The 57,671-nt window shown below is 56.1% G+C and carries 47 protein-coding genes and 1 pseudogene (1 of these 48 running past the window's edge); 35 read left to right on the top strand and 13 right to left on the bottom strand.

All coding sequences use genetic code 11. The features are described 5' to 3' along the window. The 4 genes from metG to HBN61_RS03370 all read left to right on the top strand — a co-directional run. Positions 1-206, top strand: partial view of a methionine--tRNA ligase gene (metG, locus tag HBN61_RS03385; RefSeq protein ID WP_170046175.1) — the end only. 1,846 nt of this gene lie to the left of the window's left edge; only the last 206 of its 2,052 coding nucleotides appear in the window; its start codon lies off the left edge, out of view; the stop codon is at positions 204-206. Positions 207-417: 211 nt separating this feature from the next. Next, positions 418-1,410 (top strand): electron transport complex subunit RsxB, encoded by a 993-nt coding sequence (rsxB, locus tag HBN61_RS03380; protein ID WP_524539059.1) that lies wholly within the window; start codon positions 418-420, stop codon positions 1,408-1,410. Between the two features lie 72 nt (positions 1,411-1,482). Then, positions 1,483-2,121 carry an endonuclease III gene (gene nth, locus HBN61_RS03375; protein ID WP_094993642.1) on the top strand — a complete coding sequence of 213 codons (639 nt, stop codon included), beginning with the start codon at positions 1,483-1,485 and terminating at the stop codon, positions 2,119-2,121. A 106-nt stretch (positions 2,122-2,227) separates the two neighbouring features. After that, positions 2,228-2,407: a PA3496 family putative envelope integrity protein gene (locus HBN61_RS03370; RefSeq protein ID WP_094993643.1), complete on the top strand. Its 180-nt coding sequence runs from the start codon at positions 2,228-2,230 to the stop codon at positions 2,405-2,407. Between the two features lie 120 nt (positions 2,408-2,527). Here the strand turns inward: HBN61_RS03370 and HBN61_RS03365 are convergent, their stop codons facing one another. Next, positions 2,528-3,154, bottom strand: a complete 627-nt coding sequence (locus HBN61_RS03365) for a response regulator transcription factor (RefSeq protein ID WP_047274014.1) — start codon at positions 3,152-3,154, stop codon at positions 2,528-2,530. 985 nt (positions 3,155-4,139) lie between these two features. Between HBN61_RS03365 and HBN61_RS03360 the strand changes: the two genes are divergently transcribed. Continuing rightward, the gene (locus HBN61_RS03360; RefSeq protein ID WP_170046173.1) at positions 4,140-4,928 is read left to right on the top strand and encodes a hypothetical protein; all 789 of its coding nucleotides are present in this window, start codon (positions 4,140-4,142) and stop codon (positions 4,926-4,928) included. Positions 4,929-5,007: 79 nt separating this feature from the next. Here the strand turns inward: HBN61_RS03360 and HBN61_RS03355 are convergent, their stop codons facing one another. Then, on the bottom strand, positions 5,008-6,225 hold the full coding sequence (locus HBN61_RS03355; protein ID WP_094993791.1) for an argininosuccinate synthase: 1,218 nt from the start codon (positions 6,223-6,225) through the stop codon (positions 5,008-5,010). Between the two features lie 128 nt (positions 6,226-6,353). Beyond that, complete coding sequence (locus HBN61_RS03350) at positions 6,354-7,259, bottom strand: OmpA family protein (RefSeq protein WP_170046172.1); 906 nt, start codon at positions 7,257-7,259, stop codon at positions 6,354-6,356. Between the two features lie 155 nt (positions 7,260-7,414). Between HBN61_RS03350 and pyrC the strand changes: the two genes are divergently transcribed. Both pyrC and rnt read left to right on the top strand, forming a co-directional pair. Continuing rightward, on the top strand, positions 7,415-8,461 hold the full coding sequence (gene pyrC, locus HBN61_RS03345) for a dihydroorotase (RefSeq protein WP_170046171.1): 1,047 nt from the start codon (positions 7,415-7,417) through the stop codon (positions 8,459-8,461). Further along, a complete protein-coding gene (gene rnt, locus HBN61_RS03340) occupies positions 8,458-9,129 on the top strand; it encodes a ribonuclease T (RefSeq protein WP_094993788.1) in 672 nt (223 codons plus the stop codon). The genes pyrC and rnt overlap by 4 nt, the downstream gene beginning before the upstream one ends. A 72-nt stretch (positions 9,130-9,201) precedes the next feature. On the opposite strand, the gene HBN61_RS03335 is transcribed toward rnt, so the two are convergent. Then, positions 9,202-9,804, bottom strand: a complete 603-nt coding sequence (locus HBN61_RS03335; protein WP_047274004.1) for a peroxiredoxin — start codon at positions 9,802-9,804, stop codon at positions 9,202-9,204. Positions 9,805-10,082: 278 nt separating this feature from the next. Here HBN61_RS03335 and HBN61_RS03330 point away from each other — a divergent pair, with 278 nt between their 5' ends. Together HBN61_RS03330 and bfr are read left to right on the top strand one after the other, a co-directional pair. Next, on the top strand, positions 10,083-10,301 hold the full coding sequence (locus HBN61_RS03330; RefSeq protein WP_094993787.1) for a bacterioferritin-associated ferredoxin: 219 nt from the start codon (positions 10,083-10,085) through the stop codon (positions 10,299-10,301). A 199-nt stretch (positions 10,302-10,500) separates the two neighbouring features. Continuing rightward, positions 10,501-10,971, top strand: coding sequence for a bacterioferritin (gene bfr / locus HBN61_RS03325; protein ID WP_094993786.1), 471 nt, complete (start codon positions 10,501-10,503; stop codon positions 10,969-10,971). 93 nt (positions 10,972-11,064) lie between these two features. On the opposite strand, the gene grxD is transcribed toward bfr, so the two are convergent. Then, positions 11,065-11,406 carry a Grx4 family monothiol glutaredoxin gene (gene grxD / locus HBN61_RS03320; protein WP_094993785.1) on the bottom strand — a complete coding sequence of 114 codons (342 nt, stop codon included), beginning with the start codon at positions 11,404-11,406 and terminating at the stop codon, positions 11,065-11,067. A gap of 390 nt (positions 11,407-11,796) precedes the next feature. Here grxD and argF point away from each other — a divergent pair, with 390 nt between their 5' ends. Continuing rightward, positions 11,797-12,717: an ornithine carbamoyltransferase gene (gene argF / locus HBN61_RS03315; RefSeq protein WP_169963208.1), complete on the top strand. Its 921-nt coding sequence runs from the start codon at positions 11,797-11,799 to the stop codon at positions 12,715-12,717. Continuing rightward, positions 12,714-13,823, top strand: a complete 1,110-nt coding sequence (locus HBN61_RS03310; RefSeq protein WP_094993783.1) for an ABC transporter ATP-binding protein — start codon at positions 12,714-12,716, stop codon at positions 13,821-13,823. The genes argF and HBN61_RS03310 overlap by 4 nt, the downstream gene beginning before the upstream one ends. Before the next feature lie 44 nt (positions 13,824-13,867). Here HBN61_RS03310 and ybaK read toward each other — a convergent pair whose 3' ends face one another. Next, positions 13,868-14,338, bottom strand: a complete 471-nt coding sequence (gene ybaK / locus HBN61_RS03305) for a Cys-tRNA(Pro) deacylase (RefSeq protein WP_094993782.1) — start codon at positions 14,336-14,338, stop codon at positions 13,868-13,870. A gap of 379 nt (positions 14,339-14,717) precedes the next feature. Between ybaK and HBN61_RS03300 the strand changes: the two genes are divergently transcribed. The 11 genes from HBN61_RS03300 (at position 14,718) to HBN61_RS03250 (ending at position 27,069) form a co-directional block, all read left to right on the top strand. After that, positions 14,718-15,569: an MIP/aquaporin family protein gene (locus HBN61_RS03300; RefSeq protein ID WP_047273992.1), complete on the top strand. Its 852-nt coding sequence runs from the start codon at positions 14,718-14,720 to the stop codon at positions 15,567-15,569. A gap of 87 nt (positions 15,570-15,656) precedes the next feature. Continuing rightward, on the top strand, positions 15,657-17,162 hold the full coding sequence (gene glpK, locus HBN61_RS03295) for a glycerol kinase GlpK (protein WP_170046170.1): 1,506 nt from the start codon (positions 15,657-15,659) through the stop codon (positions 17,160-17,162). A gap of 135 nt (positions 17,163-17,297) precedes the next feature. Further along, positions 17,298-18,053 (top strand): DeoR family transcriptional regulator, encoded by a 756-nt coding sequence (locus HBN61_RS03290; RefSeq protein WP_047273988.1) that lies wholly within the window; start codon positions 17,298-17,300, stop codon positions 18,051-18,053. A gap of 231 nt (positions 18,054-18,284) precedes the next feature. Continuing rightward, complete coding sequence (gene glpD / locus HBN61_RS03285) at positions 18,285-19,823, top strand: glycerol-3-phosphate dehydrogenase (protein ID WP_170046228.1); 1,539 nt, start codon at positions 18,285-18,287, stop codon at positions 19,821-19,823. A 307-nt stretch (positions 19,824-20,130) separates the two neighbouring features. Further along, positions 20,131-21,048 carry a glutamate/aspartate ABC transporter substrate-binding protein gene (locus HBN61_RS03280; protein WP_170046169.1) on the top strand — a complete coding sequence of 306 codons (918 nt, stop codon included), beginning with the start codon at positions 20,131-20,133 and terminating at the stop codon, positions 21,046-21,048. A 195-nt stretch (positions 21,049-21,243) separates the two neighbouring features. Further along, entirely contained in the window at positions 21,244-21,990 is a 747-nt protein-coding gene (locus tag HBN61_RS03275; protein WP_094993778.1) for an amino acid ABC transporter permease, read from the top strand. Next, positions 21,990-22,664: an amino acid ABC transporter permease gene (locus HBN61_RS03270; RefSeq protein WP_047273982.1), complete on the top strand. Its 675-nt coding sequence runs from the start codon at positions 21,990-21,992 to the stop codon at positions 22,662-22,664. Before HBN61_RS03275 ends, HBN61_RS03270 begins: the two co-directional genes overlap by 1 nt. Further along, entirely contained in the window at positions 22,661-23,395 is a 735-nt protein-coding gene (locus tag HBN61_RS03265; RefSeq protein ID WP_094993777.1) for an amino acid ABC transporter ATP-binding protein, read from the top strand. Before HBN61_RS03270 ends, HBN61_RS03265 begins: the two co-directional genes overlap by 4 nt. Before the next feature lie 112 nt (positions 23,396-23,507). Further along, positions 23,508-25,412 (top strand): two-component sensor histidine kinase AauS, encoded by a 1,905-nt coding sequence (aauS, locus tag HBN61_RS03260; protein WP_170046168.1) that lies wholly within the window; start codon positions 23,508-23,510, stop codon positions 25,410-25,412. Next, entirely contained in the window at positions 25,409-26,734 is a 1,326-nt protein-coding gene (aauR, locus tag HBN61_RS03255; protein ID WP_169963198.1) for a two-component response regulator AauR, read from the top strand. The genes aauS and aauR overlap by 4 nt, the downstream gene beginning before the upstream one ends. Positions 26,735-26,742: 8 nt before the next feature. Next, positions 26,743-27,069 carry a GlpM family protein gene (locus HBN61_RS03250; protein WP_169963354.1) on the top strand — a complete coding sequence of 109 codons (327 nt, stop codon included), beginning with the start codon at positions 26,743-26,745 and terminating at the stop codon, positions 27,067-27,069. 219 nt (positions 27,070-27,288) lie between these two features. Here HBN61_RS03250 and metE read toward each other — a convergent pair whose 3' ends face one another. Next, positions 27,289-29,601: a 5-methyltetrahydropteroyltriglutamate--homocysteine S-methyltransferase gene (gene metE, locus HBN61_RS03245; RefSeq protein WP_169963196.1), complete on the bottom strand. Its 2,313-nt coding sequence runs from the start codon at positions 29,599-29,601 to the stop codon at positions 27,289-27,291. Positions 29,602-29,708: 107 nt separating this feature from the next. Between metE and metR the strand changes: the two genes are divergently transcribed. After that, positions 29,709-30,626 carry a transcriptional regulator MetR gene (gene metR / locus HBN61_RS03240; protein WP_094993772.1) on the top strand — a complete coding sequence of 306 codons (918 nt, stop codon included), beginning with the start codon at positions 29,709-29,711 and terminating at the stop codon, positions 30,624-30,626. 32 nt (positions 30,627-30,658) lie between these two features. On the opposite strand, the gene HBN61_RS03235 is transcribed toward metR, so the two are convergent. From HBN61_RS03235 to HBN61_RS03225, 3 genes are read right to left on the bottom strand one after another with little or no spacing between them, the layout of a single operon-like run. Beyond that, positions 30,659-31,189, bottom strand: coding sequence for a GNAT family N-acetyltransferase (locus HBN61_RS03235; protein WP_094993771.1), 531 nt, complete (start codon positions 31,187-31,189; stop codon positions 30,659-30,661). Between the two features lie 12 nt (positions 31,190-31,201). Then, positions 31,202-31,837: a LysE family translocator gene (locus HBN61_RS03230; RefSeq protein WP_524539058.1), complete on the bottom strand. Its 636-nt coding sequence runs from the start codon at positions 31,835-31,837 to the stop codon at positions 31,202-31,204. 32 nt (positions 31,838-31,869) lie between these two features. After that, entirely contained in the window at positions 31,870-32,313 is a 444-nt protein-coding gene (locus HBN61_RS03225; RefSeq protein WP_170046167.1) for an NUDIX hydrolase, read from the bottom strand. 356 nt (positions 32,314-32,669) lie between these two features. Between HBN61_RS03225 and HBN61_RS03220 the strand changes: the two genes are divergently transcribed. The 3 genes from HBN61_RS03220 to HBN61_RS03210 all read left to right on the top strand — a co-directional run bounded on the left by HBN61_RS03220 (position 32,670) and on the right by HBN61_RS03210 (position 40,805). Further along, positions 32,670-34,289, top strand: coding sequence for an FMN-binding glutamate synthase family protein (locus tag HBN61_RS03220; RefSeq protein WP_094993768.1), 1,620 nt, complete (start codon positions 32,670-32,672; stop codon positions 34,287-34,289). A 210-nt stretch (positions 34,290-34,499) separates the two neighbouring features. Further along, positions 34,500-39,524: a dermonecrotic toxin domain-containing protein gene (locus tag HBN61_RS03215; protein WP_170046166.1), complete on the top strand. Its 5,025-nt coding sequence runs from the start codon at positions 34,500-34,502 to the stop codon at positions 39,522-39,524. Between the two features lie 174 nt (positions 39,525-39,698). Beyond that, positions 39,699-40,805 carry an OpgC domain-containing protein gene (locus HBN61_RS03210; protein WP_169963190.1) on the top strand — a complete coding sequence of 369 codons (1,107 nt, stop codon included), beginning with the start codon at positions 39,699-39,701 and terminating at the stop codon, positions 40,803-40,805. A 53-nt stretch (positions 40,806-40,858) separates the two neighbouring features. On the opposite strand, the gene HBN61_RS03205 is transcribed toward HBN61_RS03210, so the two are convergent. Further along, positions 40,859-42,289, bottom strand: a complete 1,431-nt coding sequence (locus tag HBN61_RS03205; protein WP_094993765.1) for an amino acid permease — start codon at positions 42,287-42,289, stop codon at positions 40,859-40,861. Positions 42,290-42,658: 369 nt separating this feature from the next. Here HBN61_RS03205 and HBN61_RS03200 point away from each other — a divergent pair, with 369 nt between their 5' ends. From HBN61_RS03200 to HBN61_RS03190, 3 genes are all read left to right on the top strand, one after another. Then, positions 42,659-45,757, top strand: a complete 3,099-nt coding sequence (locus HBN61_RS03200; RefSeq protein WP_170046165.1) for a transglycosylase domain-containing protein — start codon at positions 42,659-42,661, stop codon at positions 45,755-45,757. 132 nt (positions 45,758-45,889) lie between these two features. After that, complete coding sequence (locus HBN61_RS03195) at positions 45,890-46,465, top strand: PadR family transcriptional regulator (RefSeq protein ID WP_094993763.1); 576 nt, start codon at positions 45,890-45,892, stop codon at positions 46,463-46,465. Continuing rightward, positions 46,462-47,247 (top strand): siderophore-interacting protein, encoded by a 786-nt coding sequence (locus tag HBN61_RS03190; RefSeq protein ID WP_170046164.1) that lies wholly within the window; start codon positions 46,462-46,464, stop codon positions 47,245-47,247. The genes HBN61_RS03195 and HBN61_RS03190 overlap by 4 nt, the downstream gene beginning before the upstream one ends. A 57-nt stretch (positions 47,248-47,304) precedes the next feature. Here HBN61_RS03190 and HBN61_RS03185 read toward each other — a convergent pair whose 3' ends face one another. Further along, the gene (locus HBN61_RS03185) at positions 47,305-47,952 is read right to left on the bottom strand and encodes a Pr6Pr family membrane protein (protein WP_170046163.1); all 648 of its coding nucleotides are present in this window, start codon (positions 47,950-47,952) and stop codon (positions 47,305-47,307) included. Between the two features lie 7 nt (positions 47,953-47,959). After that, positions 47,960-48,190: a VF530 family protein gene (locus HBN61_RS03180; RefSeq protein WP_094993760.1), complete on the bottom strand. Its 231-nt coding sequence runs from the start codon at positions 48,188-48,190 to the stop codon at positions 47,960-47,962. 222 nt (positions 48,191-48,412) lie between these two features. Here HBN61_RS03180 and HBN61_RS03175 point away from each other — a divergent pair, with 222 nt between their 5' ends. The 6 genes and pseudogenes from HBN61_RS03175 (at position 48,413) to HBN61_RS03150 (ending at position 57,313) form a co-directional block, all read left to right on the top strand. Continuing rightward, entirely contained in the window at positions 48,413-50,449 is a 2,037-nt protein-coding gene (locus HBN61_RS03175; RefSeq protein WP_170046162.1) for a TonB-dependent receptor, read from the top strand. Positions 50,450-50,897: 448 nt separating this feature from the next. Continuing rightward, on the top strand, positions 50,898-52,280 hold the full coding sequence (locus HBN61_RS03170) for a carbohydrate porin (RefSeq protein WP_170046161.1): 1,383 nt from the start codon (positions 50,898-50,900) through the stop codon (positions 52,278-52,280). A gap of 138 nt (positions 52,281-52,418) precedes the next feature. Then, positions 52,419-54,842, top strand: a complete 2,424-nt coding sequence (locus HBN61_RS03165) for a glucose/quinate/shikimate family membrane-bound PQQ-dependent dehydrogenase (protein ID WP_170046160.1) — start codon at positions 52,419-52,421, stop codon at positions 54,840-54,842. A gap of 387 nt (positions 54,843-55,229) precedes the next feature. Next, positions 55,230-55,929 (top strand): annotated as a pseudogene (locus HBN61_RS03160) (IS5 family transposase). Between the two features lie 182 nt (positions 55,930-56,111). Beyond that, positions 56,112-56,609, top strand: coding sequence for an Hcp family type VI secretion system effector (locus tag HBN61_RS03155; RefSeq protein ID WP_170046159.1), 498 nt, complete (start codon positions 56,112-56,114; stop codon positions 56,607-56,609). Beyond that, on the top strand, positions 56,606-57,313 hold the full coding sequence (locus tag HBN61_RS03150) for a DUF4225 domain-containing protein (RefSeq protein WP_170046158.1): 708 nt from the start codon (positions 56,606-56,608) through the stop codon (positions 57,311-57,313). The genes HBN61_RS03155 and HBN61_RS03150 overlap by 4 nt, the downstream gene beginning before the upstream one ends. The last annotated feature ends 358 nt before the right edge of the window (positions 57,314-57,671 follow it).

Here is a 57,671-nt window from a genome sequence, read left to right as displayed (position 1 = left end):
GCAACGTCTTTTCCGGGATCAAAAGCGCCTACCCGAACCCGGCAGAACTCGAAGGTCGCCTGACAATGATGATCGCCAACCTGAAACCGCGCAAAATGCGTTTCGGTATTTCGCAAGGCATGGTCATGGCAGCGGGTCCCGGCGGTGAAGAAATTTACCTGCTGAGCCCCGACAGCGGTGCCAAGCCGGGTCAACGCATCAAGTAAGACCCCGCGTATCACATTCGCCAATGGCCTACCGGCCGTTGGCGAACGTTCTTCAGTAGCCTCCCTTCCTGCCTTGTCGGATAATCAGCCAGCCTCGCTAGACTGTGACTATGACTGACCTGACATTCACGCGTTAATGCCAAGCCCGTTTCGATGATCCCCACGTCATGAACGCCGGGAGATGGCTTGCTGTCGTTGGAAACACCCCACAATGAGCCTGATACAACAGATCGATGCCTTATTGCCGCAAACTCAGTGCGGAAAATGCGGCCACCCGGGCTGCAAACCTTATGCGAAAGGGATTGCCCAGGGCGAAGCCATTAACAAATGCCCGCCTGGCGGAGAAGAAACCGTTCGCGCCCTGGCACAGTTGCTCCGCGTACCTGTCATTGAGCTCGACCCCGAACGCGGCTCTGCTCCAGCTCAAGTTGCGTACATCCGCGAGGCTGAGTGCATCGGCTGCACCAAATGCATTCAGGCGTGCCCGGTTGATGCCATTCTCGGCGCTGCCAAGTTGATGCACATCGTGATCGTGGATGAATGCACGGGCTGCGACCTGTGTGTTGCCCCCTGCCCGGTGGACTGCATCGAAATGCGCCCACTCCCTGCGAATGTTATTCCAGTTGTAGGCGGACTTGCGCAGCAAGCAGGGGAGTTCGAAGCGCGGGCAAACAAACGGCAGCATGCACGTTGGCGTTACGAACAGCGTGAAACCCGGCTCGCACGCGAAGAAACGACCAGACAAGCCGCACGTGCGGCACGCTCGCAACCCACCGTCGCGGCACACTCACGGGCTGAAGCTGAGCCGCAAACACATGCCCTGCGGCCAAGCGGTCATGAAGCCGCGCTTAAACAGGCCAAAATTACGCTGGCCATGGCCCGGGCCCAATTGCACAAATCGCTAAAAGCCTTTGGTCACCCACCAACAGCTCAACAACAAGCTCAACTCAACCAGCTCGGGCAACAGTTTGAATTGGCCGAACAGGCATTGGCGACACTAGAAAAAAGCCCTCAGCCACCAGCGCCCAAAACACACCCGCAGGGTTCCGATCTCAAGCGCGCAAAAATTCAACTGGCGTTGCGTCGGGCAGAATTGAAAAAATCGATCAATCTGGATCTGCCAACCCAAGAACTTGCACCACTAAAAGAAGCTGTGGATCGGGCCGAAAAGCTGATTGCTTCGTTGACCGACGCCAGCTCTTGATATTTCTCAGACCGAGACCCAACTGTCCCAACAGCGCTTGGACAGACAGCACATCAGGAAACGCCCTTACTCATGAACGCCGCAAAGCGCCTTGAAATATTTCGTCGATTTCACGAAGACAATCCTGAGCCTAAAACGGAGTTGGCTTACTCATCACCTTTCGAATTGCTAATCGCGGTCATTTTGTCCGCGCAGGCAACCGATGTGAGCGTCAACAAGGCGATGGCCAAATTGTTTCCGGTCGCGAATACGCCAGAAGCCATCTACGCTCTGGGTGTGGAAGGGTTGTCGGAGTACATCAAGACCATCGGTTTGTATAACAGCAAGGCCAAGAACGTGATTGAAGCCTGCCGATTACTCATCGAGCGACATGACAGCCAGGTGCCTCAGACACGGGAGGCGCTCGAAGCACTTCCAGGTGTCGGCCGTAAAACTGCGAATGTGGTGCTAAACACCGCATTCAGGCAATTGGCCATGGCAGTCGATACCCATATTTTTCGAGTGAGCAACCGCACCGGCATCGCACCGGGCAAGAATGTGGTGGAGGTCGAAAAGCAATTAATGAAGTTCGTACCCAAGCCCTACCTACTGGATGCGCACCATTGGTTGATTCTGCATGGACGCTATGTTTGTCAGGCTCGCAAGCCTAGATGTGGGAGCTGTCGAATCGAAGACCTGTGCGAGTTCAAGCAGAAAACCTCTGATGATTGAGCGATAGTGATTTTATGGGCTGATCGATTGAGAAAAACTTTTTTACCCTTGCGACATTTGTCGCTATAAGGAGCGCCAATAGCTGTCTTGGTCTGGAGTGAGCAGAATGAGCACTGGCAAAGAAGAATTGGATGTAGACGATGAGCTTGTCTCAGACGAGCAAGAGGAGGTAGTCCCTCCCCCAGAGGTTGCGAAGACCAATCTCGCCAAACGCAGAACCATTGATAACCTTCTGGAAGAGAGAAGACTCCAGAAGCAGCTATCAGATTATGACTTTGATCTTTGATGAGCTGAAAAGCCTCCTGTTGCCCAAGGAGGCTATTTTAATCATGGGGCCTGAGCAAACGGCTATCCCGCCATACAAGCGAGATAGCCGTCTAGACGTGAAACTTACTGGTGCCGCCGTTCACACTAAACCGTTGCGCTGAGCAAGCTCGATCAGGTCAACCAGTGAGCGAGCGTTAAGTTTCAATAACAAGCGTGTCTTATAGGTACTGACGGTTTTGTTACTCAAGAACATCCCGTCCGCGATGTCCTTGTTACTTTTTCCGCGAGCCAATTGTTGCAGCACCATCATCTCCCTGCCCGACAAGCGATTGACCATATCGGCTTCACTGGCATTTCCAAGACTGGTGCGCACAGAGTGCAATGCTTGATTAGGAAAGTAACTGTATCCCGACAATACAGCCTTTATTGCACTGAGCAACTCTGTCAGATCCTGCTGCTTGCACACATATCCCGCCGCCCCGGCTTGCATGCAACGCATGGAAAAATGTCCCGGCGCTTGTGAAGTTAAAACCAGCACTTTCACAGGTAGCGCCGGAGTTGATAGACGAGCAATCACCTCAAGCCCGTCCAGTTTAGGTATTCCTATGTCGAGTATCACAATATCCGGCGCATGTTCACGCGCAAGTTGTAATGCGTCCACACCGTTATCCGTCTCAGCAACGACTTCATAGCCATGTCGTTCCATGAGCATACGTACAGCAAGACGGATCACGGGATGATCATCCACGATCAGCACTTTATTCATGGGTAATTCCAATTTTCGCTGTTCGAATTTTTAGAGTCAGCACAATAGCCTAGTCGTAACACCCTGGGCATAGCGCCCCCCCCCGAGCACTAACAGCCAAAGACATCACCTACATAAAATAACGATTTTCCCTACAAAAAACTGCTCTAAAGAAAAGCTTCCCGCCCAACAAAGCGTGGACACCCTCACAAAATAAAACCGTATCCCACAGCCTGTACGGATACACGATTAATCAAACGAGTGTTTTATTGCAATTCCATCGCACTTACGCAAGCGACACTTCGACGTAACACCATACATGTCATTTACGTCCTGAGATCCCTCCCGTTTTCGAATTGACACAAGCACCTTCGTGTTCCAGGGATCGGAGCCACAATCAGTTACTTGTGACAAACCTTATATCAACAATATTCGTCATGACAACACGTACAGACATGAAAATACGTCTGGAGCCGTTGATGCCACATAAATAGCATTACAGAAAAACTCTTAAAATATGTAGGCGAACCACACTAGCATGCTCTTATGTGCCGCCTGACACATTTAATTTCACGCAGCAAAATCTACTCTTATTTCTCATGAAAGTATTTCAAATTATCACTTAAGGAAAGGTACTACAGGTCATTAGGAAAAATATGCAGGAATCAATTAACTCTATTTTTTACGAAACATATCACAACAACCCAGCTAGACACCTCTATAGGCATTCATCATCCTACTGTTTGAAATTGACTACCCTGTAATAACTCCCTCTTTGACTCGAGACATAGACTACAACTAACGAACAAAATAGCGCAGCGTATGCTCCCCGCCGGCGCGACCCAAGTAAACCTTGCGCATTCAAAATCTCACAGCTAACTTTGTAAATAGACACATTATTTAAATCACTCAAGGCCCGACAATAAACTCAGACAAAAAATAATTTTTACGATTACATTTGTCTTCTTTCATCAATTGAGGCCTTTTCAGACAAGCAGGTTCCCTTATGCTTACGAGTAAACCCACTACAAAAAATCCGCTGACTGTAATTGCGATTTTTTCAATACTGACGCAAGCCTCGGCATCCGTTTCCCTGCCGTACATAAACAAGGAGAATCAGGAAATCTATGTCTGGTTTTTGGTCGCATTCCCGATCGCACTGGTTATCCTTTTCTTTATTACATTGAACTTCAATAACAGAACGCTTTACTCACCCTCCGATTTCTCGAACGAGAAACACTTTCTGGACACAAATATTGAGTCGACAAACCCAAGAAAAGAGCGTGAAAACAAACCACTCCCACATTTAAAATCACCACCCAAAAAAATAACCGACCGGTCGGACATAAGATTGAGCTTTTGCACCCCGCAAAACCTTGTACTGCTGCCTCAGAGCCATACGCACGCCCAGTCATCCACACACAAACAAGGCACAAAAAAGGGCCTGAGCGAAGCCACCAAACGGCATAAAGAGCCAGAATCGGCCAAATACAAAACCTTTAAAAGGACCATAACAGACGGGTTGCAGGTCGCTAACCTGACTCATTCAGATGAAGTCCTTACAAGCAAGCATGATCTTGAGGAGGTTCTTTCAACCATTTACAGAAACATGATCTCATCAAAAAACTCAGCCGATAAAAACAAGGTGCTTATTCTGTTAATTAACAGCCATGTCAGCGAGTTAATAAATAAATACCCGCTCTCAGCGCTGAGCTATAAGAAGACTCACTTAGGGGACACAACCACTGTTTTCACCTACAACACCGACACTGACTCACTGAGCATGACACATTGAAATTATTGGCACTTCAAAAGCGCTTTAAAAAAAAGCCCCGACCATTGGCCGGGGCTTTTTTTTCAACAGGCGTAGTCGATCAGAACAACGTACGACCCTTATTCGCCGCAATACGCATGCGCAGTGCATTCAGTTTGATAAAACCTGCAGCATCGGCCTGGTTGTAAGCGCCACCATCTTCTTCAAAGGTTGCGATATTCGCATCGAACAACGACTGATCAGACTTACGACCGGTGACGATGACATTACCTTTGTAGAGTTTTAGACGAACGACACCGTTCACGTGAGCTTGGGAGGCATCAATCATCTGCTGCAACATGACGCGCTCAGGGCTCCACCAGTAACCGGTGTAAATCAGGCTGGCGTATTTAGGCATCAACTCATCTTTCAAGTGCGCCACTTCACGGTCCAGCGTAATCGACTCAATCGCACGGTGAGCACGCAGCATGATGGTGCCGCCCGGGGTTTCGTAACAGCCGCGGGACTTCATGCCCACGTAGCGGTTTTCAACGATATCCAGGCGACCGATACCGTTTTCGCCGCCAATGCGGTTCAGGGTAGCCAATACCGTAGCAGGCGTCATTTCAACACCGTCCAACGCCACGATGTCACCATTGCGGTAGGTCAATTCCAGATACGTCGGCGTATTGGGTGCGTCTTCAGGTGACTTGGTCCAGCGCCACATTTCTTCTTCGTGCTCAGTCCAGGTGTCTTCCAGCACACCGCCCTCGTACGAGATATGCAGCAGGTTAGCGTCCATGGAGTAAGGGGATTTTTTCTTACCGTGGCGTTCGATTGGGATTGCATGCTTTTCAGCGTAATCCATCAATTTTTCACGCGAGAGCAGATCCCATTCACGCCAGGGCGCAATCACCTTAACGCCGGGTTTCAGTGCGTAGGCGCCAAGCTCGAAGCGCACCTGATCGTTACCTTTACCTGTGGCACCGTGGGAAATGGCATCAGCGCCCGTTTCGTTAGCGATTTCAATCAGGCGTTTGGCAATCAGCGGACGAGCGATGGAGGTACCCAGCAGGTACTCGCCTTCGTAAACAGTATTGGCACGGAACATCGGGAACACGAAGTCTCGAACAAACTCTTCGCGCAGGTCGTCAATATAGATTTCCTTGACGCCCATGGCTTGCGCCTTGGCACGTGCAGGTTCGACCTCTTCGCCCTGACCCAGGTCAGCGGTAAAGGTTACGACTTCACAGTTATAAGTATCCTGCAGCCACTTCAGGATCACCGAAGTGTCCAGGCCGCCCGAATAAGCCAGAACGACCTTGTTTACGTCCGCCATGCCATCACTCCACGGGTTGTTCGAAAAGCCGAACAGTCTACCGCTCAAGTTGCATAAATTACAGAGGCGCGACAGCTTAAGACGACAAAGCGACAGTTACTTTCATTAGGGCGACGACGGTGTCTGCTTTAAGAGACGTTAGCAGGGTGGGTCGTATTTGCAGGAGGAGTCGTTTTTTCCGGCGCGGGAACCCGCTCAAGCCGCACACTGACACGGCGATTTTTTGCACGATTCGCAGCACTGGAGTTACGCACCAACGGGTATTGCTCACCATGAAACCGGAGTGTGATTTGCGACTCTTGAATGCCGTTTTCCTTGAAGAAATCCATGACGGCCAGCGCTCTGCGTCGTGACAAGTCACGATTGGTCAGACGGTTACCGGAATTGTCCGAGTGCCCATCCAGCGTGACATGATTGACCGAAGGATCTGCCTTCATATATTCCACCATAACCAGCAGGTTTGCCCGCGCCTGATTGTCCAGATCAATCCCGCCGCCCGGAAAACCAATCTGACTTTGACGAACCTGCTCGAAATTTTTGGGTAACAACTTGGCCGTACAAGCCTCGTAATCGCTGTACGCCTGGCGAAACTTAACAGGAAGCAAGCGAACTTCAGACGTTCCGCCGGTCGAAGAATAATGCCTGACTAAGGGAGTACGCCCCTCCAGCAAGCCCCGCACGAGGCTGGAGGCCTGAGTCTGAGAACTGCTGAACAGCACTTGACCCCGACCAATCCGGACAGATCCAAGATTGATATCTCCACGCCCCGGCTGCCAAGGTGCAGCGGCCGCCAACAACGTAGCAGAACCTTCACCCAACAAAGCGTTGAAGGCATTGAGGCGAAAAATAGCTTGTTCACCCGCGCGGCGCACGAATACGCCAGACCCGAAGTCCGTGATCGGCTGGATAAGACGGCACTCGAATTTGTCACCTTCCACCTTCCACTCGATATTCTCCAGACGCGTCTGGAAAGTCAGGGCCATGGCAGGCAGGCTGGCAAACATACTGAGTAGGGCTAGATAACGCTGGCGCACGGGCGGCTCCACAGGCTTGTACTGCAAAAAAACAGCAAACAGATAGACGGCATTCTCAAAAGATATCGGTTAAGCGCCGCAAAACTTGATAGCGAGTGCCTGACAGAGTGTTTTCCGGTAGGATTCGCCTCAGTTTGACCCGCCTGGAATCCCCAATGTCCGACCGCCTGACCCTTCTGCGTCCCGATGACTGGCACATACATCTTCGCGATGGTGCTGTGTTGCCTCACACTGTCGCGGATGTAGCGCGCACTTTTGGCCGCGCCATCATCATGCCCAACCTGGTGCCTCCGGTGCGTAACGCAGCCGAAGCTGATGCCTATCGACAGCGTATTTTGGCCGCTCGCCCTGCGGGTAGCCGCTTCGAGCCGCTGATGGTGCTGTATCTGACTGATCGCACGCAGCCTGAAGACATTCGCGCAGCAAAATCCAGTGGCTTCGTACACGCTGCAAAGCTTTATCCTGCAGGTGCAACGACCAACTCCGACTCTGGTGTCACCAGTATCGACGCTATTTTCCCTGTTCTGGAAACCATGGCTGAAGTCGGCATGCCCTTGTTGATTCACGGCGAAGTGACGCGCGCTAACGTGGATATCTTCGATCGCGAGAAAATCTTCATCGACGAGCACATGCGCCGCGTCGTAGATCGTTTTCCGACACTCAAAGTTGTGTTCGAACACATCACCACGGCTGACGCCGTGCAATTTGTCAACGAAGCTTCAACCCACGTCGGCGCGACGATTACTGCTCACCACCTGCTCTACAACCGCAACCACATGTTGGTGGGTGGTATACGCCCGCACTTTTACTGCCTGCCGATTCTCAAGCGCAACACCCATCAGGAAGCCCTGCTGGATGCTGCAACCAGCGGCAGCGAGAAATTCTTCCTCGGGACTGACTCGGCACCCCATGCCCAGCACGCCAAAGAAGCGGCGTGCGGCTGCGCCGGTTGCTACACCTCGTACGCCGCCATCGAGCTGTACGCCGAAGCTTTTGAACAGCGCAATGCGCTGGACAAGCTGGAAGCTTTTGCCAGCTTGAACGGCCCACGCTTCTACGGATTGGCGCCGAGCACCGAACAAATCACCTTGGTTCGCCAGGAGTGGACCGCCCCAACCAGCCTGCCGTTTGGCGAGCTGACCGTAATCCCGCTGCGCGCCGGTGAAAAACTGCGCTGGCGCCTGCTGGAGGAACAGCTGTGAGTGACGACCATTTCGACGACGAACATGAAGGCGGGCATGGCGGACCGCGTCACCCGATGGCGGAACGTTTTCGCGGCTACCTGCCGGTAGTTATTGACGTTGAAACCGGCGGCTTCAACAGTGCGACCGATGCATTGCTGGAAATCGCGGCCGTAACGATCGGCATGGACGAGAAAGGCTTCGTGTTCCCTGAACACACCTATTTCCATCGCGTGGAGCCGTTCGAAGGCGCCAACATTGAGCCTGCGGCGCTCGAGTTTACAGGTATCAAGCTGGATCACCCGTTGCGCATGGCCGTCAGCGAAGAAACGGCCCTGACCGATATCTTCCGCGGTGTTCGCAAAGCCTTGAAAGCCAATGGCTGCAAGCGCGCAATCCTGGTGGGACATAACAGCAGCTTCGACCTCGGCTTTTTGAATGCGGCCGTCGCTCGACTGGACATGAAGCGCAACCCGTTCCACCCCTTCTCGAGTTTCGACACGGCTACGTTGGCGGGTCTGGCTTACGGCCAGACGGTGCTCGCGAAAGCCTGTCAGGCCGCGGACATCGATTTCGATGGTCGCGAAGCTCACTCAGCGCGGTACGACACTGAAAAAACAGCTGAGCTGTTCTGTGGCATCGTCAACAGCTGGAAACAAATGGGCGGCTGGAAAGATTTCGACGACTGAGTCTGACACTTTCTATCGCACATAAAAAAACCGGACAGTGCGTCCGGTTTTTTTATGCCCTTTGACTGACGCTTACAACTTGTCAGCATTCTCGGACAGGTACGCCGCTACGCCCGCAGTAGAAGCGGTCATGCCTTTGTCGCCTTTTTTCCAGTTGGCCGGGCAAACTTCGCCGTGCTCCTCATGGAATTGCAGAGCGTCAACCAGACGCAGCAGTTCGTCCATGTTACGGCCCAGAGGCAGGTCGTTGACGATCTGCGAACGAACAATGCCTTTGTCGTCGATCAGGAATGCGCCACGGAAAGCTACGCCACCTTCGGATTCAACATCGTAGGCTTTGCAGATTTCGTGCTTCATGTCGGCAGCCATGGTGTATTGCACCTGACCGATACCGCCGTTGTTTACCGGCGTGTTGCGCCATGCGTTATGGGTGAAGTGGGAGTCGATGGAGACTGCTACCACTTCCACGTTACGCGCTTTGAACTCAGGAATGCGGTGATCCAGAGCAATCAGCTCGGACGGGCAAACGAACGTGAAGTCCAGCGGGTAGAAGAACACCAGGCCGTATTTGCCTTTGATGGCGGTGGACAGCGTGAAGCTGTCAACGATTTCGCCATTGCCCAAAACGGCGGCGACGGTGAAGTCAGGGGCTTGTTTGCCTACGAGTACGCTCATGGATATCTCCTGATGTGCAGCGTGGTAAACGGGAGCTGGCCAGTCATGGGTAATGACACGGTTAACAATCAGCTCGCGCATGAAAAAAGATCGGCCATCATACACCGGTCGTCGGGTCCGGCCTCCCCCATTTTTTTACACCCAAGAGGGTTGAGCGCCGCACCGTTCGTCAGCGTCGGGAGTTAAACACGCAATCGAGACACAAGTTGCTTTGACAATCATTCTCGTTAACATTAAGATCCTTCGCATTGAATCCCAACCAGCGATGGTTCTTATTTATGTACGTTTGCCTCTGCACTGGCGTCACTGATGGAAAAATTCGAGACGCAATCTATGAAGGTTGCTGCAGCTACCGTGAAGTGCGCGAAGCGACCGGTGTTGCCAGTCAGTGTGGCAAATGTGCGTGCTTGGCCAAGCAAGTGGTGCGCGAAACCCTGACTTCCCTGCAAGCCAGTCAGGCAGCCATGAGTTACCCGGCAGAATTTTCAGTCGCGTGATTTCGCCTTTTAAAGAGAACCGGACGTAATGTCCGGTTTTTTTATGCCTTGAATTCAAGTGCTTAGGGTCTAGACGCGGAATACAAACATTCTTATTCCGATTAATTTTAATAGAGTATTCAAATACTTAGGTTTGACAGCTGTAAGTGTGCGGATCAAACTCTTGCGCATATACAGTTAATGAAGGCAGGCCCTCGCGATGAAAGGCGACATTTCAGTCATTCAGCACCTCAATAAAATCCTCGGCAACGAGCTGGTCGCAATCAATCAGTACTTTTTACATGCGCGCATGTATCAAGACTGGGGCCTGGAAAAGTTGGGTGCACACGAATACCACGAGTCCATCGATGAGATGAAGCACGCGGACAAGCTGATCAAACGCATCCTCTTTCTGGAAGGTCTGCCGAACGTACAGGATCTGGGCAAGCTGCATATCGGCGAGCACACCAAGGAAATGCTTGAGTGCGACCTGCGCATCGAGCGCACCGGTCACGCCGATCTCAAAGCAGCCATCGCACATTGCGAAGTTGTGGGTGACTTTGGTAGCCGAGAACTTCTTGAAGACATTCTGGCGTCCGAAGAAGAGCATATTGACTGGCTCGAAACTCAGCTTGGCCTGATTGATAAAGTAGGCCTTGAGAATTATCTGCAATCGCAGATGGGCGAATAAACAGCCTCTCATTCAATAAAAAACCCCGCCCTGTTTAACAGTGGCGGGGTTTTTAATGCGCGCTAATTTATTCAAATCAGCGCGCAAAGACCGTTACGCTTCGGTCTTGGCTGCAGCGGCTTTAGCGGCTGCCTCTTTGATCAGGGTTTGCAACTCACCATTGGCAAACATCTCCGCCATGATGTCGCTGCCGCCGACCAGCTCACCACCGACCCACAATTGCGGGAAGGTTGGCCAATTGGCGTACTTTGGCAAGTTGGCGCGAATTTCCGGATTCTGCAGGATGTCCACGTAAGCGAACTTTTCACCACAGCCCATAACGGCCTGAGCAGCTTTCGCCGAAAAGCCGCACTGTGGGGCATTCGGTGAGCCTTTCATGTAGAGCAGAACGGTGTTGTTGGCAATCTGTTCTTTGATAGTTTCGATGATATCCATGGAGCACCTCGGCTGAACTTTCCGACTCAGTTGTCGGCACGGTGGCGCATTGTAACGGAAACCCAAGCACCACGCTCGGTCTCCCCCACCGACAATAGTCTGCTTCTGCTGCCCATAATTGCCAACCCCGGGTGGGGCAGTGTACAAATGAGCAGCTGAGGGGGCAGGTAAACCACCCATTAGTGATTTCAAGGCACGCGCTCATGCCGCTTGCCCATCGCCTGACACCCCCCAAACAACACCCTTATTGGCAAGACGCGACATTTCCTTATAAGATCGCGCCTTCCCCTATTTCGTCGCCCGGTGCGGCTAACGCCGCAGGTCTCGCCCGTTTTCCTGAAAAATCCGGCTTTGAGCATCTGCAGTCGTTGTAAAAAAAGGTAGTTAATGATGAGCGCAAGGCACTTTCTCTCCCTGATGGATTGCACGCCCGAAGAGCTAATCAGCGTGATTCGTCGAGGCATCGAGCTCAAGGACCTGCGCAACCGCGGCGTACTTTTCGAACCTCTGAAAAACCGTGTGCTAGGTATGATTTTTGAAAAGTCATCGACCCGCACCCGTTTGTCATTCGAGGCGGGTATGATTCAGCTCGGCGGTCAGGCCATTTTCCTCTCGCCTCGTGATACCCAACTGGGCCGCGGTGAACCCATCGGCGACTGCGCGATTGTTATGTCGCGCATGCTGGATGCCGTCATGATCCGTACCTTTGCCCACAGCACCCTTACAGAATTTGCTGCCAATTCTCGCGTCCCGGTGATCAACGGCCTCTCAGACGATTTGCACCCCTGCCAATTGTTGGCTGACATGCAAACGTTTCTGGAACACCGCGGTTCGATCAAAGGCAAAACCGTGGCCTGGATCGGTGACGGCAACAATATGTGCAATAGCTATATAGAAGCCGCCACTCAGTTCGACTTCCACCTGCGCATCGCCTGCCCGGAAGGCTACGAACCCAATGCCGAGCTCGTGGCCCAGGCAGGCGAGCGCGTGACCATCGTGCGTGCGCCGCAAGATGCTGTCGCAGGCGCCCACCTTGTCAGCACCGATGTCTGGACCTCCATGGGCCAGGAAGAAGAGACTGCCAAGCGTCTGCAGCAGTTCGCGCCTTATCAAGTTAACAAGGCACTGCTTGATCTGGCGGCCGACGATGTACTGTTCATGCACTGCTTACCCGCGCACCGTGGGGAAGAAATCAGCGAGGACCTGCTGGACGATCCGCGCTCAGTCGCATGGGACCAGGCTGAAAACCGTTTGCACGCGCAAAAAGCGTTGCTCGAATTCCTTGTACAACCGGCGTACCACCACGCATGAGTCAACCTCTTCTGCTTAACCTTCGCGATCTGGCCTGTGGGTACCAAGGCCAAAGCGTTGTACAAAACCTCAATCTGCACCTCAATGCCGGCGACATCGGTTGCCTGCTGGGCTCTTCGGGGTGCGGCAAGACGACCACTCTGCGTGCAATCGCAGGCTTTGAACCGATCCATCAAGGTGAAATCCAGCTGGGTGGCGAGATCATTTCCAGCGCAGGCTTTACCCTCGCGCCGGAGAAACGTCGTATAGGTATGGTGTTTCAGGACTACGCGCTATTTCCTCACCTCAGCGTGGCCGACAACATTGCCTTCGGTATTCGCAAACTGCCGAACAAAGACCGTGTGACGGAAGAACTGCTTGAACTGGTCAACCTGAAAAACCTCGGCAAGCGTTTCCCCCATGAGCTTTCTGGGGGGCAACAGCAGCGCGTTGCACTGGCTCGCGCCCTTGCGCCGGAGCCACAATTGCTTCTGCTGGATGAGCCGTTCTCCAATCTGGATGGTGAGTTACGTCGCAAGCTGAGCCATGAAGTGCGGGATATTTTGAAAGCACGCGGCACCAGCGCGATTTTGGTGACACACGATCAGGAAGAAGCCTTCGCCGTAAGTGATCACGTTGGCGTGTTCAAAGAAGGCAGGCTGGAACAGTGGGATACGCCTTACAACCTTTACCACGAACCGCTGACACCTTACGTGGCGAGCTTTATTGGCCAGGGTTACTTCATTCGCGGCCAGTTACTGAGCCCGGAGTCCGTGCAAACGGAGCTGGGTGTCCTGCAGGGCAACCGCGCATACACATGGCCAACGGGTGGCGCCGTCGATGTGCTGCTGCGCCCGGACGATATCGTCTATGCGCCGGACAGCGACCTGAAAGCCAGAATCATCGGCAAGACCTTCCTCGGCGCATCGACGCTGTATCGCTTGCAACTGTCGACAGGCAGTCAGCTGGAGTCGATTTTCCCGAGCCACGTCGACCATCTTCCAGGCGCAGAAGTGGGCATTCGTGTTGCAGCTGAGCACCTCGTGATGTTCCAAACCAGTGGTAGCACCGCTGCGCAAATTCCCCACTCTGACTCAGGTGTCAGACGTTTCAGCAACGTTCACTGAAACATCTGATACACCGGCGACGTGACTGTCACCTCGCCGGTGCTTCAAGCCCTTCCAATTGCCGCAAAGGTTGCCCGGGTCTGCTCTGCAAGCACTGAGGGCGCCAATTCGACCTCCAGCCCGCGTCGCCCGGCGCTCACATAAATCGTCGCAAACTCCTCAGCGCTGCTGTCTATAAAAGTACGCAAGCGCTTCTTCTGCCCCAGAGGGCTGATCCCGCCCAATAAGTAGCCTGTCGATCGCTGCGCTGCCGCCGGGTCAGCCATTTCAGCTTTTTTAACCCCGGCGGCATGCGCAAGCGCTTTAAGATCCAGGCTTCCGACGACCGGTACCACAGCGACCAGTAATTCACCTTTTTCGCTGCTGGCCAGCAACGTCTTAAACACCTGAGCAGGCTCCAGACCAAGCTTTTCCGCAGCTTCATGGCCGTAGGATGCCGCTTTGGGGTCATGCTCGTAGCTGTGTATCCGATGCTCGGCGCGAACTTTTTTCAGCAGATCCAGTGCAGGGGTCATTGGCATTCCTGTCATTTGGTAATGGCACATAATCGCCGGTGATTTTAGGGCAATTCAGGCCTGAAAAGGCGCTGGAACGGGCGTTCCAATTCGAATCCGGGCTGAATCGTTACATCTGGACCTACCGATTTGTAGTCTTTGCTTACAGAAAAACCAATACCAAAACATCCTGCAAAAGTCAGAATGTGAATGCTCGTTCACTTTCGACCTTTGACAGTTGTGTTTCTTGTCTATATTTTTTCGATTCTGAATATATCTGCCAAAATTATGTTCCTATTTACCAGCACACGAAAAACACGGAAAAGCATTTCCCGGTTTTTGTGCAGCTTCACTGCCACCTGACTGACGATGTCAAAAAACAACAAAAATGAGGTTTCACATGACGACTGCATCGCAGCACCCTACGCTTTCAGGCCAGTGTATGGCCGAGTTTCTCGGCACCGCACTTCTTATCTTCTTTGGCACCGGTTGTGTCGCGGCTCTCAAGGTCGCGGGCGCAAGCTTTGGCTTATGGGAAATCAGCATCATCTGGGGTATTGGCGTGAGCATGGCGATTTATCTCACGGCTGGCGTTTCAGGTGCCCACCTGAACCCGGCCGTCAGCATCGCGTTGTGCCTGTTCACTGATTTTGAAAAACGCAAATTGCCTTTTTATATCCTCGCGCAGGTCGCAGGTGCGTTTTGCGCCGCTGCCCTTGTGTACACGCTGTACAGCAACCTGTTCTTCGATTACGAACAAGCCCATCAGATGGTACGCGGCAGTAAAGAGAGCTTGGAACTGGCTTCTGTTTTCTCGACTTACCCGCATCCATCCCTGTCGACGCTGCAAGCCTTTCTCGTGGAAGTGGTGATTACGGCCATCCTGATGGGCGTAATCATGGCCCTGACGGATGATAAAAATGGCCTGCCACGCGGGGCAATGGCACCTTTGCTGATTGGCTTGCTGATTGCGGTCATTGGCAGCTCGATGGGCCCATTGACCGGCTTTGCAATGAACCCTGCACGTGATTTCGGGCCTAAGCTGATGACATTCTTTGCGGGCTGGGGTGAAGTTTCGTTCACCGGCGCACGCGATATTCCTTATTTCCTGGTTCCAATCTTTGCACCCATCGTGGGTGCTTGCCTCGGCGCAGCCATTTACCGCGGGATGATTGCCCGCCACCTGCCTGCCGTCGAACCTGTGGCAACGGATGCCCAAGCAAGCGCTGAGGTGAAAACCCAAGCGTCCTGATATCGACTTATGAAACGGGGCGCACGAGACTCTGCCCGTTTTCTTCTCGCGCCCTGAACCCATTACTTCATTCTGCAAGGCAATCCCATGACCGACATTCAGAATAAGAACTACATTATTGCGCTGGACCAAGGCACCACCAGTTCGCGAGCGATCATCTTTGATCGTGACGCCAACGTGGTCTGCACCGCCCAACGCGAGTTCCAGCAGCATTACCCTCAGGCAGGCTGGGTCGAACACGACCCGATGGAAATTTTCGCGACACAGAGCGCCGTGATGGTAGAAGCCCTCGCGCAAGCGGGCCTGCATCACGATCAAGTCGCCGCCATCGGTATCACCAACCAGCGTGAAACCACTGTGGTCTGGGACAAGGTCAGCGGCCGTCCGATCTACAACGCCATTGTCTGGCAGTGCCGACGCAGCACTGAAATCTGCGAACAGCTCAAGCGTGACGGCCACGAGCAGTACATCAGCGACACCACCGGCCTTGTGACTGACCCGTACTTCTCCGGCACCAAATTGAAGTGGATCCTCGACAACGTCGAAGGTAGCCGCGAACGTGCCCGTAACGGCGAACTGCTGTTCGGTACTGTCGACAGCTGGCTGATCTGGAAATTTACCGGTGGCAAGACACACGTCACCGATTACACCAACGCCTCGCGCACCATGCTCTTCAATATCCACACGCTGGAGTGGGACACGAAGATGCTGGAAGTGCTGGATATCCCGCGTGAAATGTTGCCGGAGGTTAAATCTTCCTCCGAAATCTATGGCCGCACCAAAAGCGGCATCGCTATTGGCGGCATTGCGGGAGACCAACAGGCCGCGCTGTTTGGCCAAATGTGCGTTGAGCCGGGGCAGGCCAAAAATACCTACGGCACCGGTTGCTTCCTGTTGATGAACACCGGCACCAACGCGGTCAAGTCCACCCACGGCATGTTGACCACCATCGCTTGCGGCCCCCGGGGCGAAGTGGCGTATGCGCTGGAAGGCGCAGTGTTCAACGGCGGCTCCACCGTGCAGTGGCTGCGCGATGAACTGAAGATCATCAACGACGCCCACGACACCGAGTACTTCGCCAGCAAGGTCAAGGACAGCAATGGTGTGTACCTGGTACCCGCCTTTACCGGTCTTGGCGCACCGTATTGGGACCCGTATGCACGGGGCGCCTTGTTCGGCCTGACCCGTGGCGTACGCGTCGATCACATTATTCGTGCAGCGCTTGAATCCATTGCCTACCAGACCCGCGATGTTCTGGACGCCATGCAGCAGGATTCCGGCGAACGCCTCAAAGCCCTGCGCGTGGACGGCGGCGCCGTGGCCAATAACTTCCTCATGCAATTTCAAGCTGACATTCTGGGGACCATGGTCGAGCGTCCGCAAATGCGCGAAACCACGGCGTTGGGCGCTGCCTACCTGGCCGGTCTTGCCTGCGGTTTCTGGAGCAGCCTCGACGAATTGCGCGGTAAAGCGGTGATTGAACGCGAGTTCGAACCCACGCTTGAAGAGGCCAGCAAAGAGAAACTTTACGCAGACTGGAAAAAGGCCGTGAGCCGTACCCGCGACTGGGAACCCCACGAAGAAAACAACTAAGCACCACGCGAAACACAGCAGCTGGCGCTTCCCGCGCTGGCTGCTGCCTGCTGACTTCCTCTCACCTGCGAGTAGCAGACGGCGCTTTCCTGCGGCATCATGGTCGAATTTGCTTCGCCGCCCAAAGGAAACTCCATGAATCTGCCTCCACGCCAGCAGCAGATCCTCGAACTCGTTCGCGAGCGCGGCTATGTCAGCATCGAGGAAATGGCGCAGTTATTCGTTGTCACGCCACAGACCATTCGTCGCGATATCAACCAGTTGGCTGAAGCCGATTTGTTACGCCGCTATCACGGTGGCGCTGCGTATGATTCCAGCGTAGAAAACACGGCGTACGCGATGCGCGCCGACCAGATGCGCGATGAAAAACGCCGGATCGGTGAAGCCATTGCCGCTCAAATCCCTGATCACGCCTCTATTTTTATCAATATCGGGACAACTACCGAGTCCATCGCACGCGCGCTGCTCAACCACAACCACCTGAAAATCATCACCAACAATTTGCACGTTGCCTCGATCCTGAGCGCAAAGGACGACTTTGAAGTCCTGATTGCAGGTGGCAACGTTCGTCGTGACGGCGGTATCGTCGGTCAGGCCAGCGTCGACTTCATTAATCAGTTCAAGTTTGACTACGCCTTGGTGGGAATCAGCGGTATTGATTCTGACGGCAGCTTGTTGGATTTCGACTATCAAGAAGTACGCGTATCCCAAGCCATTATTGCCAATGCCCGACAGACCATTCTGGCTGCGGACTCCAGCAAATTTGGTCGCAACGCCATGGTTCGTTTGGGCCCCATCACCCTGATTGATTGCCTGGTCACCGACCAACCGCCGGTCCCGGAGCTGGCACAGTTACTGGCACAGAACAAAATCCGCCTCGAAGTGGTGTAACCCTTCTGTGCAGGATCAGGGGCTCGCAATAGCCGAGCCCTGTGCGCGCCGCGAAAGTCAGTCGTGGCCTGCATCTCAAGCGTAAATGTTCGAAATTTTTCCTTTAAGCCGCCTTCGATGAGTTTTTTCAATTGAAGTAGACTGGCTGTGCGCGTGTTTATCCGCTACCATTTTCGAAAATGAACATTAATGTTCGAATTCAAATATGCGTATTCAACGCGAGGCTCATTCATGTCGCACACCACCTTGCCTGCCACGCCTCTTGCCGAGGTTTACGACGTTGCCGTGATTGGCGGCGGAATTAACGGTGTCGGCATCGCCGCAGACGCCGCTGGCCGCGGCCTGTCAGTGTTCCTGTGCGAAAAAGATGACCTCGCCAGCCACACGTCTTCAGCCAGCAGCAAGCTGATCCACGGCGGCCTGCGCTATCTGGAACACTACGAGTTTCGTCTGGTGCGTGAAGCTCTGGCCGAACGTGAAGTGCTTTTGGCCAAAGCGCCGCACATCGTCAAACCGATGCGCTTTGTATTGCCACACCGCCCGCACCTGCGTCCGGGCTGGATGATCCGCGCCGGTCTGTTCCTGTATGACCATTTGGGTAAACGCGAAAAACTGGCAGGCTCCACCAGCCTCAAATTCGGGGCCGACAGCCCGCTAAAAGCTGAAATCACCAAGGGCTTCGAATATTCGGATTGCTGGGTTGATGACGCTCGCCTTGTCGTACTCAATGCCATGGCTGCGCGTGAAAAAGGCGCCCATGTCCATACACAGACCCGTTGCGTGGGTGCCCGTCGTAGCAAAGGCCTGTGGGAACTGAACCTGGAACGTGCAGACGGCAGCCTGTTCTCAATCCGCAGCAAAGCATTGGTCAATGCTGCAGGCCCATGGGTCGCGAAGTTCATCAAGGACGACCTGAAGCTGGATTCGCCGTACGGCATCCGCCTGATTCAGGGCAGTCACTTGATCGTGCCGAAGCTGTATGACGCGCCAAACGCGTTCATCCTGCAGAACGAAGACCAACGCATCGTATTTACGATCCCGTACATGGACCAGTTCACCATCATCGGCACCACAGACCGTGAATACACAGGCGACCCGGCCAAGGTCAGCATCACTGAGCAAGAAACCGATTACCTGCTGAATGTGGTCAACGCTCACTTCAAAAAGCAGTTGAGCCGCGACGATATCCTGCGTACTTATTCCGGGGTACGTCCGCTGTGCAACGACGAGTCCGATAACCCGTCTGCCGTGACCCGTGACTATACGTTGGCTTTGTCGGGCGTGCCGGGCGAAGCACCTTTGCTGTCGGTGTTTGGCGGCAAGCTGACCACTTACCGCAAATTGGCTGAGTCAGCGATGGCGCAACTGACCCCATTCTTCACCCAGATCAAACCCAGCTGGACGGCAGCTGCTACCTTGCCAGGTGGTGAAGACATGACCACCCCGGCGGCACTGAGCGCAGCGTTAATCAGCAAACACAGCTGGCTGGATGCAGCGATCGCCAAGCGTTGGGCCATTACCTACGGCAACCGCTCGTGGAAGCTGTTGGAAGGCGCGCAAGGCCTGGAAGACATGGGTGAGCACATTGGTAGCGGCCTATACAGCCGCGAAGTCGATTACCTGTGCAATCAGGAATGGGCACTGGACGCGCAGGACATCCTGTGGCGCCGCACCAAGCTGGGTTTGTTCACCACCGCCGAAGAACAGCAGCACTTGGCGCACTATATGGCCAGCCTGAACTTGAAACACCGCAAAGTAGAAGCCGCTTAACTCTCCCTTTGACGCCCACCTTGATGTGGGCGTTTTTTTGTCTGAACATTCGCAGGCATTCGGTTTTCCGAACGCAATGATTCGTCATGGTTCGGCTTTCCGGGCATTTGCCTCTTTTCCCCAATTCGCAAAAAATCTATAACCCTATATAAATCATATAGTTAGGTTTAATAGCGCGATCTGGCACGACTCATGCTCTACACTCAGGGCCGACTGCTTAAACAGCCTTAGCCTGTTGAGTTGTTCGAAGTACATAAAGGGTCCAGTGAACTGGCTCAATAAAAAAAACAATGTCGAGGAACCACCGATGCGCATCGTCCCGCAACTTTTGGCCGCAGCCATTACTGCAGCCCTGATTAGCACTCCAGTTTTTGCAGCCGAATTGACCGGCACGCTGAAGAAAATCAAAGAATCCGGCACCATCACCCTCGGCCATCGTGACTCCTCCATCCCGTTCTCCTACATCGCAGACGCTTCCGGCAAACCGGTGGGTTACTCCCACGATGTGCAGCTGGCCATTGTTGAAGGCCTGAAAAAGCAGCTCGACATGCCGGAGCTTAAGGTCAAGTACAACCTGGTCACCTCCCAGACCCGCATCCCGCTGGTACAGAACGGCACCGTCGACGTTGAATGTGGCTCTACCACCAACAACGCCGAACGCGGTCAGCAAGTCGACTTCTCGGTCGGCATCTTCGAAATCGGCACCCGTCTGCTGTCCAAAAAAGACTCGCAATATAAAGATTTTGCTGACCTGAAAGGCAAAAACGTCGTGACCACCGCTGGCACCACGTCCGAGCGCATTCTCAAGGCCATGAACGCTGACAAGCAGATGGGCATGAACGTGATCTCGGCAAAAGACCACGGTGAAGCGTTCAACATGCTGGAATCTGGCCGCGCCGTCGCGTTCATGATGGACGACGCCCTGCTCGCCGGTGAAATGGCCAAGGCCAAGAAGCCAGGTGAATGGGCTGTAACCGGAACGCCTCAATCGTACGAAATCTACGGTTGCATGATGCGTAAAGGCGACCCGGACTTCAAAAAAGCCGTGGATGACGCCATCGTTGCGACTTACAAGTCTGGCGAAATCAACAAGATTTACGACAGGTGGTTCCAGCAGCCAATCCCGCCCAAGGGGCTGAATCTGCAGTTCCCGATGAGCGACGAGCTGAAAGCGCTGATCGCAAACCCTACCGATAAGCCAGCAGACGACAAGCCAAAAGCCTGATGCTGGTGGCGACCGGGCGTGAATAATCGCGCCCGGTCGCCTTGATCACCCGCTGTACTCGCTACTAACTGCATTAGAGAGCACTCGACCCGCCGGATGTCGAGCGGGGAGCGTGTGCCTGACGATCGTGTCAGGTGAGAACGGATTCCCTGAAGCAAGTGCTTGTGACTAGAACCCTCTGAGGGGAGACCCTGCATGAATTACAACTGGGACTGGACCGTGTTCTTCAAGTCCACCGGCGTAGGCAGCGAGACCTATCTCGACTGGTTTATTTCGGGCTTGGGCTGGACCATCGCGATCGCTGTCGTCGCCTGGATCGTTGCCTTGATGCTGGGTTCGCTGCTGGGCGTGATGCGCACACTGCCGAACCGCTTCATCGCGGGCATAGCCACCATTTACGTGGAAATCTTCCGTAACGTACCGCTGCTGGTGCAGTTGTTCATCTGGTACTTCCTGGTGCCCGATTTGCTGCCACCAGACTTGCAAGAGTGGTACAAGCAAGACCTCAACCCGACCACCTCGGCCTATCTGAGCGTCGTTGTGTGCCTGGGCCTGTTCACCGCCGCCCGCGTGTGCGAACAAGTGCGCACCGGTATCGAAGCGTTGCCTCGCGGCCAGGAGTCAGCCGCTCGCGCCATGGGCTTCAGCATGACGCAGATTTACTGGCACGTGCTGCTGCCTCAAGCCTACCGGATCATCATTCCGCCACTCACGTCCGAATTCCTCAACGTGTTCAAGAACTCGTCAGTGGCCTCGTTGATCGGTTTGATGGAACTGCTGGCTCAAACCAAACAGACGGCCGAGTTTTCCGCCAACCTGTTTGAAGCCTTCACATTGGCAACGCTGATTTACTTCACCTTGAACATGAGCCTGATGCTGCTCATGCGCCTGATCGAGAAGAAGGTCGCCGTACCCGGCCTCATGTCTTTGGGGGGCAAATAATGGACTTCTTTGATTTCAGCGGGATCGTCCCTGCCCTGCCGGGCCTTTGGAACGGCATGATCATGACCCTCAAGCTCATGGTGATGGGCGTGATCGGTGGTGTAGCACTGGGGACCGTGCTGGCCCTCATGCGCTTGTCTTCGAGCAAGTGGCTGTCCAATCTGGCAGGCGCCTACGTTAACTACTTCCGCTCGATACCCTTGCTGCTGGTGATCACCTGGTTCTACCTGGCCGTACCGTTCGTACTGCGCTGGATCACCGGTGAAGACACCCCTATCGGCGCGTTCGAGTCGTGCCTGGTTGCGTTCGTCATGTTCGAAGCAGCGTACTTCTGCGAAATCGTGCGAGCAGGCGTACAAGCCATCCCGAAAGGTCAGATGGGCGCCGCCAAAGCACTGGGGATGAGTTACGGCCAGGCCATGCGCCTGATCATCCTGCCTCAGGCGTTCCGCAAAATGACCCCGTTGCTGCTGCAACAAAGCATCATCCTGTTCCAGGACACCTCGCTGGTTTACACCGTAGGCCTTGTGGACTTCCTCAATGCCTCGCGCTCAAGCGGCGATATTATCGGCCGCTCCAATGAGTTCCTGATCTTCGCCGGTCTGGTGTATTTCATCATCAGCTTTTCCGCCTCGCTGCTGGTCAAGCGTCTGCAAAAAAGGTTTGCCGTATGATTTCGATCAAGAACATCAACAAGTGGTACGGGGACTTTCAGGTACTGACCGATTGCAGTACTGAAGTCAAAAAGGGTGAAGTGGTGGTGGTCTGCGGGCCATCGGGCTCCGGCAAGTCGACCCTGATCAAGTGCGTCAACGCCCTTGAACCGTTCCAGAAAGGCGACATCGTGGTTGACGGCATCTCGATTGCCGACCCTAAAACCAACCTGCCGAAATTGCGTTCGCGCGTGGGCATGGTATTCCAGCACTTTGAACTGTTCCCGCACATGACCATCACCGAAAACCTGACCATTGCTCAGGTCAAGGTACTGGGGCGCAGCAAAGCCGAAGCCACCAAAAAAGGCCTTGAGTTGCTGGAGCGTGTGGGCCTGTCGGCCCATGCTCACAAGCACCCCGGCCAACTGTCGGGCGGTCAGCAGCAACGTGTCGCGATTGCCCGTGCGCTGGCGATGGACCCGATTGTCATGCTGTTTGACGAACCCACTTCTGCACTCGACCCGGAAATGGTCAACGAAGTACTCGACGTGATGGTGCAACTGGCCCACGAAGGCATGACCATGATGTGTGTGACTCATGAAATGGGTTTTGCGCGCAAAGTGGCCAACCGGGTCATCTTCATGGATCAGGGGAAAATCGTTGAAGACTGCGAAAAAGAAGAATTCTTTGGCGATGTGAGCGCCCGCTCGCAACGCGCGCAAGACTTCCTCAGTAAAATTCTGCAGCACTAAAACCACACCCGCCGGGTGTATGCCACACGCCTGTAACCGCTGGCGCGCGCTGCGCCCGGTTACAGCATTGGCCACCTTTTTATTGCGCAGTGGTTGACCCAAGGCATCTGTGATGAAATGCGACCCCACACTTTATCGCGGTGCCCCGCCCTCACTTGCCGTGAAACCTCGTCTGCTCCGCCATTGGCTGTTGCCGCCGCTGATTATCCTGCTGACTATCGGCCTGGGGTACACGGGCTATCGCGTCAGTGAGCATTTCGGCATTCGTGCCCTCAGCGAAAACGGTGAGCGTCAGCTTGAGCTGCACGCCCGCACTGTAGAAAGTGAACTCGGCAAATACACCTACCTCCCCAGCTTGCTGGAACTTGAGTCCAGCGTATCGAAGCTGTTGGCCGACCCGAATTTGCAGAACCGCACCACCGTCAATCAATACCTCGAAGGCCTTAACCGCCGCAGCCGCAGCCGCGCCATCTATGTCCTCGACACCACCGGGCGGGTGCTGGCTACCAGCAACTGGCGAGATGCCGACAGCTACCTGGGCGAAGACCTCTCCTTTCGGGCTTACTTTCAAGACGCTGTACGCGGCCAGCCGGGGCGCTTCTACGGAATCGGCAGCACCAGCGGCGAGCCCGGCTACTACTTGGCCCACGGGTTGGAAGAACAAGGCAAAATCATCGGTGTCGCGGTTATTAAAGTGCGCCTTGAAGCCCTTGAAGAGCGCTGGCAGCGGGCGCGCCTTGAAGCCTACGTCAGCGATGAGAACGGCATCATTATCTTGTCCAGCGACCCTACCCGGCGCCTGAAGTCAGTCAGGCCTCTTTCGGCCGACACCAAAGAAAAACTGGCGCGCAGCCTTCAGTACTACTGGTGGCCGCTTAATGAGTTGCAACCATTACAACGCGAACAGTTGGCCGAAGGTGTGGAGAAAGTCACCTTCGCCACCAACAGCGAAGTCATCACCGATCATCAGCAAGTCAGTTACCTGGCGCAAACGCGCAACCTCAACGACACGCCGTGGGACATCACCCTGCTGACACCCTTGCAAGACTTGCGGCGCGAAGCCGCGAATCAGGGCATGTTGGTGGCTGTGGGCTTTGCTCTGCTGGCCTTCCTGCTGATCGCGTGGAACGAGCGGCGCAAGGTGATCGCCACCCGACTGGCCGCCCGGGAAGCCCTGCAAGAAGCCAACAATCAGCTGGAACGCAAAATCACTGAACGCACGACGCACCTGCGCGCCAGCAACGAACGTCTTAAAGGGCAGATTCGCGAACGTCGTCAGGCCGAAGACACCCTGCGCCGCGCTCAGGATGAGCTGGTGCAAGCTGGCAAACTCGCCGCCATCGGGCAAATGTCCACCAGCATCGCCCACGAGCTCAACCAACCCTTGGCCGCCTTGCGCACGCTGTCGGGCAACACGGTCCGGTTTCTGGAACGCGGTGACTTCAAGGTTGCGGCTGAAAACCTCGGCACCATTAACAACCTGGTGGACCGCATGGGCCGGATCACGGCCAACCTGCGTTCGTTTGCACGGCGCGGCGACGATCATGGCCACGCCAACCTGACTCACGCCGTCGATGCCGCCCTCCAGCTGCTCGATAGCCGGCTCGAGGCGTCGGGTGCGCAAATGCACCGTGAGTTCAGCGACGCCGATCTGAGAATCGACCAGACGCGGCTCGAACAAATCCTGATCAACCTGATCGGCAATGCGCTCGATGCCATGCACGGTCAGAGCGCGCCGCAACACGTGTGGCTCGAAGGCCATACCAGCGAGGGCAAATACCGCCTGCAAGTGCGCGACAACGGCCCCGGTATTGACCCTGAAACCCGCAAGCATCTGTTTGAACCGTTTTTCACCACCAAACCCGGTGAGCAAGGTCTGGGCCTTGGCCTGACCCTGTCGGCCAGCCTCGCGGCCGCCGCCGGTGGCAGCTTGAGTGTTGAATTTCCGGCCAGCGGTGGTGTTGCGTTTGTCCTTTTATTACCGTTGCTGCAACCCGTTAAGGCCGAGCCGCTATGAACCCTGAATTAAGCGTCCTGATTGTCGAAGACGACCCCCATGTTTTGCTGGGTTGCCAGCAGGCACTGGCCCTTGAAGACATTCGCAGTGAAGGCGTAAGCAGCGCCGAGCAAGCGTTGGCGCTGGTGGGTGACAACTTCCCCGGCATTGTCATCAGCGATATCCGCTTGCCCGGCATTGATGGCCTGGAACTGCTCAAGCGCCTCAAGGCCCGCGACCACAGCTTGCCTGTGGTGCTTATCACCGGGCATGGCGACATCTCCATGGCCGTGGGTGCGATGCGCGACGGTGCCTATGACTTCATGGAAAAACCGTTTTCCCCCGAGCGTCTGGTGGACGTCGTGCGCCGTGCGCTGGAGCAGCGCAGCCTGGCCCGTGAGGTCTGGTCCCTGCGTAGGCAACTGGCTGAGCGCGACTCCCTCGAAGGCCGCATCATTGGCCGCTCGCCGGCTATGCAGAACTTGCGCGAACTGATTGCCAACGTCGCCGATACATCTGCCAACGTGCTGATTGAAGGCGAAACAGGCACTGGCAAAGAGCTGGTCGCCCGCTGCCTGCACGACTTCAGTCGGCGCCACCCCCAGCAGTTCGTCGCCCTGAACTGCGGGGGCCTGCCCGAGAACCTGTTTGAAAGTGAAATCTTCGGCCACGAAGCCAACGCTTTCACCGGGGCGGGCAAGCGGCGAATCGGCAAAATCGAACATGCCGACGGCGGCACGCTGTTCCTCGATGAAGTCGAAAGCATGCCCCTCAATTTGCAGATCAAACTGTTGCGCGTGCTGCAAGAGCGCACCTTGGAGCGGCTTGGTTCCAACCAAAGCATTGATGTCGATTGCCGGGTGATCGCGGCCACCAAATCCGACCTCGACCAACTGGGCAAAGCTAACCAGTTTCGCAGCGACCTGTATTACCGGTTGAACGTTGTCACCCTCGAACTGCCGCCCTTGCGCGAGCGCCGTGAAGACATCCTGCAATTGTTCGAGTACTTCCTGCAGCAGTCTTCGCTGCGCTTCGACCGCACCGCACCGGAGCTCGACAACCAGACCCTCTCCAGCCTGATGAGCCATGACTGGCCCGGCAACGTGCGGGAACTTCGCAACGTGGCCGAACGCTTTGCACTCGGGCTGCCCGCATTTAAAAAGACCGGCGGTACGGTCGCGCAAGGGTTGGGGTTTTCTGAAGCGGTGGAAGCCTTCGAACGCAATCTGCTCAACGACGCCCTGCAACGCAGTGGGGGCAACTTGACTCAAGCCAGCCAGGAACTGGGGATGGCCAAGACCACACTGTTCGACAAAGTTAAAAAATACGGTTTGGCACACTGATGGATCTGATTTTAAAAGCCGCGCTCGGGGCCGGCGTGGTGATCATTCTGGCCATGCTCGCAAAAACCAAAAACTATTACATCGCCGGACTGGTGCCGCTATTTCCGACGTTTGCCCTGATCGCTCACTACATCGTGGGCAAAGGCCGGTCCATTGAGGACCTGAAAACCACCATCGTGTTCGGCATGTGGTCGATCATCCCCTACTTTGTGTATTTAGCGGCCTTGTACCTGCTGGTCGATCGCATGCGCCTTGAAGCTTCGCTGGCGCTGGCTGCCGTGGCCTGGCTGATGGCTGCAACTGTGTTGGTCAGCGTCTGGGTCAGGCTCCACTAACCCAAAACCGGCAGCGCCGTTTTCCTCATTGAGGCTTCTGCCCGCCACTCGACGTTCCCCGTTAAAGCCCGCCGAAGTAAACCCGGCGGGTGCTTAACGGGGTGCATCTGAGGTTGAATACACTCGATCTCGATTCCAGCCTGACGGCGCAAAGAGCCATCGCTCAGCGTCTGGGGGCCACCGAGCGCACCCAGCGGACCGAGTGCGCCTGGCGACAGATCAGGCCGCTTCGGCCCGCAGCTTGCGGGCCGCCGCGACCATGTTGATTAACGCGGCTTCGGTCTCGGCCCACGCGCGGGTTTTAAGGCCGCAATCGGGGTTGACCCACAACCGCTCAGCCGGGATGCGCTGCGCGGCCTTGCTCAGCAACGTCACCATCTGCGCCGTGTCCGGCACCCGTGGCGAGTGAATGTCATAAACACCCGGGCCAATGTCGTTCGGGTAATCGAACGCTTCGAACGCCTCCAGCAGCTCCATGTCCGAGCGCGAGGTTTCAATGGTGATGACGTCCGCATCCATCGCCGCAATCGACTTGATGACGTCGTTGAATTCGCTGTAGCACATATGGGTGTGGATCTGGGTGGCGTCACCCACGCCCGAGGCACACAAACGGAACGCTTCCACCGCCCAGTCCAGGTACTCTTGCCACTGCGCACGGCGTAACGGCAAGCCTTCTCGAAACGCCGCTTCGTCGATTTGCACAATTTTGATACCCGCGTTTTCCAGGTCCACCACTTCGTCACGCAGGGCTAGCGCCAGCTGTTGCGCCTGGACTTTGCGCGAAACGTCTTCGCGCGGGAAGGACCACATCAACATGGTCACCGGGCCGGTCAGCATGCCCTTCATCACTTTGTCAGTCAGGCCTTGAGCGTAGGTGATCCAGTCCACGGTCATGGCTTTCGGGCGGCTCAGGTCACCCACAATGATTGCCGGTTTCACGCAACGCGAGCCGTAGCTCTGCACCCAGCCATATTGTGTGAACGCGTAGCCGTCCAGTTGCTCGGCAAAGTATTCAACCATGTCATTGCGTTCGGCTTCGCCGTGAACCAGCACGTCCAGACCCAGGCGCTCCTGAGTCTCTACAGCGTTTCGGATTTCGCTGTGCATGGCATCGGTGTATTCGCTGGCCGACAATTTGCCCTGCTTAAAGGACTGACGCGCCAGACGAATAGAAGCTGTCTGCGGGAAGGAGCCGATGGTGGTGGTCGGAAACGCTGGCAGATTCAAGCGCGCACGTTGCACTTCAATACGCTCGGCAAAGGGCGATTGACGCTGACTGTCAGCGGCCGTAATGGCATCCAGGCGCGCTTGCACCGCCGGTTTGTGAATGCGCGGTGAGTGGGCGCGGCGCTGCTCTACAGTGCGGCTTTCGGCCAGCGCCTGTTGCACCTGTGGGGCTTGCGGGATGTTCAAAGCGTCACGCAGCACGGCGATTTCGCTGCATTTTTGTTTGGCGAAGGCCAGCCAGCTTTTCAGTTCCGCATCCAGTTTGGTCTCGCGGTCCAGATCCACCGGACTGTGCAACAGCGAACACGAACCGGCGACCCACAGGTTGTCCCCAAAACGTTCTTCGGCCAGTTGCAATTGCGCCAGGGCATTTTCCAGGTCGCAGCGCCAGACATTGCGGCCGTTAACCAGTCCTAGCGACAGCACCTTGTAGGTGGGCAGGCGATCCAGAATCCCGTGCAACTGGTCCGGGGCACGGACCAGGTCAACGTGCAGCCCTTCCACCGGCAGGCTGACCGCCAGACCGAGGTTGTCTTCCAGGCCGCTGAAGTAGGTCGCCACCAGCTTTTTAAGCGGCGAATACTGAAGAATGTGATATGCGCGCTCGAACGCGCTTTTCCAGGCTTGCGGCAAGTCCAGCGACAGGATCGGTTCGTCAATCTGCACCCACTCCACACCTTGCTCAGCCAGTCGCGACAGGATCTGGGCGTACACCGGCAGCAGGTTTTCCAGCAGCTCAAGTTTGTCGAACGCGTTACCTTTGGCCTTGCCCAGCCACAGGTAAGTCAGCGGGCCGATGATCACCGGTTTGACCCTATGGCCTAGCGCCAACGCTTCATCGACCTCTTCAAACAGCGCGCTCCAGCTCAACTCAAAACGCTGATCGAGACTGAACTCCGGGACCAGGTAGTGATAGTTGGTGTCGAACCACTTGGTCAGCTCCTGAGCGTACTGGCCTTGGCTGTGTTCTGCACCGCAGCAACTGTGGCTGGCGCCACGGGCCATGCCGAATAGGGTGTCCAGCGTCGGACGGCCGTTGTTGTCCCGCGTATTGGCAAAGCGCTCCGGGATAGCACCGAAGGTCAATGAATGGGTCAGCACCTGGTCGTACCACGCGAAGTCACCTACGGGCACCAAGTCGATGCCAGCGTCTTTTTGCAGTTGCCAGTGTTTGGCGCGCAATTCACGGCCCACGGCTTGCAGCGCGGCTTGATCGATGTCGCCTTTCCAATAGGCTTCAAGGGCTTTTTTAAGTTCGCGATCCGCGCCGATGCGTGGGAAACCAAGATTGTGGGCCAGGGCCATGACGGCATTCCTCCATGTCAGTAATGGCCCAATTATCGACAGACGGCACAACATGAGACAAACTCAACGTTTTCGTGTTGATCATCAAAATTACTCATGGAGCACCCGTGCTGGAAATTCGTCACCTCAAAACCCTGCACGCCTTGCGCGAATCCGACAGCCTGGTGGAAGCGGCAGAACGCCTGCACCTGACCCAGTCGGCCTTGTCTCATCAATTCAAAGAGCTGGAAGAGCGCATGGGCATGCCGTTGTTCGTGCGCAAGACCAAACCCGTGCGCTTCACCAGTGCCGGTTTGCGCCTGTTGCAACTGGCCGACGCCATGTTGCCGCTGATGCGCAGCGCGGAACGTGATATCGCACGCCTGGTGGGTGGCACGGCCGGGCGTCTGCATATGGCCATCGAATGCCACAGTTGCTTTCAGTGGCTGATGCCCACCATTGACCAGTTCCGCGATGCATGGCCCGAGGTGGAACTCGATTTGGCGTCGGGATTTGCCTTCGCGCCACTCCCGGCACTGGCCCGTGGCGATCTGGACCTGGTGGTGACCTCCGACCCGCAAGAGATTGCAGGCCTGACGTATGTGCCGCTGTTCACCTACGAAGCCATGTTGGCGGTGGCCAATCAGCACCCATTGGCCAGCAAAGCGTTCATCGTGCCCGACGACCTGAAAAGCGAAACGTTGATTACGTACCCGGTCGAGCGGGATCGTCTCGATATTTTCACGCGTTTTCTGGAGCCCGCAGACGTGGAGCCGGCGCAAGTGCGCACCTCGGAGCTGACCGTCATGATGATGCAACTGGTGGCCAGCGGGCGCGGGGTCTGCGGCATGCCGCACTGGGCGTTGCACGAATACAGCTCGCGGGGCTATGTGAAGGCCAAGCGTTTGGGTGAAAAAGGATTGTTCGCCACGCTGTACGCGGCCATCCGGGCAGACATGCTGGATGCGCCCTATATGCGCGACTTCCTGCTGACCGCCAAGGACACCTCGTTCTCGACGCTTGATGGCGTCAGCGCGGTGCGTTGAACCCTCTGCGCACCTGTAAACGCCAGGCGCAGCTACCCAACTGCGCCTGCCGGATCATCCGCTTGATTCACGCGCCGGCGCATGTGCACACGGTCGTAATAGTTCTCGCCCACCCTGATAGCGCAGTCTTCCAGGCCCGATTGTTGAAACCCGCAGCGGGTGTACAACGCCAATGCCGGGAGGCTGTTCGCACTCACAGTCAGCTCAATCACGTTGATGTCGGGCTCTTCTTCGGCCAATGACAGCACGGCGTGCACCAGTTGCTCGCCCAGGCCCTGCCCGCGGCAGCGCTCACACACGTACAAGCCAAATAAGGTGGCCTTGTGTTGCATGTCTTCCCAGGGTTCAAACGCCAGGCCGACAATCCCAACTAACTGCCCTTCCACAAACGCGCCATACAGCGTGCTCAGTTCGTCGTCCAGTTGTGATTCCCACCAACTCAGGGGCAATTTCTCACGATGGGCAATGCGGGAGACAAAGGCCTCCGGGTGCTGTGCGTACGCCTCAAGCATTAATTGGCGATACGCCCTGGCGTGTGAAGGATCAAGCAGTTCTATAGCCATTACAGGTCCACGTCATACGGTTTTACGTTGCTCCAGCATCAGTCTCACGGCCAGCGCAGCCAGCACGCCGCCCATCACATAACGCTGCACGGCCAACCACAGCGGGTTACGCACGAACCAGACGGCGATGGCGGAAGCGAACAGTGCAATCAAGAAATTCACGGTGAAACTGACACTGATTTGCGTCAGGCCCAACAGGATACTTTGGATAAACAGCGAACCGTGCGCCGGGCTGATGAACTGCGGAAAAATCGACAGGTAGAACATCGCCACCTTGGGGTTCAGCACGCTGGTCAAAAAACCCATCATCACCAACCTGGACGGGGTGTCCGGCGCCAGCGCCCGGGCTTCGAACGGCGAGCGCGCGCCGGGCCGCACCGCCTGCCAGGCCATCCATAACAGATACAGCGCGCCTGCCCACTTCAAGGCTTCATAGGCCAGTGGAACGGCGAGAAACACAGCTGTAAGCCCTACAGCCGCCGCCAGCATGTGCACGAAAAAGCCTGCAACCACGCCAAGCAGCGAGGTGACGCCGGCTTTGCGGCCCTGACAGATTGAACGTGAGATCAGGTAAATCATGTTCGGCCCGGGGGTCAGCACCATCACCAGGCACGCGGCGGCAAACATCAACACATCATGGACAGGCATCAGGGACAGTCCTTGTCAGCAGTGAGTCGGGATCAAGCAGGAATAATCTGGCGGTAAAACGGCAAAATCACGTCACGGGTCAAGGGCGCCAGCGTCAGACCGCCGTCCCCCTGCGGATCAATCCACTGCACTTCCTCGATCTCGGCGGCAGGCGACACCCGTGCGTCGATGTGCAGCAAAAACAGTTCGGCCTGCACCTCAAAGCCGGGTTCGTTCACAGCCGGTGCACAAAAGTGCCCTAGATAGGTGGCACGCGTCGGGTCGATCACGAGCGCCAGTTCTTCTTGCAGTTCCCGGACAAGTGCCTCAATGGGTTGCTCATGGGCATCAATCTTGCCACCCGGTTGCATGAACGCTTGCGTGCCGCGTTTGCGCACCAGCAGTGTCTGGCCGTCAGGCCCAATCAGTACGGCCGCGGCAATGCGAAGGATGTTGGGGGGAACAACGCGGGAAATATCTGAAACACTCACGGGCATCTGCCAACAAACCGGAAAGGGCGCGAAGGATCACATGCCAGCAGGCTGACGAAAAGACACAGATAGCGTGGTGTCAGCATCCGTCTGTATGGTGACTCGCTGAAAAGGCCACCATTGGCGTTGGCGGGACTCAACCCGCGACTTTCGTCGGGATGCTGCGTGCTGCGAAATCTCGTTCAATGGCTAGTCTGCTTTCTGTGCGGCGTTTACTTGATGCAAAGCAAGCGCCTCCCCCGGGAAACCTCCAGGCTAAAGAGAGGGTCCTAACCACACCGTGAGTCTCCCGCTCGTGTTCTGCGCGAGCCCTTCAGGCGCAATGGCCTGACTGAACAAATAAGCCTGAAACAGGAAACCGTATGAGCCTGTCACTGTTGAGCCGTTATGCGTTTTTTGCCTTTTGCGTGATTTTCACCCTCGCCAGCCTGCCGTTTATGCACCACGAGTGGTTGTGGCCGTTCACCGCGGTCACCTTGGTGTTGAGCCTGATCGGTATTTTCGATCTGCTGCAAACACCCCACGCCGTGCGTCGTAATTACCCGATTCTGGGCAATATCCGCTACATGGTGGAAACCATCCGCCCGGAGATTCGCCAGTATTTGCTGGAGTCCGACAGCGACGCGCTGCCCTTCTCCCGCGCCCAACGCTCGCTGGTCTACTCCCGCGCCAAGAATGAAAGCGCCGACAAACCGTTCGGCACACTGATTGACGTGTACCAGTCAGGCTTCGAATTCATCGGTCATTCCATGCGTCCCGCGCCGCTGAGCGACCCGGCCAGTTTTCGGGTGATGGTCGGCGGCCCGCAGTGCACCCAGCCTTACTCAGCATCGGTGTTCAACATTTCGGCCATGAGTTTTGGCTCCCTTAGCGCTAACGCGATCCGCGCGCTGAACCAGGGCGCAAAACTGGGCAACTTCGCCCATGACACCGGTGAAGGCAGCATCAGCCCCTACCACCGGGAAAATGGCGGCGACCTGACCTGGGAACTGGGCAGCGGCTATTTCGGTTGCCGCACCGCCGATGGCCGCTTCGACCCGGAACGTTTCGCCGTCCAGGCGCAAAACCCGCAAGTGCGCATGATTGAAATCAAGATGAGCCAGGGCGCCAAACCCGGCCATGGCGGGATTCTGCCCAAAGACAAAGTCACCCAGGAAATCGCGGAAACACGCGGCATCATGATGGGCGAAGACTGCATTTCACCGTCGCGCCACAGCGCATTTTCAACCCCCCTTGAGCTGATGCACTGGATTGCACAACTGCGCGCGTTGTCCGGTGGCAAACCGGTGGGCTTTAAATTCTGCCTGGGCCATCCATGGGAGTTCATGGGCATCGCCAAGGCCATGCTCGAAACCGGCATCCTGCCAGACTTTATCGTAATCGACGGTAAAGAAGGCGGGACGGGCGCGGCCCCGGTGGAGTTCACCGACCACATGGGCGCGCCGATGCGTGAAGGGCTGCTGTTCGTGCACAACACACTGGTGGGGTTGAACCTGCGCAACAAGATCAAACTGGGCGCCAGCGGCAAAATCGTCAGCGCCTTCGACATCGCCAGCGTACTGGCCATCGGCGCTGACTGGGCCAACTCCGCACGAGGGTTTATGTTCGCCATCGGCTGCATTCAGTCCCAGTCGTGCCACACCAACAGATGCCCGACCGGGGTTGCTACCCAAGACCCTTTGCGTCAGCGCGCACTGGTGGTGCCCGATAAGGCGCAACGGGTGTTCCACTTCCACCGCAACACACTCAAAGGCCTGGCGGAGATGCTGGCAGCTGCCGGCCTAGAGCATCCCTCCCAGCTCCAGGCCAAGCACTTGGTTCGCCGGGTATCGGCAACCGAGGTGAAACTGTTCTCCCAATTACATGTGTTCCTCAAACCCGGTGAACTGCTGACCGGCGAAGTCAACGGCGAGTTTTATTCGCGCATGTGGCAAATGGCGCGAGCCGACAGTTTTGAACCCAACGTGATCGCGGCGGCCTAAACTGACTCGCATTGCGCCGGGAGAAATAAAGACATTCTCCCGGCGCATTTAACCCCTTTAACTTTTTTTATAAAACCGGGTATTAAATAACTATACCTTCAGCGCAAAAATAGCGTCGAAGCGTAACTTTCCCCATCAACTATTTAACCTTTTTAGCCCCCCGCAAACTTTCTAAACTTGACGTCTCCCCCCCCGACTGGACGTTAACGCATGCCCTCTTACTTGCCTTCACCCGCCTCCGAACTTGCTCCCGACTTACCGATTCTCGGCATCCATCACGACCTCATTAAAGAGGCCGTGCATGAGCCAATACGCCAAGCGCCGCATCAAATTATTTCCCGCCTGCCTCATCATCAACTGGAACTTCCACTCTGGTTTACCGACGCCACCGATGCTCAGCGTGATGCCCTCAAAGAAATTCACGCCCTTAATAATCTGTCGCTGGCAGCGGTCAATAATTACTTGAACGACATCCGCTCGGTTAACGAATTCGCCGCACCGTTATTAACCGCCGCCTTGCACGCCCGGTTCGGTATTGCGTGCGATGTCGAACACAACATCATCACCCAAACCAGCCTTAACTTTTTCACCCAGGAAGTTGAAAGCACCGCGACGCAAACCTTACTGCAAGCGGCTTTGCATAATTTTGATGACAGTCAGGCCCAGCCCGCCGGCATGCCCAGAGGCTCTCACCTGTGGAGTCATCAATCCGGGGGCTATGATCAACCGGCGCCCAGGTTGATTGAGATCGAACCCGTGGATTTTGCCCGCCTGTGTCGGGACCTGGATATCGGAGGGCAATACCAAACGCATTTAAACGGAATTTTCAGCCCCGTCGATACGGCGGCAAAGCATCAACTGCTGTACACCTTTGAACGTCACGAACGCCACACGTTGATGCTGCAATCGCAAATTGCATTGATGAAAGGCGATATCAGCGCCAGCACGCACACGCTGTTGTTAGCGTATTGCCGGGGCGAAGAAAACCTTTTATTTAACGGATTTCCGCTGACGTGCAACGCCTTGCACATGGACGATATTCTTTTTCCGTCAATGATTTTGTCCCACGGCTCTGCGCTTGAACGTGACCGGCGGTGCATTCTTTATATTCCAGGGGACCCGGTCAGTTGTATTAAAGAGTACGACTCCATCCGTCTGGCATCTTCAGACTGGATGCGCAAGATGCAAGATCCCACCTATCGCCAATTCTTTATTCACCTCGTCCCTCAACGCCAAAAATTGCAACTGACTAAACGGTTGAACGCACGTTTTGTCGATAAGAACAATGACCCGCTGGAAATGACGCCTAACCCGATACAGGACAATCTGTTTCGCTACCTGTTTGAACAAAAGAAATTCCAGATCATCAATGACGCACGTTTTCTGGCTGTACCCACCGCGGAAATTAATCGCCTCTCGCTCATCAAGCGCATCGAGCATTACTTCGACGTCAGCCTGAATGTATTGAACGTGGCTGCCCTGTTTATTCCCGGGCTTGGGGAAATCATGACCGTCGTGTTTGCCGCGCAAATCATGACGGACATCTATCACGGCATTGAGGCTTGGGAACAGGGCGATCAGGCGCTGGCCTGGTCCTATACCCGCAGTGTGCTGATCAATGTGGCATTCATCGCCGCTGCCGGAAAGCTGGCCAAAGAATTCACGGCCCCCCCGGCCATTGAGAAATCGCCGCTTGTGGAAGAGCTGGAGATCCTTGAACGGCCAGAGGGCAAGAGGCAGTTGTGGAAGCCGGACCTCGCCCCCTTTGAACACGATGTGCCCCCGGAGGCCGCTGACAAAGCGGATGAACGCGGGCTTTATAGGCATCAGGGCAAACAGTACTTGCAACTCGAAGGCAAGCACTACCGAGTGCATCACGAAGCCCATCATGCCTACCGCGTGCTACACCCCACCCGTCCCAATGCCTACGCCCCGCTGATCACATCAAACGGTCAAGGGGCATGGACCCACGAATTTGAGGAAATCGAGGCTTGGGAGACGTCGACCTTTGTTCGTCGCCTGGACGCCTCACTTCAAGACTTGAGTGATGGACAGGCACTGAATTTTTTAAACGCTTCCGGCACCGATGAGTCAGTCCTGCGGCAGGCGTTCGTCGATCAGCAACCTCCCCCGGCTCTGCTAGGTGACTGTGTGCAACGATACAACGCACGCGCAAAGCTCAAAGCGTTCGTGACAAAAATGCGTGCCGGCGATGTGACAGCCGATCCTTTGATGCAAATCCAGGTGCTGGCGCATGCTGACCTGTGGCCATCAACCAAGATCCTGCGCTGCGTCGACAGTGCGGGGAAAACCCTTATCGAGTACGGGCCGGTCAAGGCAGGCCATGTATCGGTTGTTCAAGTGCTCGACAGCCAGGTGCGCCGCGGGGAGTTGTTCAAGACGGTGCTGATGTCCCTGGACACCGCGCAAATACGTCAGTGGATTGGAACCGATCCTCTTACCGGTACGTTTGTCTCGGACATCGACGAGCAGGTCAGGCTGTTGAGTGCCAAGGTGGCCGATCACGCCGAGGTGCTGCAAGAAGATCTGCTGCGCGCGCAATACGACCAATCTCAGGCGAGCGATGATCCCCTGATAAAAACCCTGACTCATGCATCGCCCGGTCTCCCGGTATCGGCCGCCAGCGAAATGATCGGTGCTGCCACGACCTCTGAAATTGAGCAACTGACGCAAGGGCGTATCCCCTTACGGTTAAAAGAAGAATCGACGATTTTTGAACAGGAAAATCGCTTGATGCGCGCGTACGAAGGGTACTACTTCCATGATGCCCTCTCGCTGGACTCACAGAAACTGATCCTGCACAGCCTGGCGGACATGCCGGGCTGGCCGCAAGACGTCAGGCTGGAGGTGCATGACAGCGTGCTGTCCGGCCCCCTGATCGATGAAATTGGCGCCCCCGATGCCACGGTTCGCAAAGTACTGGTCAAACAAGGCAACCGTTACGAGACCTACAACGGCCAGGATCAAATGCTGCATCCGCTGGATGATGTCTACGCATCCGTTCTGCACGCCTTGCCGGACGCGCAAAGAGCCGCACTGGGTTTTCCAGCGACCAATCAGGGCCAAATGCTCAAACAAGCCCTCAAACAACGCCCGCCCCTGTCACGCGCCACACTCAGACGCCTCTTGGGGATGCCCCCGGAACAGCCGCACGCGCACTCCCCGCTTCGCCTGGCAAAGGGGCGCGCCGGGTATCCGCGCCGTGACACAGAGGGCCTGCGTTGTGCGCGCGCCCCGTTTGCCTGTATCTCCACCCATCCTCGAAGGATCAGGCACCTGAAGTCCAAGTTGTACCCGGCGCACAGCACGGAAGAGGTTCAAGGCTTTATCGGTGTTGATAGCCTGTTCAGCCGCGAAGGGTTGAGCCGACTTGAAGCCCTGAACAAGGAGTTCAAGGGGCTGAAAATGAGCCTTGAAGAATGGCAAAGGGAACCCTTGGAGTTTGTGCAGTTCAGCGAACACCACATCCGTCCGGTGCATCTGCGGGACAAAAATATTTTTGCGCAACGTTTAATCAAATGCTGGCAGCGAATCCCCGAGCCAGATGTCCCGATTCCGGGGTCCCGTCTCAATATCAGCAGTGTTCAGCTCGGCAGACTGCCAACCCTTGATGCCGATTTCAGCCATGTCACCTCGCTGGAAGCGAACCACCTGTTTTTGGGCTCGCACTTTGAGACGTTTTTGAAGCGGTTTCCCAAATTGCGAACACTTTCCATGGAATCGGCCAACCTGCGAGAACTGCCCTCGACAGTGTTTAACTTGCAGGAACTGACTGAACTCAAATTGCATATGAACAAGCTGACACTCACCCAAGCGAGCGCCAGCAAACTGGCCAGTCTCAAAAACCTCAGGGTGCTGGACCTCAGCCACAACAAACTCAACCTCGCGCCTGACTTCAGCCAGATGACCGAGCTGCGCAGCCTGAACTTGAGTCAAAATCGACTGACCCAGTGGCCTGCCGGCGTAGACAACCTGCCGCACTTGACCCATCTCGACCTGCGCGCCAACCGGCTCGTTACCGTACCTGATGCGTACTTCCAACTGCCGGCAAGCAGGCTGAGTTCCACCTCTTTGCATGACAATCCACTGGAATTGCGAACCCTGGAGGCCGTCAATGAGCTCAGAACACGGCTCGGGCTTGCTTTGGAGTCACGTACCCATGTGCCTGACGCACCGCACCCTGGTGGTCTATGGTTGAGCCAGGAGTTGCCCGCCGCCGAACTCAGCTTGAAACGTGACCTGTGGGAAGCCTTGAGTGCAGAGCCACACGCCGAAAACTTCTTCAAAGTCATTCGAGACCTGGTCGCCAGTGCGGACTTCGAACATGACCGGGCACTGTTGACCGATCGCGTGTGGCGCGTCCTCGAAACCGCAGCAGAAGACAGTGAGTACCGCGCAACGGTGTTTGCACATGCGATCGAAAACGAAACCTGTGTCGACCGTGTTGCAACTATTTTCAGCCGTTTTGGCTACCGAGTGCTGCTGCGCGAAGCATTGCTGGCTGAAGGGGCTGAAAGGGAACTTAAATTACTCAAATTGATGAAAAGTGAAGTTCGCCTGATTGAACTCAATGACATCGCTGAAACCCAGATTGCCTTGCAACAAGAGGCCTATGACACCGCGTTGCGCGAAGGCGTAATGCCCATGTCGGACGTTAGCCGGCTCAAACCCGATCCCCTGCAGGTGAAACTGATTTATCAAGTGGACTTGGCAAAACGGCTTGAGTTGCTATGGCAGCCTGCCCACATGAAATTCAGGATCAGCGCAAAAATCACGCCGGTTCAAATCGAGGAGGCGTATCACATCATCCTCAATAAAGAAGCCACCCTAGGCTTCATGGCCAAACAGCTTCTGGCGCAGGAGCCGTGGCGAAACCATATCGAATCGGCCTACAAGGGCAACATCAAAACCACCAATGCATTGTTCGATCAGCGCTATCTGGACCTTGAAACCCTGCGTGAAACTCATACGCTGTGGGTCGCCGCCGTGGAAGCCGGGGATCAAGCCGAGGTGTCGAGCCTGGAAAGCGAGCTCAACGCGCTGTCACAAACGCTGGTAATCGATGAAAGCAAGGTATTCACGCAAACCACGGCGTTTGAAGATCTTTACAGCAGGGAACTCACCGCGCTGGCCAACAACAAAGCCAAAACCCTGGAAGTCATCACCCAAGGCATCCTGGATAAAAAACCGCTGGAGACGATCCTCGAAGAATGACCGGATGCCAAGCCCTGTGTGCCGCCCATACGCGTAATGATTGGCCACAATACGTCCTGTCAAAGCTTTGCATTTACCGTGGTTTCCCTTCACCCTGCGCGCCGCCGTTGTGCGGCGCGCAACCTCTGCCGTATAGGCAGGTCTTTTTATAACCTTTGTCTGAGAACTGCCGTGATGACGACCGGACGCGACCACCGCATCGATTTCTTCCGCGGGCTGGCGCTGATTTTTATTTTCTGGGATCACATTCCGCACAATCCGCTGGCCGAATTAACCGTGCGCAACTTCGGCTTCAGCGATGCTGCGGAAATTTTTGTCTTTCTGGCGGGGTACGCCGCCGTACTGGCTTACGGCAAGATTGCACAACGTGATGGCTTTGTTCGGGCCGGGATCAAAATCCTGCGCCGCGCCTGGGTGCTGTACGTGGTTCACATTTTTTTGCTGGCGGTGCTGATGGGCATTGTGTTCTTCGCCAACAGCCACGTCGAAACCCGCGATCTGGTGCAAGAAATGGGCTTGCAGTACTTCTTGAGCAACCCGCAACAGGCGCTCACCGATGAACTGTTATTGCGCTTCAAACCCAACCTGATGGACCCGTTGCCCCTTTACATTCTGCTGTTACTGGGTTTACCGCTGGTGTTGCCACTGCTACTGCGCAGGTGCGCCCTGGTGGTGGGTATTTCGTTTCTGGTGTACCTCACGGCCCCTTACTGGAACCTGGCGGCACAAGAGGGCGGCGTGTGGTTTTTCAACCCGCTGGCCTGGCAGTTTCTGTTTGTACTGGGGGGCGCGGCGTCCCTGTGGGCGCAACGCGACAAGGTGCCTGATAGTCGTCCCCTGACACGTCAACCGCTGTTCATGGGCGCTGCGCTGTACCTGTTGTTGACCGGGCTGCTGGCGTTGTCCTGGAAATGGCCTCAGCTACACGATGCCATCATCCCGCTGTGGCTGGGCGAGTACCTCTATCCGATCAGCAAGACCAACCTGTCCCCGGTGCGTTTAGTGCACTTTCTGGCACTGGCGTATGTGGCGGCAAAACTGGTCCCCCACAGCCATTGGCTCAACCTCTGGGTGGCACGCCAAACCTGTCGAATGGGGCGCTATTCGCTGGAAGTGTTTTGTCTGGGGGTAGTGCTGGCGCCGCTGGCTGACATGCTCAATGCACTGGGCGGTGACACGCTGGCGATCAAACTGATCAGCGCCGTGATGGGCGTGGGGGTGATGGTGCTACTGGCAGCGTGGCTGGACTGGAACAAACGGTTGAATGCCCCTGCAACATGACAGTGCCGCAGCGAGGTCACTCGCTGCGGCACGTTGTACTACGGGGTTAGCGATCAGCTTTTTTTAAGCTGCGCACCCTGGTTCGACTCGCTCACTTGAGTCGGCTGCAACTTGAACACGTAAAACAGCACGGTCAGCAGGATCAAGAAAGCAGGGCCAACAAACAGCGCCACGCGGGTTTCTTCGAAGTACGCCATCAGCCCGACCACCAACAACAAGAACGCCAGTGCAGCGTAGGAGCTGTACGGGTACAGCCACATGCGGTATTTCAGGCCAGCGGCTTCTTCCGGGCTCAGGTTTTTGCGAAAGCGCAATTGTGCCAGCAGGATCATCAACCAGGTCCAGATCGCACCGAAGGTGGCAATGGCGGTTACCCACACAAAGACTTTTTCCGGGGCCAGGTAGTTAAGGACCACGCCCAGCAGCAACATCGCAATCGACAGCAGCAACGCCTGACGCGGCACGCCGTTTTTGGAGGTTGTACCGAAGTTGGCCGGTGCCTGACCATTTTGCGCCAGGCTGTAGAGCATGCGACCGGTGCTGAAAATGCCACCGTTGCAAGACGACAACGCCGCCGTGATGACCACGAAGTTGATGATCCCGGCGGCAGTTTTGATGCCCAGACGCTCAAAAGTCATCACAAACGGGCTGCCCTGAGTGCCGATTTCGTTCCACGGGTAGATCGACAGGATCACGAACAACGCGCCGACGTAGAACAGCAAAATACGCCAGAACACCGAACCAATCGCGCTCGGGATGGTTTTTTGCGGGTTCTTGGCTTCACCGGCGGTCAGGCCGATCATCTCAACGCCCAGGTACGCAAACATCACCATCTGCAGGGACATCAGCACGCCCTGCACACCATTGGGCATGAAGCCGCCGTGGGTCCACAGGTTAGAAATACCCAGCGCGACGCCATCGTTGCCAAAACCGAAGGCGATGATCCCGATGCCGCCAAGCACCATCGCAATGATGGTCACAATCTTGATCAGGGCAAACCAGAACTCGAACTCACCAAACGCCTTGACCGCGATCAGGTTGATCGAGCCCATGCTGATCAGCGCGGCAAGCGCCCAGATCCAACGCGGGACATCCGGGAACCAGATCCCCATGTACACCGCCACTGCAGTGATTTCCGCGACGCAGGTCACCAGCCACAGGAACCAGTAGTTCCAGCCGGTCAAAAAGCCCGCCAGCGGGCCCAGATAATCTTGTGCGTAGCGGCTGAACGAACCGGCTACCGGGTTGTGCACGGCCATTTCGCCGAGCGCACGCATGATCACCAGAATGGCCAAGCCACCGATGATGTAGGACAGCATGATGGCAGGCCCTGCCATTTCAATTGCCTTGGCCGAGCCCAGGAAAAGGCCTACGCCGATACAGGCGCCAAGCGCCATCAAGCGAATATGACGTTCGCCCAGTTCACGCTTGAGCGGACCGCCCTGAGCGGTGTCGCTGTGGGGCTGGTGGTTGCCGACTGGCATAAAAGTACAACCTCATATTGTTATTGGATGTGGCATCAATCGGGCGCTCTACCAAGCCGGGCGTGTGACCCGGCTCCCCTCTTGATCGGCCCGGACCTCGTGGGTCGACAGGTCAAAAGGGAAATGCCCTACTGAGATCGGCGGCGAGTATTGCACAGCGTTGGTGCACAGTCATGCCCCTACCTAGGACGTATTTACCTGACTTGAAGGCTCTATCCCTATGCTTTCAGGCAAATTATCTGACAGACGGAAGTGCGGCGCGTGTCGGAAAACCAGAGTAAAGAACGGCGCACAAAGTGCTCGCCTCTTTGGGGCAGCGTCTACGCTTGATTCAAGCGCAGCCAAAATGCGTAGGTGGATCGGTCGACTATGGGCGCACTGTGGCATTCAAACTCCAGCAAACTCGCAGTGCCTGAAACGGCAGTGGAAGACCTCCCGTCCCCGCCGCCCAGGTCGCGCGGGCGGCGTTATGGCTGGATGTTGTTTGGCCTGCTGCTGTTGATCGCGCTGGGGGTGCTGGGAGTTGCCGTGGAGAAGGAAGTCCGTACTTCCAGGCTACAAGCGCAGGAATTCAGTCGCTTTGCCGCAGCCCTGAACTACTCGATACACGCAGGCGCCAGCGATTCCATGCTGTATCCCGGCGCGGGACCGTTCGACAAGCGTTTGGGCTACAGCTCGCTGGGCGACTTTTTGCCGCGCCTGTTAAAACGCGACTACGTAATTGCAGAGCAAACTCGTTTCTCGCCAGCGCTATTGAGCTACAGCAAAAAAGGGTTTTTCGTCCCCTACTCAGAAAAGATTCAGGCCGGACTGTCTATCACGGACTGCTCGGGGGCGCCGCTGTACCACTACAACTACCCGCAGCAGCTTTATTCCAACTTCGCCAGCATCCCGCCCGTGGTGGTGCAGAGTTTGCTGTTCATTGAAAACCGCGACTTGCTCGACCCCGCAAAGCCGCTGGCCAACCCGGCGGTGGACTGGCCGCGCTTTGCCATGGCTGCGTGGTCACAGGTGGCAAAAATACTTCATTTACCCGGTCAGTCGGCAGGGGGCAGCACGTTGGCCACCCAGCTTGAGAAATACCGGCATTCCCCCGATGGCCTCACTGTATCTGGCAGTGAAAAACTGCGGCAGATGATTTCTGCCAGCGTGCGCGCGTACCAAGACGGCCCCGATACCCTGCAGGCACGCGAGACAATTGTGCGCGACTACCTCAACAGTGTGCCCTTGTCGGCTGTACCGGGGCATGGCGAGGTTCACGGCATGGCCGAAGGCTTGCGCGTCTGGTACGGCGCCGACTTCAATCAGGTCAATCAGCACCTGGCAAGCACCGCCAGCGATCCGCAAAGCCTTGCGCAGCGCGGGTTGGCGTTACGCGAAGTGCTGTCACTGATGATTGCCCAGCGCCGCCCTTCGCATTACCTGGCCAAAGGCCGCGACGAGTTGGCGGTGCTGACGGACAGCCATATCCGCCTGCTGGCCCAAAACAAGGTGATCGATCCCGCGCTGACGACCGCCGCGCTGGCCAGCCGTGTGACATACCGTGACTGGAACGCCGCGCCGACGATCCAGCCGATCGAAACCAACAAAGGCATCAGCGTGGCCCGCGGTCGTTTGTCGGCCCTGCTCCAACGCCCTTTGTACGACCTTGACCGCCTCGACTTGTCTGCCACCAGCACCTTGCAATACGACTTGCAGCGCCAGGTCAGTGAATACCTGCGCAAATTGGCCGATCCCGCCTTTGCCGGCCAATTGGGGCTGCTGGGCGAGCGCTTGCTCACCCCCAGCAGCACGGCGCAGGTGCGTTACAGCTTCACCTTGTTTGAACTCACGCCCGATGGCGCCCGTGCCCGGGTACAAACCGACAACACAGATCAACCATTCGACATCAATGAAGGCAGCAAACTGGAGCTGGGCTCGACCGCCAAACTGCGGGTGCTGACCACTTACCTGCAAATCATTGCCGAATTGCATGCGCGTTACGGCGGCCAGTCCAGCGCCAATCTGAAAAAAGTTCAGGTCGAAGATCAAGACCGCTTGAGTCGCTGGGCGCTGGATTATCTGATCCGCGACCCTGACGCGAGTCTTGCCAGCATGCTCGATGCAGCGCTCAACCGTACCTATTCGGCAAACCCGGGCGAGCGGTTTTTCACTGGCGGCGGCATGCATCACTTCAACAACTTTCGCAATCAGGACAACGGCCGCAACCCGACCCTGCGCGACGCCATTCGCGAGTCCATCAACCTGCCGTTTGTACGGTTGATGCGCGATGTGGTGCGTTACACGACGTATCAGGCGCCGAGCAACAGCGCAGAACTGCTCAAGGACGACCTAAACCCCCGTCGGCAGGAATACCTGGCACGCTTCGCAGACCGTGAAGGCACCACCTACATGCTCAAGTTCTGGAAAAAATACAAAGGCAAGGACACCCAGGCGCGCCTCGATACCTTTCTGGACAGCATGCACCCGACGCCGATTCGCATGGCGGCGGTGCACCGTTATCTGTTTCCTCATGCCGATCAGGCGACCTTCAACAGTTTCGTCCGTTCGCATTTACGCACTGACAAGGTGCCTGACGAGCGTCTGACCACGCTGTATCAAAGCTACGGTCCCGGCGCTTATGACCTGCCGGATCAAGGCTACATCGCCAAGGTGCACCCGCTGGACCTGTGGCTGATGGGCTATTTGCTGAACAACCCGCAAGCCACGTTTCAACAGGCCGTAGCCGCCAGCCAGTTCGAGCGTCAGGAGGTTTACAGCTGGCTGTTCAAAAGCCGACACAAGAGCGCGCGGGACAGCCGGATCCGCACGATGCTGGAGATCGAAGCGTTCCTTGATATCCATCAACGCTGGCAGAAAGTGGGTTACCCGTTTGATCACTTGGTGCCTTCGCTGGCGACCGCGCTGGGCAGTTCAGGGGATCGCCCGGCAGCGCTCTCCGAGCTGATGGGGATTATCTTGAACGATGGCGTGCGTTTGCCGGTGTTGCGCATCGATACGTTGCATTTCGCCGCTGGCACACCCTATGAAACCCGCTTGGTCAATGACCCGGACAAGGGCGAACGGGTAATGCCCAGTGAAGTGGCCACCGCGCTGCGCGAGGCCCTTTCGCAGGTGGTGGACGCCGGTACGGCACGCCGTGTGTCGGGCAGCTTTAAACAACCCGACGGCAGTGTGCTGGCCATGGGCGGCAAAACCGGCACTGGCGATAACCGCATTGAAAGCATGGGGGCTGGCGGGCGGCTTATCAGTTCCAAGTCGATCAACCGCACAGCGACGTTTGTGTTCTACATCGGCGAACAACACTTTGGCACCCTGACCGCATTTGTGCCGGGCCGCTCGGCCGAAGCCTTCAAATTCACTTCCGCGTTGCCAGTGCAAGTGCTCAAAGGCATGGCGCCCATCCTCACTCCCTACCTACAACCCGCCACCCACACGTTATGTAATTCGCCCACCGCGCAACTGTAGCCCCTGCCAAGCACCCGTGAGTGAAAAAAGCCCTCCGTCCATTTGAGAACTATTACCGTTCATCACTTCATCTTGAACAGTCTTAAGATATATCTTAAGTTGTATCTAACTTATACAAAGAGCGAAGATAAAATGAGAGAACACCATCACCCCCGAGAGCATGGCGTGCACGCGGATGGTTTCGAGAAGCGCCCCGGCCGTGAACGCGGTGGCCGGGGGCCTCGCGTATTTGCACCGGGCGACCTGAAACTGCTGTTGCTGGCCCTGATCGCCGAACAGCCTTGCCACGGGTATGACCTGATCCGCCAGATCGAAACCCTGTTCGATGGCGCGTACAGCCCAAGCCCCGGCGTGATTTATCCGACCCTTACGTTCCTTGAAGAAAGCGAGATGATTGAGGGCGATACCGAAGGCGGCAAAAAACGGTATTGCATCACCGACGCGGGTCGCCAGTCGTTGACCGAACAGGCGATTGCCCTGGAAGGCGTGCGGATGCGCATTGAAGTGAGTAAACGCTCGTTGCGTGGCCATGACCGGCCGCAAGAAATCCACGAGGCCGTTCACAACCTGCGTCATGCCCTGCAAATGCACCACGGTCGTTGGAATCCGGAAGAAATCCTGCGTGTGCGCGACCTGCTCAATAGCACCGCCAAAGCCATTGTCGATGGCACCGTAACTGCACGGCCTGCGCAGGAGAATGCTCAATGAATGCCGTAACCGCCCAGACCATTCACCGCGTCATGCATGAAATTAAACGCCGAAAACTGGACGTACTGCGTGTCGTCGAGCTGACCCCACGCATGCGCCGCATCACCCTAGGCGGGCCTGAGCTGGCCGGGTTTATCAGTTTGGGCAGCGATGACCACGTGAAACTGTTCTTCCCGCAAAACGCCGAAGAACAAGCCGCACTGGAAAGCCTTGAACTGAGCGCAGGCCTGAAAAGCCAGGCCATGCCGCCGATGCGTGATTACACGCCGCGTCGCGTTGATCTGAAGGCACTCGAACTGGACATTGATTTCGTGCTGCATGGCGATGGCCCTGCGTCCACTTGGGCGGCGCAGGCCCAACCCGGTCACACCCTGCACATCGGTGGCCCGCGCGGTTCGATGGTGGTGCCAGACATGTTCGACAGTTACCTGCTCATTGGGGACGAAACGGCCCTTCCCGCCATCGCCCGCCGCTTGGAAGAGCTGCCGGCCAACCGCCGTGCCACTGTGGTGATCGACATCGAAAATGCCGCAGAAGAGCAACCGCTCAACAGCGCGGCGACCGTCGAAGTGATTTGGGTGCACCGCGATGAGCCCGAGGAAGAATTGCTCAGTACGGTCGCGCAATTGAAAATGCCTGAAGGCCAGTTGTATGCATGGGTGGCGACCGAAAGTGCACTGTCGCGCAAGGTACGCAAAGTGTTGCTCGATACCCATGGGCTGGAGGAGGCGTGGATAAAGGCCGCAGGCTACTGGCGGCTGGAGACCGGTGCCGAAGAATGAGTGACCTGGCCGATTGCTGGCTCAGCCAGAGGGCCATGATTACCCGCTGCTCAGCCCTTACTTCCAGCGATCCAGCCCCACCACGACGACCGCCACGGCGATAAAGCCTGCCAATATGCCGCTGGCATTCATGATCGTCAGCGCATAACCCAGCTTGTCGACATCGACAAACGGATACGGGTAGACCCCTAACAGATGCCCGCGTAACAGGATGTAGCCGAAATACACGATCGGGTACAGCACCCACAGACCGATGTGCCGGATACGCAGCGCGCCCTTGGGCACGCACCACCACCAATACAACGCGTACAACACCGGCATCACATCGTGCAGCAGTTCATTGGCCAGCCATTGCAGCCCCTCGGGTTGCCAGAGATTGCGCAACAACAGGCTATAGGCCCCGCCCACAACAATGATGCTCACGCATATCCCGCTGCTGACCTTGGGTTGCAGGAAGAACCGCCTGCCAGCTGATTCACGCCGCGTGGCTTCGCAGGTCAACACCACAGCAGCCAGGGTGTTGGTGAGGATGGTGAAAAAGCCGAAGTAATTGACCAACCCGCCCAACACGCTGGCGCCTGACGTCCAGCGCGCCAGCAGAATCAGATCGAGTTGAATCGCCAAGCCGCTCCAGCCGAGGATCGCCAGCCAGGTGCACAGCGTGCGGACCGTTGCTGCGCTCAATTTCACCGGGCGAGACGTCATGAGGGCGTCAAATATCGCGCTTGGTGCGGGCGTATTTCACATACAGCTTCTCGACCTTTTCCCGCGCCCAAGGGGTCTTGCGCAGGAAAGTCAGGCTCGACTTGATGCTCGGGTCACTCTTGAAGCAGCGAATATCAATGCGCTGCGCCAGCCCGTCCCACGTGTAGTGCGCCACCAGCGCGGTCAGGATCTGCTCCAGCGTCACGCCGTGCAGGGGATCGTTGTTGGGTTCAGTCATGCCGAGCCTTAAGTAAGCAAATGTAGGAAAGCCGCGCACCTTAGCCGAGCGCTGGCTCAGGGGGAAGTGCGCGTGCCTTGGCGCAGTTTAGCCCTGAGTGGGCATCCGGGATGAAAGTTCCCCATGGTTACAATTAAAGAGATGTTATATTGTAACCATTGATATCCCTAAAGAGCATACGCCTCGCCCGATTTCCCTGCCCACTTTGCCAAGGAACTTGCAATGCCGTCCCCCGTTTCCCCACGACATTTCCGCCGTTTACCCCTTACCCCGTTAGCCGCCGCCCTCTTCATCACCTCTCCCGTCTACGCACTGGAACTGCAACCCCAAGTGATTACCGGCAACCCGCTGGGCAGCCGCCAACTGGCGTCACCCACCAGCGTGATGGAAAGTGACGACCTGACCCTGCAACAGCAAGGCAGCCTGGGAGAAACCCTGAACAAACAACCCGGCGTGTCGTCGTCCTACTTTGGGCCGGGCGCCAGCCGCCCGATCATTCGCGGCCTGGATGGCGACCGTATTCGCATTCTGCGCAATGGCGTGGGCGCGCTGGACGCTTCGTCGCTGTCCTACGACCACGCCGTGCCACTGGACCCGGTCAATGTCGAACGGATTGAAACAGTGCGCGGCCCCGCCGCCCTGCTATACGGCGGCAATGCCATGGGTGGCGTGGTCAACACCTTCGACAATCGCATCCCGACACAAGCCATAGAGGGCATTCAGGGTGCCGGGGAACTGCGCTATGGCGGCGTCGCCACGACCCGCAGCAGCGCCGGCAAACTCGAAGCCGGTAATGGCACTTTCGCCCTGCATCTGGACGCCAATGCGCGGGCGTTCAATGACTTGAGAATCCCCGGCGATGCTCGCAGCCGTCATGCCCCCCAAAGCGAAAGCGGCGACGAAAAGAAAGGCCGTTTGGGCAATAGCAATGGCCGACAAGATGGCGGCGCAGTCGGCGGTTCCTACACCTGGAACGACGGATACGCGGGCCTGTCCTACAGCAACTACGACGCCAATTACGGTTCACCGGCTGAGCAGGACGTGCGCATTCGCATGAAACAGGACCACTACGCCTTCGCGTCAGAACTGCGCAACCTGCAAGGCCCCTTCAGTTCGCTGAAATTTAACGCGGGCTACACCGACTATGAGCACCGTGAAATTGAAGACGGCGAAGTCGGCACCACCTTTAAAAACAAGGGGTATGAGGCGCGTATGGAGGCAAGACACATGCCCCTTGGCTCACTCAATGGGGTAGTCGGCGCACAGTTCAATCGAAACGCGTTTTCCGCCTTGGGCGAAGAAGCGTTTGTCCCGCACACCGACACCACCAGTGGCGCGCTGTTTATTCTCGAAGAGTTTCAGGCCACCGACCGCCTCACATTCAGCCTGGGCGGGCGACTGGAGCACACCGTGGTTGACCCGGACGCCAAAGGCAATGAGCGCTTCGAGGCAACGGACAGCTCAAAAAGCTTCACCGCCGGCAGCGTGTCTTCCGGTGCGCTGTTGAGCCTCACCCCGGTCTGGTCGCTTGCAGCTACGCTGGGCTACACCGAGCGCGCCCCGACGTTCTATGAGCTGTTCGCCAACGGGGCGCACGTGGCTACTGGAACCTATGAAGTGGGGAACGCGAACCTGTCGAAAGAAAAAGCTGTCTCCAGCGACCTGGCACTGCGTTTTGACACTGGCACCCACACCGGCAGCGTTGGCGTGTTCTACAGCCACTTCTCCAATTACATCGGCCTTCTGGGCACAGGTCGCACGCTCAATAACGAAGGCGTACCCGACGCCGATGGCATTCCCGAATACACCTATTCCGGGGTTCGCGCACGTTTCACCGGATTTGAAGCGAAAGATCACTGGAAGCTAGGCGAAAGCGCCTACGGTAAGTTCGCTCTGGAACTGGCTGGCGATTACACCCGCGCCACCAACCTCGACACGGGCCAAGCCCTGCCCCGGATTGCCCCCTTGCGCTTGCGCAGCGGCGTCCTCTGGGAGCTGAACCGCTGGCAGGCGCGGGTGGACGTCGAACACGCCAGCAATCAGGGGCGCGTCCCGGACAACGAGTCTGGCACCGACGGCTACACCACGTTGGGCGCCAGCGCCGGTTATCACTTTGAGGTGGGCAACAGCCAATGGCTGGCGTTCGTCAAAGGCGAGAACCTGACCAACCAGACCGTGCGTTACGCCAGTTCGATTCTGCGAGACATCGCGCCAGCCCCCGGCCGCAGTATTGAAGTCGGCTTGCGCACGACGTTTTAAGGCATCAATCCGGACGCACGGCTGCAGGTTAAACCCTCAGTTGTGCGGTTTGCTCAACGTGCGGCTACGCCTCGATTCGAGTCTTTCTAGCGAAGGGAAAACACCGTTCACGCACGAAAAAAGGCCTCAAACCTTCATTTCGCCGCCGTGCGTGGAAGATCGACGAAGATTTTTTTCTAGCCGGGCTAGCTGCGACGGGGGACCGACGAAGGCCAGTAAATACTGGGCGAAACAGCCTGAGACGATCGGTCGCAGCACACTGTTACCAATTACGAAATGACCCATGTCATTTAAAGTGCTGTTTCAAAACGTTACAGCACTTTATCATTCCATTTTTAGAGGCTGAACCGATTCATTCCGCCTCAAAATCTTGAAGGGCTAGCACCGTCTCCACCAGACAGCGCTACCACAGCCACAGCCATACCTATAAAGACTCACACCTCAACCTATGTCCAAATTTTTGATGTTGCGCAAACACAGTGCGTTGTTTCCTATTGCCGGGCAAAAAGCCCTGAACCTGATGGGCGGACTCACCGCTCTCGGTCTGGCGACCTGCGTTCAGGCGGCCCCCGCCTTCGACAGCGATTCCAAATGGATGCTCGGCGACTGGAACGGCACCCGCAGCGAGCTTGAGCAAAAAGGCTATGCCTTCTCCCTCGATTACGTGGGCGAAGTGGGTTCCAACCTGCACGGCGGCTATGACCACGACCGTACGGCGCGCTACAGCGATCAGTTCGGCCTGGGCACGCACTTGGACCTGCAAAAGATTTTGGGGTGGGACGATGCTGAGTTCCAGCTGACGATTACCCACCGCAGCGGCAACAACATCAGCAACGACCGCATCAACGACCCGCGCGTGGGCGGCTTCACGTCGGCTCAGGAAGTCTGGGGCCGCGGTCAGACCACTCGCCTGACGCAGATGTGGTACCAGCAAAAATTCTTTGACCAGAAGCTCGACATCAAAGTCGGCCGCTTTGGTCAGGGCGAAGACTTCAACAGCTTCCCGTGCGACTTCCAGAACCTCGCGTTTTGCGGTTCGCAAGTCGGCAACTGGGCTGGCAGCATCTGGTACAACTGGCCTGTCAGCCAGTGGGCGTTGCGCGTCAAATATCACCTGACGCCCGAGCTGTATGCGCAGGTTGGCGCTTACGAACAGAACCCGTCCAACCTGGATCGCGGCAATGGTTTCAAGCTCAGCGGCAGCGGCACCCAAGGCGCAGTGTTGCCGGTTGAATTGGTGTGGTCGCCAAAAATCAATGGCCTGCCGGGGGAATACCGTGCCGGTTACTACTACAGTAGTGCCAAGGCAACCGATGTTTACAAAGATGCCAATGGCCAACCTGCCGCCCTGAGCGGTGAAGCCTACCGCAGCAGTTCGAGCAAACACGGCATGTGGCTGGGTGTGCAGCAGCAACTCACCAGCCGCGCCAGCGATCAGTCGAGGGGCTTGAGTGTGTTCGCCAATGCCACTGTGCACGACAAGAAGACCAACCCTATCGACAACTATGTCCAGGCGGGCATCGTCTACAAAGGCGTATTCGATTCACGCGCCAAAGACGATATCGGCTTTGCCGTGGCACGGGTTCACGTCAACCCGGCGTATCGCAAGAACGCCCAGGCGACCAATCAGGCTCGCGCTGTCTACGATTTCGACAACGCCGATTACCTGCCCCCTCAGGACACTGAATACAGCGCCGAACTCTACTACGGCGTGCACGTGACCAACTGGCTGACCGTTCGGCCGAACCTGCAATACATCCGTCACCCGGGCGGCGTCAGCCATCTGGACGACGCGCTGATTGGCGGGTTGAAGATTCAAAGCTCGTTCTGATCCAAGAACGGACTAACGCGACGAGCACGAAGCTTGAAGCTGACTCACAAGGACTTATTTCACTGATTCATACCCGCGTCGCGCCATGCTCTGCAGGGCCCGCGCGGGGAGACTATCAACGTAACGGAGAACCACACTATGAGCACTGAAGGTGCTTCAAGTCGTAGCCGCCTGTTACCGACGTTGCTCGGTATCCTGCTGCTGCTAATGGGCCTGGCCATGCTGGTCGGGGGTATCAAGCTGGTCACGCTGGGCGGGTCGATGTACTACCTGCTGGCGGGTATCGGCTTTGGTCTGTCGGGCGCATTGCTGATGGCGGGACGCCGCGCGGCGCTTGGCTTGTATGCAGTGGTGCTGTTCGCCAGCACGGTGTGGGCACTGATGGAAGTGGGCCTGGACTGGTGGCAGTTGGTACCGCGTCTGGCCCTGTGGTTTGCGATCGGTATCGTATTGCTGCTGCCTTGGTTCCGTCGTCCGCTGACCGGCGGCCAATCGGCCCCTGTCACGACCGGCGCGCTGAGCGTTGCTGTCGTGCTGGCCGGTCTGGCAGCATTGGCCAGCCAGTTCACCAGCCCTGGCGAAATCAAGGGCGAACTGGACCGCGATGCCGTTCCAGGCATGACCAACACTGCACCGGCCATGCCGGACGGTGACTGGCAGTCCTACGGGCGCACCGCCCATGGCGACCGCTACTCGCCGCTGAAAGAAATCACCCCGGAAAACGCCCACAAGCTGGTTCCAGCGTGGACCTTCCGCACCGGTGACATTCCAGGCGAAGGCGATCCGGGCGAAACAACGGCCGAGAACACCCCGCTGAAAGTCAACGGCATGCTGTATGTGTGCACCCCGCACAGCCAGGTGATTGCCCTTGACCCGGATACCGGTAAGGAAATCTGGCGTTTCGATCCGAAGATCAGCACTCAGAACGCTGAAAACTTCAAGGGTTGGGCCCACATGACTTGCCGTGGCGTGAGCTATCACGACGAGGCGGCCTATGCCAAAGCCAGCACCGAGCAGAGCGCTGCCGAGCCTGCGGTTGAAGCAGCCACTGCTAGCAACTCGTGCCCGCGTCGCCTGTTCCTGCCGACCGCCGATACCCGTCTGATCGCCCTGAACGCTGACACCGGTAAAGTGTGTGAAGAGTTCGGTGACCACGGTTCTGTCGACCTGCGCCACAACATCGGCAGCTTTGCACCGGGTGGTTACTACTCCACTTCGCCACCTGCCGTGACCAAAGATCTGGTCGTGATTGGCGGCCACGTGACCGATAACATCTCGACTGACGAGCCATCGGGCGTGATCCGTGCGTACGACGTACGTACCGGCAAACTGGTGTGGAACTGGGACAGCGGCAATCCGGACGACACCACGCCGATTGCTGAAGGTAAGCACTACACCCGCAACTCGCCAAACATGTGGTCGATGTTCGCGGTCGATGAAAACCTCGGCATGCTGTACCTGCCGATGGGCAACCAAATGCCCGACCAATACGGCGGCGACCGTACCGAAGACTCCGAGCGTTACAGCGCTGGCGTGACTGCGCTGGACATCAACACCGGTAAAGTTCGTTGGTATCGTCAGTTCACTCACCATGACCTGTGGGACATGGACGTGGGCGGTCAGCCAACCCTGATGGACATGAAAACTGCCGATGGCGTGAAACCGGCCCTGCTGGCGTCCACCAAACAAGGCAGCATCTACGTTGTTGACCGTCGCACCGGCGAAGACATCGTACCGATCCGTGAACTGCCGGCTCCGGGCGGCGCTGTTGAAGGCGACCACACCGCACCGACCCAGCCACGTTCGGACCTGAACATGATTCCGCCGGAACTGACCGAGCGCGACATGTGGGGCGTAACACCGTTTGACCAAATGCTGTGCCGGATCAACTTCAAGTCCCTGCGTTACGATGGCATGTACACCCCGCCATCGCTGCAAGGTTCGATCGTTTACCCCGGCAACTTCGGTGTATTCGACTGGGGCGGCATCTCGGTTGACCCAGTACGTCAAATTGCTTTCCTGAACCCGAGCTACATGGCCTTCACTTCCAAACTGGTTCCTCAGGCGGACGTGGCGGCAATGGGCCCTCGTAAAGGCGAAACATCCGGTGTACAACCGAACAAAGGCGCACCTTACGGTGTGATCCTGGAACCTCTGTTGTCCCCTGTCGGCCTGCCTTGCCAGGCACCCGCGTGGGGTTACGTTGCTGCGGTCGACCTGACCAACAACAACGTGATCTGGAAACACAAAAACGGCACCGTGCGTGACAGCTCGCCGGTACCAATTCCATTGTCGATGGGCGTTCCAAGCCTGGGCGGGACCTTCACCACTGCCGGTGGCGTAGCCTTCCTGAGCGGTACCCTCGACCAATACCTGCGTGCCTACGACGTCCGTAACGGCAAGCAGCTGTGGGAAGGTCGCCTGCCAGCAGGCGGTCAGGCCACCCCGATGACCTACACCGGCAAAGACGGCACGCAATACGTCGTCGTCATGGCGGGCGGTCACGGCGGCCTGGGCACCAAAAAAGGTGACTACATCATGGCGTTCAAACTGGCCGACTAAGTAACACGGCTCGTTGAAAGAGAAGCGGCTATCGAGAGATAGCCGCTTTTTTTATGGGTAAACACCGCCACGTGCTCTGAGCGACACATTTATTAATTGATCTTAATGGTGCTCCGCCTCGCTCTATATGCCGCGCTAAAGACGCTAGCCGAGGCATACGCCAAGCCAACTCATAGCATTGGCATGCGATATATCACTGCTTTTAGGGGAAGTGGATTTGCCGTTTAGGTGACTTGCGACGTACTCAACTGCATGCAGCTAAGTACACGCAGGAAAAATACCCATCGCCACAATCTAGGCTCTGTACGAAATCAGCTGAAACCAATTTGAATTCCGCGGGCGTTGAGATTCAGTAAAGTCCGCGACCATCAAAGGCAGGAGCCCATGATGGCCAAACGGTACGAACTACCCGACGCAGCCTGGGATTTGGTTGCAGATATCTTCTATGAGCCACGCCGTAGCGGGCGCCCACGAACAGATGATCGCTTGATGCTCAACGGCGTCCTTTGGGTGCTCTGCTGCGGCGCTGCCTGGCGCGACATGCCCGAGCGCTTCGGCCCTTGGTCAACGGTGTTTCAGCGCTTTCGTGATTGGCGCAACCGAGGTGTCTTCGATCAATTACTCACACGTCTCCACATCAAACTTAACGAGCAAGGCTTGATCGAACTTGACACCTGGATGATCGACTCCAATGCAGTACGTGCAACCCGAGCCTCGTCAGGCGCCGGAAAAAAAGGGGGCCTGATGAATTGCAAGATCACGCGCTCGGACGCAGCCGTGGTGGCCTGACAACCAAATTCACATGCTGTGTGATGCCAATGGCGTCCCCCTGCGCTTTCTACTTTCAGGCGGGCAGACCAGCGATATTGCCTATGCTCAACCGCTGCTGGATGAGGCTTATATTCCAAGCCTGCGCGGTCGCCCCAAATACCGGCAGCGCAACATCATCGAGCGCATGATCGGATGGTTGAAAGAGAACCGCCGCATCGTTACGCGTTTCGACAAGCTCCCGAAAAGTTTTGCGGCGATGGTCTCATTGGCCTGTGCCATGCGGTGTTTGCGGCATTACTTTTCGTACAGAGCCTAAGGCAAATCGGCTTTGCGCCAGAGTCGATCTGGTTCGCGAACAACCTCAGCTGTGATTACGGCAGGAGGGGGTTAATAGGAATTAAATAATTTCAAGGATACTAAACTTAACATTTAGGAATCATCCTACAGCAAGCTGGTCACGACTGTCATATGATGATTAGTAAATACAGGGGGTATTAAATGGCCAACCATGGATACATGTCTATTACAGAAAAAAAACAAGGCCTAATCTCTTCGGGCTGCTCTAGTCAAGATTCCATCGGCAATAAATGTCAGATCGGCCACTTTGATGAAATCATGGTATTGGCTTACTCGCACGACATGGTTGCGGGGAGCGATGGAACAGTTACAGGTGGTCGTGGGCAACACAGGCCTGTTGTTATAACTAAAAATATTGACAAGTCCTCTCCGCTGATTTCCGGCGCTTTGCATGATGGTGAAGAAGTTGAATGCGTAATTGACTTTTATCGCACTTCACCAATAGGGAGTCAGGAAAAATACTTTGTTGTTCGTTTATCCGGCGCACGAATTGCGTACATAAACTTTCAAGTACCGCATGTGATCAATATGTCGGAAGGTCAGCCGCAAGAAGTCGTCGCGATTCGCTATCGGGATATTACGTGGACACACGTTGGGGCCGGCACCAGCGCGCACAGCTCATGGAATAATGATGTATGAGCGACCAACAGTGCGACATCCATGATGTCACGAAAGTAGCCTCTGACCTGATGTCGTTGGGCTGCACGACGAGCGCTACTTACCTTGATAGCATCATGCAGCTGAAGTTCAGCTCGATTATTGCGAACTACGTAAACGAACTCATTCGCGAAGTTAATGACGGCGTTATTAGTGCCTGGGACGGGATGCAGGAACTGATCAAAGAATATGACGAGCTAGCCAATAAAGCGTGGTTTTATGCCAAAAATAATGCAGGGATTGCCGGTGAATTCATGCAATTCAAAACAGGCATTGAATCTGCTGTTATCACAAGAGGTTTTAGCCTCCCTTATAGCGGACCGATGATTGCGCACGGACTTAATAATATATACGAAGGCGGAATGAATATTTATAACAGCACCAACAACACTGTAGGACCAGTTAAGGAATTCTACAGGGAAATATTTAGAAGCGACTATTATGGAGATATGACATATTATTCTTTTGACTTAGCGCTAGCTGGAGTGGGGCTTGGGAGAAAAGTCCAAAAAGAAAATACATTTAAGCTATTTAAAAACACCCCAGAAGATTATGAGCGAGCTTACAAGCAAACAGGGAAAATCGCTCTAACATTAGAAGCTTTTGTTGATGCAATAAACATACAATCAATACACACATTAAAAACAGAGCACCATCCTAAAGATGGTGCTGATGGTCAGCACTAAAGCTGCACTCATCAGAAAATTCCTCTTAATCGGGGGATAGCATGAATTAATCCTACTACGCACATGACAGTATAAGTCACAGCAGCTGTGGCGTAGAGAGCGCTATCAGACAATATGAAAAGCCTCTCAATCACCCAAAGTACAATCATAGCATTTAAACCTGCCGACCCTAAAACCAGCAGTGTTACTACTGTGCAATACCGAATATCTTCCATTTTCATAAAAAACCTTTAGGGATGCTCCGATCAACTTGTCGTGCAGCCGCGGCAAGTTGCAATTTTCCAGGCACCTACAGCGTCATTGGACGAAAAGTGACCGAAAAATCATGTACGGAGAGCTTTTTCGACCGGTTCTCCGT

The sequence above is a fragment of the Pseudomonas sp. WS 5071 genome (assembly GCF_012985765.1).
In the GTDB taxonomy this organism is placed as follows: Bacteria; Pseudomonadota; Gammaproteobacteria; order Pseudomonadales; family Pseudomonadaceae; genus Aquipseudomonas; species Aquipseudomonas lundensis_A.
This window is presented reverse-complemented; position numbering and strand designations above follow the sequence as displayed.

Bases quoted from the DNA above. Each gene is read 5' to 3' on its own strand.
- rsxB (WP_524539059.1), top strand. From the start codon at position 418: ATGAGCCTGATACAACAGATCGATGCCTTATTGCCGCAAACTCAGTGC.
- nth (WP_094993642.1), top strand. From the start codon at position 1,483: ATGAACGCCGCAAAGCGCCTTGAAATATTTCGTCGATTTCACGAAGAC.
- HBN61_RS03370 (WP_094993643.1), top strand. From the start codon at position 2,228: ATGAGCACTGGCAAAGAAGAATTGGATGTAGACGATGAGCTTGTCTCA.
- HBN61_RS03365 (WP_047274014.1), bottom strand. From the start codon at position 3,154: ATGAATAAAGTGCTGATCGTGGATGATCATCCCGTGATCCGTCTTGCT.
- HBN61_RS03360 (WP_170046173.1), top strand. From the start codon at position 4,140: ATGCTTACGAGTAAACCCACTACAAAAAATCCGCTGACTGTAATTGCG.
- HBN61_RS03355 (WP_094993791.1), bottom strand. From the start codon at position 6,225: ATGGCGGACGTAAACAAGGTCGTTCTGGCTTATTCGGGCGGCCTGGAC.
- pyrC (WP_170046171.1), top strand. From the start codon at position 7,415: ATGTCCGACCGCCTGACCCTTCTGCGTCCCGATGACTGGCACATACAT.
- HBN61_RS03335 (WP_047274004.1), bottom strand. From the start codon at position 9,804: ATGAGCGTACTCGTAGGCAAACAAGCCCCTGACTTCACCGTCGCCGCC.
- HBN61_RS03330 (WP_094993787.1), top strand. From the start codon at position 10,083: ATGTACGTTTGCCTCTGCACTGGCGTCACTGATGGAAAAATTCGAGAC.
- bfr (WP_094993786.1), top strand. From the start codon at position 10,501: ATGAAAGGCGACATTTCAGTCATTCAGCACCTCAATAAAATCCTCGGC.
- grxD (WP_094993785.1), bottom strand. From the start codon at position 11,406: ATGGATATCATCGAAACTATCAAAGAACAGATTGCCAACAACACCGTT.
- argF (WP_169963208.1), top strand. From the start codon at position 11,797: ATGAGCGCAAGGCACTTTCTCTCCCTGATGGATTGCACGCCCGAAGAG.
- HBN61_RS03310 (WP_094993783.1), top strand. From the start codon at position 12,714: ATGAGTCAACCTCTTCTGCTTAACCTTCGCGATCTGGCCTGTGGGTAC.
- ybaK (WP_094993782.1), bottom strand. From the start codon at position 14,338: ATGACCCCTGCACTGGATCTGCTGAAAAAAGTTCGCGCCGAGCATCGG.
- HBN61_RS03300 (WP_047273992.1), top strand. From the start codon at position 14,718: ATGACGACTGCATCGCAGCACCCTACGCTTTCAGGCCAGTGTATGGCC.
- glpK (WP_170046170.1), top strand. From the start codon at position 15,657: ATGACCGACATTCAGAATAAGAACTACATTATTGCGCTGGACCAAGGC.
- HBN61_RS03290 (WP_047273988.1), top strand. From the start codon at position 17,298: ATGAATCTGCCTCCACGCCAGCAGCAGATCCTCGAACTCGTTCGCGAG.
- glpD (WP_170046228.1), top strand. From the start codon at position 18,285: ATGTCGCACACCACCTTGCCTGCCACGCCTCTTGCCGAGGTTTACGAC.
- HBN61_RS03280 (WP_170046169.1), top strand. From the start codon at position 20,131: ATGCGCATCGTCCCGCAACTTTTGGCCGCAGCCATTACTGCAGCCCTG.
- HBN61_RS03275 (WP_094993778.1), top strand. From the start codon at position 21,244: ATGAATTACAACTGGGACTGGACCGTGTTCTTCAAGTCCACCGGCGTA.
- HBN61_RS03270 (WP_047273982.1), top strand. From the start codon at position 21,990: ATGGACTTCTTTGATTTCAGCGGGATCGTCCCTGCCCTGCCGGGCCTT.
- HBN61_RS03265 (WP_094993777.1), top strand. From the start codon at position 22,661: ATGATTTCGATCAAGAACATCAACAAGTGGTACGGGGACTTTCAGGTA.
- aauS (WP_170046168.1), top strand. From the start codon at position 23,508: ATGAAATGCGACCCCACACTTTATCGCGGTGCCCCGCCCTCACTTGCC.
- aauR (WP_169963198.1), top strand. From the start codon at position 25,409: ATGAACCCTGAATTAAGCGTCCTGATTGTCGAAGACGACCCCCATGTT.
- metE (WP_169963196.1), bottom strand. From the start codon at position 29,601: ATGGCCCTGGCCCACAATCTTGGTTTCCCACGCATCGGCGCGGATCGC.
- HBN61_RS03235 (WP_094993771.1), bottom strand. From the start codon at position 31,189: ATGGCTATAGAACTGCTTGATCCTTCACACGCCAGGGCGTATCGCCAA.
- HBN61_RS03230 (WP_524539058.1), bottom strand. From the start codon at position 31,837: ATGCCTGTCCATGATGTGTTGATGTTTGCCGCCGCGTGCCTGGTGATG.
- HBN61_RS03225 (WP_170046167.1), bottom strand. From the start codon at position 32,313: ATGCCCGTGAGTGTTTCAGATATTTCCCGCGTTGTTCCCCCCAACATC.
- HBN61_RS03220 (WP_094993768.1), top strand. From the start codon at position 32,670: ATGAGCCTGTCACTGTTGAGCCGTTATGCGTTTTTTGCCTTTTGCGTG.
- HBN61_RS03215 (WP_170046166.1), top strand. From the start codon at position 34,500: ATGCCCTCTTACTTGCCTTCACCCGCCTCCGAACTTGCTCCCGACTTA.
- HBN61_RS03210 (WP_169963190.1), top strand. From the start codon at position 39,699: ATGACGACCGGACGCGACCACCGCATCGATTTCTTCCGCGGGCTGGCG.
- HBN61_RS03205 (WP_094993765.1), bottom strand. From the start codon at position 42,289: ATGCCAGTCGGCAACCACCAGCCCCACAGCGACACCGCTCAGGGCGGT.
- HBN61_RS03200 (WP_170046165.1), top strand. From the start codon at position 42,659: ATGGGCGCACTGTGGCATTCAAACTCCAGCAAACTCGCAGTGCCTGAA.
- HBN61_RS03195 (WP_094993763.1), top strand. From the start codon at position 45,890: ATGAGAGAACACCATCACCCCCGAGAGCATGGCGTGCACGCGGATGGT.
- HBN61_RS03190 (WP_170046164.1), top strand. From the start codon at position 46,462: ATGAATGCCGTAACCGCCCAGACCATTCACCGCGTCATGCATGAAATT.
- HBN61_RS03185 (WP_170046163.1), bottom strand. From the start codon at position 47,952: ATGACGTCTCGCCCGGTGAAATTGAGCGCAGCAACGGTCCGCACGCTG.
- HBN61_RS03180 (WP_094993760.1), bottom strand. From the start codon at position 48,190: ATGACTGAACCCAACAACGATCCCCTGCACGGCGTGACGCTGGAGCAG.
- HBN61_RS03175 (WP_170046162.1), top strand. From the start codon at position 48,413: ATGCCGTCCCCCGTTTCCCCACGACATTTCCGCCGTTTACCCCTTACC.
- HBN61_RS03170 (WP_170046161.1), top strand. From the start codon at position 50,898: ATGTCCAAATTTTTGATGTTGCGCAAACACAGTGCGTTGTTTCCTATT.
- HBN61_RS03165 (WP_170046160.1), top strand. From the start codon at position 52,419: ATGAGCACTGAAGGTGCTTCAAGTCGTAGCCGCCTGTTACCGACGTTG.
- HBN61_RS03155 (WP_170046159.1), top strand. From the start codon at position 56,112: ATGGCCAACCATGGATACATGTCTATTACAGAAAAAAAACAAGGCCTA.
- HBN61_RS03150 (WP_170046158.1), top strand. From the start codon at position 56,606: ATGAGCGACCAACAGTGCGACATCCATGATGTCACGAAAGTAGCCTCT.